The sequence below is a fragment of the Rhodococcus sp. IEGM 1351 genome (assembly GCF_030056875.1).
GTDB classification, from domain to species: domain Bacteria; phylum Actinomycetota; class Actinomycetes; order Mycobacteriales; family Mycobacteriaceae; genus Rhodococcus_F; species Rhodococcus_F opacus.
The window spans coordinates 1-57,100 of record NZ_JASHKU010000024.1; the positions used below are offsets into that span (position 1 = coordinate 1).

The 57,100-nt window shown below is 66.0% G+C and carries 54 protein-coding genes and 4 pseudogenes (1 of these 58 cut by a window edge); 31 read left to right on the forward strand and 27 right to left on the reverse strand.

Annotated features, from left to right (window positions below):
• The 8 genes and pseudogenes from QM806_RS31850 to QM806_RS31885 all read left to right on the forward strand — a co-directional run.
• Window positions 1–313: pseudogene (locus tag QM806_RS31850) on the forward strand (alanine dehydrogenase); the annotation flags it as partial.
• 178 nt (window positions 314–491) lie between these two features.
• The gene (locus QM806_RS31855) at window positions 492–1,967 is read left to right on the forward strand and encodes an amino acid permease (protein ID WP_054245814.1); all 1,476 of its coding nucleotides are present in this window, start codon (window positions 492–494) and stop codon (window positions 1,965–1,967) included.
• A gap of 53 nt (window positions 1,968–2,020) precedes the next feature.
• Window positions 2,021–3,113: pseudogene (gene alr, locus QM806_RS31860) on the forward strand (alanine racemase).
• A 447-nt stretch (window positions 3,114–3,560) separates the two neighbouring features.
• On the forward strand, window positions 3,561–4,043 hold the full coding sequence (locus QM806_RS31865) for a DUF1931 family protein (protein WP_005575215.1): 483 nt from the start codon (window positions 3,561–3,563) through the stop codon (window positions 4,041–4,043).
• 187 nt (window positions 4,044–4,230) lie between these two features.
• Window positions 4,231–4,653, forward strand: a complete 423-nt coding sequence (locus QM806_RS31870) for a hypothetical protein (protein ID WP_043794287.1) — start codon at window positions 4,231–4,233, stop codon at window positions 4,651–4,653.
• 271 nt (window positions 4,654–4,924) lie between these two features.
• On the forward strand, window positions 4,925–6,394 hold the full coding sequence (locus QM806_RS31875) for an APC family permease (protein WP_043794289.1): 1,470 nt from the start codon (window positions 4,925–4,927) through the stop codon (window positions 6,392–6,394).
• Window positions 6,378–7,817, forward strand: coding sequence for an FAD-binding oxidoreductase (locus QM806_RS31880; protein WP_231137598.1), 1,440 nt, complete (start codon window positions 6,378–6,380; stop codon window positions 7,815–7,817). Before QM806_RS31875 ends, QM806_RS31880 begins: the two co-directional genes overlap by 17 nt.
• A 13-nt stretch (window positions 7,818–7,830) precedes the next feature.
• Window positions 7,831–8,172 carry an HNH endonuclease gene (locus QM806_RS31885; RefSeq protein WP_005575223.1) on the forward strand — a complete coding sequence of 114 codons (342 nt, stop codon included), beginning with the start codon at window positions 7,831–7,833 and terminating at the stop codon, window positions 8,170–8,172.
• Window positions 8,173–8,200: 28 nt separating this feature from the next.
• Here the strand turns inward: QM806_RS31885 and upp are convergent, their stop codons facing one another.
• The 3 genes from upp to QM806_RS31900 are packed head-to-tail and all read right to left on the reverse strand — an operon-like array spanning window position 8,201 to window position 11,384.
• Window positions 8,201–8,830 (reverse strand): uracil phosphoribosyltransferase, encoded by a 630-nt coding sequence (gene upp, locus QM806_RS31890; protein ID WP_005253200.1) that lies wholly within the window; start codon window positions 8,828–8,830, stop codon window positions 8,201–8,203.
• 20 nt (window positions 8,831–8,850) lie between these two features.
• Window positions 8,851–10,116 carry a URC4/urg3 family protein gene (locus tag QM806_RS31895; RefSeq protein ID WP_133983914.1) on the reverse strand — a complete coding sequence of 422 codons (1,266 nt, stop codon included), beginning with the start codon at window positions 10,114–10,116 and terminating at the stop codon, window positions 8,851–8,853.
• On the reverse strand, window positions 10,113–11,384 hold the full coding sequence (locus tag QM806_RS31900) for a GTP cyclohydrolase II (protein WP_005253198.1): 1,272 nt from the start codon (window positions 11,382–11,384) through the stop codon (window positions 10,113–10,115). The genes QM806_RS31895 and QM806_RS31900 overlap by 4 nt, the downstream gene beginning before the upstream one ends.
• 356 nt (window positions 11,385–11,740) lie before the next feature.
• On the opposite strand from QM806_RS31900, the gene QM806_RS31905 reads away from it, so the two are divergent.
• Window positions 11,741–13,126: a DUF2252 domain-containing protein gene (locus tag QM806_RS31905; RefSeq protein ID WP_005253197.1), complete on the forward strand. Its 1,386-nt coding sequence runs from the start codon at window positions 11,741–11,743 to the stop codon at window positions 13,124–13,126.
• 233 nt (window positions 13,127–13,359) lie between these two features.
• Here the strand turns inward: QM806_RS31905 and QM806_RS31910 are convergent, their stop codons facing one another.
• Both QM806_RS31910 and QM806_RS31915 read right to left on the reverse strand, forming a co-directional pair.
• Complete coding sequence (locus QM806_RS31910; RefSeq protein ID WP_242322981.1) at window positions 13,360–13,563, reverse strand: hypothetical protein; 204 nt, start codon at window positions 13,561–13,563, stop codon at window positions 13,360–13,362.
• A gap of 521 nt (window positions 13,564–14,084) precedes the next feature.
• Entirely contained in the window at window positions 14,085–14,390 is a 306-nt protein-coding gene (locus QM806_RS31915; protein WP_054245817.1) for a putative antibiotic biosynthesis monooxygenase, read from the reverse strand.
• Between the two features lie 214 nt (window positions 14,391–14,604).
• Between QM806_RS31915 and QM806_RS31920 the strand changes: the two genes are divergently transcribed.
• The 3 genes from QM806_RS31920 (at window position 14,605) to QM806_RS31930 (ending at window position 17,009) form a co-directional block, all read left to right on the forward strand.
• The gene (locus tag QM806_RS31920; protein ID WP_005253195.1) at window positions 14,605–15,243 is read left to right on the forward strand and encodes a TetR/AcrR family transcriptional regulator; all 639 of its coding nucleotides are present in this window, start codon (window positions 14,605–14,607) and stop codon (window positions 15,241–15,243) included.
• 56 nt (window positions 15,244–15,299) lie between these two features.
• Complete coding sequence (locus QM806_RS31925) at window positions 15,300–16,400, forward strand: calcium:cation antiporter (RefSeq protein ID WP_054245818.1); 1,101 nt, start codon at window positions 15,300–15,302, stop codon at window positions 16,398–16,400.
• A gap of 78 nt (window positions 16,401–16,478) precedes the next feature.
• Entirely contained in the window at window positions 16,479–17,009 is a 531-nt protein-coding gene (locus QM806_RS31930) for a hypothetical protein (protein WP_005253193.1), read from the forward strand.
• 36 nt (window positions 17,010–17,045) lie between these two features.
• Here the strand turns inward: QM806_RS31930 and QM806_RS31935 are convergent, their stop codons facing one another.
• Entirely contained in the window at window positions 17,046–17,573 is a 528-nt protein-coding gene (locus tag QM806_RS31935) for a PadR family transcriptional regulator (RefSeq protein ID WP_005253192.1), read from the reverse strand.
• A gap of 103 nt (window positions 17,574–17,676) precedes the next feature.
• On the opposite strand from QM806_RS31935, the gene QM806_RS31940 reads away from it, so the two are divergent.
• A complete protein-coding gene (locus QM806_RS31940; RefSeq protein WP_005253191.1) occupies window positions 17,677–18,159 on the forward strand; it encodes a DUF1707 SHOCT-like domain-containing protein in 483 nt (160 codons plus the stop codon).
• Between the two features lie 40 nt (window positions 18,160–18,199).
• Here the strand turns inward: QM806_RS31940 and QM806_RS31945 are convergent, their stop codons facing one another.
• A complete protein-coding gene (locus tag QM806_RS31945; RefSeq protein WP_120661113.1) occupies window positions 18,200–18,910 on the reverse strand; it encodes a tyrosine-protein phosphatase in 711 nt (236 codons plus the stop codon).
• A 215-nt stretch (window positions 18,911–19,125) separates the two neighbouring features.
• Here QM806_RS31945 and QM806_RS31950 point away from each other — a divergent pair, with 215 nt between their 5' ends.
• The 4 genes from QM806_RS31950 (at window position 19,126) to QM806_RS31965 (ending at window position 21,271) form a co-directional block, all read left to right on the forward strand.
• A complete protein-coding gene (locus tag QM806_RS31950; RefSeq protein WP_037202762.1) occupies window positions 19,126–19,452 on the forward strand; it encodes a hypothetical protein in 327 nt (108 codons plus the stop codon).
• A gap of 97 nt (window positions 19,453–19,549) precedes the next feature.
• Window positions 19,550–19,744, forward strand: coding sequence for a hypothetical protein (locus QM806_RS31955; protein WP_005253188.1), 195 nt, complete (start codon window positions 19,550–19,552; stop codon window positions 19,742–19,744).
• Between the two features lie 5 nt (window positions 19,745–19,749).
• Window positions 19,750–20,001, forward strand: coding sequence for a hypothetical protein (locus tag QM806_RS31960; protein WP_005574284.1), 252 nt, complete (start codon window positions 19,750–19,752; stop codon window positions 19,999–20,001).
• 547 nt (window positions 20,002–20,548) lie between these two features.
• Window positions 20,549–21,271 (forward strand): thioredoxin-like domain-containing protein, encoded by a 723-nt coding sequence (locus QM806_RS31965; RefSeq protein ID WP_005253186.1) that lies wholly within the window; start codon window positions 20,549–20,551, stop codon window positions 21,269–21,271.
• 307 nt (window positions 21,272–21,578) lie between these two features.
• On the opposite strand, the gene QM806_RS31970 is transcribed toward QM806_RS31965, so the two are convergent.
• Complete coding sequence (locus tag QM806_RS31970) at window positions 21,579–22,550, reverse strand: nucleoside hydrolase (RefSeq protein WP_169694071.1); 972 nt, start codon at window positions 22,548–22,550, stop codon at window positions 21,579–21,581.
• Window positions 22,551–22,644: 94 nt separating this feature from the next.
• Window positions 22,645–23,010 (reverse strand): annotated as a pseudogene (locus tag QM806_RS31975) (DsrE family protein).
• A 404-nt stretch (window positions 23,011–23,414) separates the two neighbouring features.
• Between QM806_RS31975 and QM806_RS31980 the strand changes: the two are divergent.
• Complete coding sequence (locus QM806_RS31980) at window positions 23,415–24,056, forward strand: poly-gamma-glutamate hydrolase family protein (RefSeq protein WP_241769437.1); 642 nt, start codon at window positions 23,415–23,417, stop codon at window positions 24,054–24,056.
• 4 nt (window positions 24,057–24,060) lie between these two features.
• Here QM806_RS31980 and QM806_RS31985 read toward each other — a convergent pair whose 3' ends face one another.
• Complete coding sequence (locus QM806_RS31985) at window positions 24,061–25,317, reverse strand: serine/threonine protein kinase (RefSeq protein WP_283294011.1); 1,257 nt, start codon at window positions 25,315–25,317, stop codon at window positions 24,061–24,063.
• 166 nt (window positions 25,318–25,483) lie between these two features.
• Between QM806_RS31985 and QM806_RS31990 the strand changes: the two genes are divergently transcribed.
• Entirely contained in the window at window positions 25,484–25,672 is a 189-nt protein-coding gene (locus QM806_RS31990) for a hypothetical protein (RefSeq protein ID WP_005561621.1), read from the forward strand.
• Window positions 25,673–25,695: 23 nt separating this feature from the next.
• Here QM806_RS31990 and QM806_RS31995 read toward each other — a convergent pair whose 3' ends face one another.
• From QM806_RS31995 to QM806_RS32020, 6 genes are all read right to left on the reverse strand, one after another.
• Window positions 25,696–27,027: an NAD(P)/FAD-dependent oxidoreductase gene (locus tag QM806_RS31995; protein WP_240482700.1), complete on the reverse strand. Its 1,332-nt coding sequence runs from the start codon at window positions 27,025–27,027 to the stop codon at window positions 25,696–25,698.
• Between the two features lie 109 nt (window positions 27,028–27,136).
• Window positions 27,137–29,218, reverse strand: a complete 2,082-nt coding sequence (locus QM806_RS32000) for an ATP-binding protein (protein ID WP_054245822.1) — start codon at window positions 29,216–29,218, stop codon at window positions 27,137–27,139.
• 95 nt (window positions 29,219–29,313) lie between these two features.
• Window positions 29,314–30,429, reverse strand: a complete 1,116-nt coding sequence (locus QM806_RS32005) for a CapA family protein (protein ID WP_054245843.1) — start codon at window positions 30,427–30,429, stop codon at window positions 29,314–29,316.
• 89 nt (window positions 30,430–30,518) lie between these two features.
• Window positions 30,519–30,908 carry a hypothetical protein gene (locus QM806_RS32010; RefSeq protein ID WP_005561626.1) on the reverse strand — a complete coding sequence of 130 codons (390 nt, stop codon included), beginning with the start codon at window positions 30,906–30,908 and terminating at the stop codon, window positions 30,519–30,521.
• A 148-nt stretch (window positions 30,909–31,056) separates the two neighbouring features.
• On the reverse strand, window positions 31,057–34,095 hold the full coding sequence (locus QM806_RS32015; protein ID WP_054245823.1) for a serine/threonine-protein kinase: 3,039 nt from the start codon (window positions 34,093–34,095) through the stop codon (window positions 31,057–31,059).
• A 353-nt stretch (window positions 34,096–34,448) separates the two neighbouring features.
• A complete protein-coding gene (locus QM806_RS32020; protein WP_054245824.1) occupies window positions 34,449–35,852 on the reverse strand; it encodes a sensor domain-containing diguanylate cyclase in 1,404 nt (467 codons plus the stop codon).
• 135 nt (window positions 35,853–35,987) lie between these two features.
• Here QM806_RS32020 and QM806_RS32025 point away from each other — a divergent pair, with 135 nt between their 5' ends.
• A complete protein-coding gene (locus QM806_RS32025) occupies window positions 35,988–36,470 on the forward strand; it encodes a hypothetical protein (RefSeq protein WP_169694192.1) in 483 nt (160 codons plus the stop codon).
• Between the two features lie 24 nt (window positions 36,471–36,494).
• On the opposite strand, the gene QM806_RS32030 is transcribed toward QM806_RS32025, so the two are convergent.
• Complete coding sequence (locus tag QM806_RS32030) at window positions 36,495–37,772, reverse strand: sensor histidine kinase (protein ID WP_054245826.1); 1,278 nt, start codon at window positions 37,770–37,772, stop codon at window positions 36,495–36,497.
• Between the two features lie 438 nt (window positions 37,773–38,210).
• Complete coding sequence (locus QM806_RS32035) at window positions 38,211–38,765, reverse strand: hypothetical protein (protein ID WP_249343914.1); 555 nt, start codon at window positions 38,763–38,765, stop codon at window positions 38,211–38,213.
• Between the two features lie 302 nt (window positions 38,766–39,067).
• Between QM806_RS32035 and QM806_RS32040 the strand changes: the two genes are divergently transcribed.
• Window positions 39,068–39,982, forward strand: a complete 915-nt coding sequence (locus tag QM806_RS32040; RefSeq protein WP_043792718.1) for a hypothetical protein — start codon at window positions 39,068–39,070, stop codon at window positions 39,980–39,982.
• 45 nt (window positions 39,983–40,027) lie between these two features.
• Complete coding sequence (locus QM806_RS32045; RefSeq protein WP_005571758.1) at window positions 40,028–40,345, forward strand: hypothetical protein; 318 nt, start codon at window positions 40,028–40,030, stop codon at window positions 40,343–40,345.
• A 78-nt stretch (window positions 40,346–40,423) separates the two neighbouring features.
• Here the strand turns inward: QM806_RS32045 and QM806_RS32050 are convergent, their stop codons facing one another.
• Window positions 40,424–41,338, reverse strand: coding sequence for an exodeoxyribonuclease III (locus tag QM806_RS32050; protein ID WP_005571759.1), 915 nt, complete (start codon window positions 41,336–41,338; stop codon window positions 40,424–40,426).
• Window positions 41,339–41,494: 156 nt separating this feature from the next.
• Here QM806_RS32050 and QM806_RS32055 point away from each other — a divergent pair, with 156 nt between their 5' ends.
• Both QM806_RS32055 and QM806_RS32060 read left to right on the forward strand, forming a co-directional pair.
• On the forward strand, window positions 41,495–43,069 hold the full coding sequence (locus QM806_RS32055; protein ID WP_043792721.1) for an LVIVD repeat-containing protein: 1,575 nt from the start codon (window positions 41,495–41,497) through the stop codon (window positions 43,067–43,069).
• Window positions 43,059–43,712: a DUF305 domain-containing protein gene (locus QM806_RS32060; RefSeq protein ID WP_054245827.1), complete on the forward strand. Its 654-nt coding sequence runs from the start codon at window positions 43,059–43,061 to the stop codon at window positions 43,710–43,712. Before QM806_RS32055 ends, QM806_RS32060 begins: the two co-directional genes overlap by 11 nt.
• A 265-nt stretch (window positions 43,713–43,977) precedes the next feature.
• Here QM806_RS32060 and QM806_RS32065 read toward each other — a convergent pair whose 3' ends face one another.
• The 3 genes from QM806_RS32065 to QM806_RS32075 all read right to left on the reverse strand — a co-directional run bounded on the left by QM806_RS32065 (window position 43,978) and on the right by QM806_RS32075 (window position 46,389).
• Window positions 43,978–44,496 (reverse strand): hypothetical protein, encoded by a 519-nt coding sequence (locus QM806_RS32065; protein ID WP_005253169.1) that lies wholly within the window; start codon window positions 44,494–44,496, stop codon window positions 43,978–43,980.
• Window positions 44,493–45,254 carry a ParA family protein gene (locus tag QM806_RS32070; RefSeq protein WP_005253168.1) on the reverse strand — a complete coding sequence of 254 codons (762 nt, stop codon included), beginning with the start codon at window positions 45,252–45,254 and terminating at the stop codon, window positions 44,493–44,495. The genes QM806_RS32065 and QM806_RS32070 overlap by 4 nt, the downstream gene beginning before the upstream one ends.
• 412 nt (window positions 45,255–45,666) lie before the next feature.
• Window positions 45,667–46,389: an SDR family NAD(P)-dependent oxidoreductase gene (locus QM806_RS32075; protein WP_005253167.1), complete on the reverse strand. Its 723-nt coding sequence runs from the start codon at window positions 46,387–46,389 to the stop codon at window positions 45,667–45,669.
• Between the two features lie 382 nt (window positions 46,390–46,771).
• On the opposite strand from QM806_RS32075, the gene QM806_RS32080 reads away from it, so the two are divergent.
• Complete coding sequence (locus tag QM806_RS32080) at window positions 46,772–48,280, forward strand: carboxylesterase/lipase family protein (RefSeq protein WP_283294019.1); 1,509 nt, start codon at window positions 46,772–46,774, stop codon at window positions 48,278–48,280.
• A 337-nt stretch (window positions 48,281–48,617) separates the two neighbouring features.
• On the opposite strand, the gene QM806_RS32085 is transcribed toward QM806_RS32080, so the two are convergent.
• Together QM806_RS32085 and QM806_RS32090 are read right to left on the reverse strand one after the other, a co-directional pair.
• A complete protein-coding gene (locus QM806_RS32085) occupies window positions 48,618–48,998 on the reverse strand; it encodes a hypothetical protein (protein WP_283294021.1) in 381 nt (126 codons plus the stop codon).
• Window positions 48,999–49,083: 85 nt separating this feature from the next.
• Entirely contained in the window at window positions 49,084–49,233 is a 150-nt protein-coding gene (locus tag QM806_RS32090; protein WP_164709507.1) for a hypothetical protein, read from the reverse strand.
• Between the two features lie 666 nt (window positions 49,234–49,899).
• Between QM806_RS32090 and QM806_RS32095 the strand changes: the two genes are divergently transcribed.
• A complete protein-coding gene (locus tag QM806_RS32095) occupies window positions 49,900–50,274 on the forward strand; it encodes an AMIN-like domain-containing (lipo)protein (protein WP_005571763.1) in 375 nt (124 codons plus the stop codon).
• Window positions 50,275–50,425: 151 nt separating this feature from the next.
• Complete coding sequence (locus QM806_RS32100; protein ID WP_065493090.1) at window positions 50,426–50,926, forward strand: helicase associated domain-containing protein; 501 nt, start codon at window positions 50,426–50,428, stop codon at window positions 50,924–50,926.
• Between the two features lie 54 nt (window positions 50,927–50,980).
• On the opposite strand, the gene QM806_RS41880 is transcribed toward QM806_RS32100, so the two are convergent.
• Complete coding sequence (locus QM806_RS41880) at window positions 50,981–51,301, reverse strand: carboxymuconolactone decarboxylase family protein (protein WP_414478880.1); 321 nt, start codon at window positions 51,299–51,301, stop codon at window positions 50,981–50,983.
• On the opposite strand from QM806_RS41880, the pseudogene QM806_RS32110 reads away from it, so the two are divergent.
• Window positions 51,255–51,670: pseudogene (locus QM806_RS32110) on the forward strand (HD domain-containing protein); the annotation flags it as partial. The gene QM806_RS41880 and the pseudogene QM806_RS32110 sit on opposite strands and share 47 nt — an antisense overlap.
• 16 nt (window positions 51,671–51,686) lie before the next feature.
• Here the strand turns inward: QM806_RS32110 and QM806_RS32115 are convergent.
• Window positions 51,687–52,910, reverse strand: a complete 1,224-nt coding sequence (locus QM806_RS32115; RefSeq protein WP_054245829.1) for an MmgE/PrpD family protein — start codon at window positions 52,908–52,910, stop codon at window positions 51,687–51,689.
• 454 nt (window positions 52,911–53,364) lie between these two features.
• Here QM806_RS32115 and QM806_RS32120 point away from each other — a divergent pair, with 454 nt between their 5' ends.
• The gene (locus QM806_RS32120; RefSeq protein ID WP_283294025.1) at window positions 53,365–54,669 is read left to right on the forward strand and encodes an MFS transporter; all 1,305 of its coding nucleotides are present in this window, start codon (window positions 53,365–53,367) and stop codon (window positions 54,667–54,669) included.
• Between the two features lie 70 nt (window positions 54,670–54,739).
• Here the strand turns inward: QM806_RS32120 and QM806_RS32125 are convergent, their stop codons facing one another.
• Window positions 54,740–55,480, reverse strand: a complete 741-nt coding sequence (locus QM806_RS32125) for a GntR family transcriptional regulator (protein ID WP_182624871.1) — start codon at window positions 55,478–55,480, stop codon at window positions 54,740–54,742.
• A 371-nt stretch (window positions 55,481–55,851) separates the two neighbouring features.
• On the opposite strand from QM806_RS32125, the gene QM806_RS32130 reads away from it, so the two are divergent.
• Window positions 55,852–57,042 (forward strand): acyl-CoA dehydrogenase family protein, encoded by a 1,191-nt coding sequence (locus tag QM806_RS32130; RefSeq protein WP_283294028.1) that lies wholly within the window; start codon window positions 55,852–55,854, stop codon window positions 57,040–57,042.
• A protein-coding gene (locus tag QM806_RS32135; RefSeq protein ID WP_005253156.1) for a CaiB/BaiF CoA transferase family protein crosses the window boundary here: on the forward strand, window positions 57,039–57,100 show its 5' portion. 1,150 nt of this gene lie beyond the right edge of the window; 62 of the gene's 1,212 nt are visible here — the first part of the coding sequence; the start codon lies at window positions 57,039–57,041; its stop codon lies off the right edge, out of view. Before QM806_RS32130 ends, QM806_RS32135 begins: the two co-directional genes overlap by 4 nt.

The window sequence follows — 57,100 nt, forward strand, 5'->3', positions numbered from 1 at the left end:
CGACATCGCCATCGACCAGGGCGGCTGCTTCGAGGACTCACGTCCCACCACCCACTCCGAACCCACCTACCAGGTCCACGACTCCGTCTTCTACTGCGTCGCCAACATGCCCGGCGCCGTCCCCCGCACCTCCACCTACGCCCTCACCAACGCCACCCTCCCCTACGTCGCCGCCCTCGCCGACAAGGGCTGGAAAGAGGCCACCGCGACCGACCCCGGACTCGCCGCAGGACTGTCCACCCACGACGGACAACTGCTCTCCGAAGAGGTGGCCGCCGCCCACGGCTACACCGCTCACACGCCGGCCGCCTAGCCCTCCGCCGGGGTGTGCGGACGCACCGCACCCCTGTACGGCCACAACATCATCGGCCGCTCGCGACGACACCACCGGAATCGATCTGGGCGATGACCCGCGCCGCCTCGGGCCGCCCCCTCGATGTCGACGTCGATGCCGGGGTCCGGTCGCGGCCGCGATCACCGAAGGAGTGCACATGACAATTCCCGACCACCAGCACCTGACGAACACGAGTACGCACCCGAGTCAACTCGCGACTCCCGAGCCGGAGGGCTACGCCCGAGGGTTGAGTTCGCGGACGATTCAAATGATCGCGATCGGCGGGGCGATCGGCACCGGCCTGTTCTACGGATCGGGCGGCGCGATCGCACAGGCGGGTCCCGCGTTGATCCTGTCCTACCTCGCCGCGGGCCTGGCGATTTTCGTGGTCATGCGGGCACTGGGCGAGTTGCTGACCTACCGACCGGTCTCCGGCAGTTTCGCCGAGTACGCCCACGAGTTCCTCGGCCGGTTCGCCGGGTTCGCCACCGGCTGGACCTATTGGGCGGTGTGGGTGAGCACCTGCATGGCCGAGATCACCGTCGCCGGCAAGTACATCGAGTACTGGTTCGACATCCAGCCGTGGATCACCGCCCTGGTCGTGCTGACCGTGCTGTTCGGTGCGAACTTGATCTCGGTGCGGCTGTTCGGGGAGGCCGAGTTCTGGTTCTCCGCAATCAAGATCACCGCGATCGTCGGCATGATCCTGATCGGGATCGGGGTGCTGACCATCGGATTCGGTCACGCCGCCCACCCGTCCGTGACCAACCTGTGGGCCGACGGCGGGGTCTTCCCGCACGGTTTCGGCCAGTCCCTGATGACCCTGCAGATCGTGCTGTTCGCCTACGTCGGCGTCGAACTCGTCGGGGTGACCGCCGGGGAGGCGCGTGACCCCAAGAAGACGCTGCGCAAGGCAATCAACACCCTTCCGGTCCGCATCGGCCTGTTCTACATCGGTGCGCTGCTGGTGATCATGTCCGTCGCCAGTTGGCGCAACTTCCAGTCAGGGAAGAGCCCGTTCGTCGAAGTCTTCGAGCAGATCGGAATCCCGGCAGCGGCGGGCATCATCAATTTCGTGCTGCTCACCGCCGCACTGTCCTCGTGCAACTCGGGGATCTACTCCACCGGCCGGATGCTGCGCAGCCTGTCGCTGCGCGGGGAGGCACCCGCCAGGGTCGGCACCCTCAGCTCCCGCGCGGTGCCGTTCACCGGAATCAGCCTCTCCGCGGGTGTCATGGTCCTCGGCGTCGTCGTCAACGCCGTCTCCCCCGACAAGGCCTTCACCTACATCACCTCGGTGTCCACCGTCGGCATCATCTTCGTCTGGGCCGTCATCCTGGTCTGCCACATGATCTACCGGTCCCGCGTCACCGACGGCACCCTGCCGGCCAGCGACTACCGCCTACCCGGCGCACCGGTCACCACCCCCCTCGCCCTCGGGTTCCTCGGCCTGGTCGTGGTCCTGCTGTTCTTCACCGACAGCGGACGCACCGCGCTGGCGGTCGGCGCCGTCTGGGTGGGGTTGGTCTGCGTCGGCTACGCCGCCCTGACTCGACTGGCACCAGCAGGACGCGGCGGCTCCAGCAGCCAGCATGCCGCCGAACAGGGCACCCGATCCGGGGGCACGCAATGATCCCGGCCCGGCAGGCGGTATCCGGCGTGCCCGCCCCGTAGTCGGAAGCCGTCATCGACCTCGACGCGATCGCCCACAACATCCGGATCCTGCGCGAACACGCCGGTAACGCCGGTCTGATGGCCGTCGTCAAGGCCGACGGATACAACCACGGCGGCGCAGCCGTCGCCGCGGCAGCGCTGGCCGCCGGAGCCCGCGAGATCGGTGTCACCACCATTGCGGAGGCGCTGCAGCTGCGCCGGGCCGGCATTGCGGCGCCAATCCTGTGCTGGCTGAACACCCCCGAGGTCGACTACCGAGGCGAACATCGAGATCGGGGTCCCCTCCACCACGCATCTGCTCGCCATCGCCGCGGCCGCCTCCGCGATAGGGAAACCCGCGACGATCGCGATCAAGGTAGACACCGGACTCAACCGCAACGGCGCCTCACCCGAGGAATACCCCTTGCTGCTCGACGAACTCATCCGGCTCACCCGCGAGGGCACGGTCCGGCTGCACACGATCTTCTCCCATCTCGCCCACGCCGATGAGCCGGGCAACCCGGTCCTCGACAGCCAACGCCAGCGATTCCTCGACGCGATTGCGACGGCGCAGGCGCGCGGACTCGAACCGGAAGTCGTGCACCTGGCGAACTCGGCGGCCACCCTCACCCGACCAGACCTGCATTTCGATCTGGTCCGACCGGGAATCGCCGTCTACGGGCTGACACCGATCCCCGAACTGGGGACCTTCGGGCTGATCCCGGCGATGACGGTCCGGACGCGGGTCGCGTTGGTCAAGGAGGTCGCGGCCGGCGAGGGAGTGTCCTACGGGCACGGCTGGATCGCCCCGCGCGACACCGTCGTTGCCCTGCTGCCCGCCGGCTACGCCGACGGAATCCCGCGCGCTCTCGGCGGGAAGTTCGACGTGCTGCTCGGTGGCGTCCGACGGCCGGGAATCGGCCGGGTGTGCATGGACCAGGTGGTCGTGGACCTCGGCCCGGACGGCGGCGGCGTCCGGGAAGGCGACCACGCCGTGTTCTTCGGCAACGGCCGACGCGGCGAACCCGTCGCACAGGACTGGGCCGACCCACTCGGCACCATTCACTACGAGGTGGTCACCGGACTGCGAGGGCGGATCATGAAGCGATACATCGGCGGTGGCTGAGGCCGGCCACCAGTTGCTGGTTCGGCAGTGTGATCAGGCGTCCAGGTTCACGAGGGCGCTGGACTACCTCTCGGAAGGCCTCGGGGGTGAGGGCGCCGATCGGTGAGCCTGGCTTCCGTGCTGGCGCGGACGCGTTCGATGACGGTCAGCTCGGGCAGGACCACCGGATGCCGAAGTTCCTGGGTTCCTCGACGGCGACGAGAAAGTGCAGGTAGGGGCGGACGTGGTCGGATCCGGTGCCGATGGTGGTGTTCACAGGTTGCCTTTCCGGGTGGCTTGGCGTGGTCGGAGGGGACGCAGGACGTCATGCCGGACAATGAGATTCAAGTATTCTCCGCGGCCCCAAGGCCGCCTGGAGATCCTCCGTCCCGCCCGTCGTTTCCGACCGAGCGCCCTGTGCGCGCGGTTCGTCGGAATTGTGACCGCATCCCGGGGGATGATCACCTCATGGAACGTGCGGAGGCCGGAAGCCACGGGACGCTGATGACGTTCGACCAGTTCGCGGATATCTTCCGGGACGTCGCCAGCCTCGGTGTCGTCAGAGACGATTTTCACCGGTTCGACGACGTCGTCACCGCGAAACTCTACGACCTGATCCTCGTCGCACAGGAGAGCGCGGCAGCCCAGCACCGGCACGTCGTCGAACCCACCGACCTGCCGATCACCCGAGGGTTACAGGAGAACATCGGATTGTTCCGCGAGCTCGGCCCCGGCCTCCGGGTAGACCCGATCGTCAAGCGACTGTCCGACTACCCGCCCCTCGACGGCATCCTCGCAACCGAAACTCGATCGGGGCTCCCCGACATCACCGGCGGACTCAGCGTCGCCCTCGCGCGCACCTTCCGCACCGTCTACCCCGAGTTGAGAACCGTGCGGGCGCGAACCACGCACTGGTCGGTGATCAGTACCCTCGTCGACCTCTATCTCTGACCTCCCAACCACGGCAGGCCACTGTCTCTTCATGCATTCGGAACACACCCCGGGGTGCAGAAATCCACCCCTGGAGGGATGGCCGCCCACCCCTTCAGGGGGCGTTGCCGGCCCCCAGTTCCGGCGAAGACTGGTGTTCGCCCACAAGGGACGCGGAAATTCACACACCACACTCAGGAGCAACGCAATGAACTCGACGAAGACACGCATCGCCGCAGTAGCCGCAACGGGCGCCGCCCTCGGACTGGGAATGTTCATGGCCCAGAGCGCGACTGCCGTCGCCGCACCCGCGCAGTCGACGTTCCCGCAAGTCGTCTCCCCCGAGTCCGGACTCTCTCCCTACAAGGTCGACGTCAGGGACCGTATCGGCTGCGCGAACGCATGGCCCATGGTCGCCTGCGACGCCCCCGACGAGGACGTGCCCCCGCAGGTGACCCTCGTCGAACCCGGCACCACCCTGGTCGAGCCCGGCGGCACATCCCTCTACGGACCCGCCGCCGCTTCCGTGAACTCCCAGCAGGCCGCCACCATCCACCAGGTCAACTACCCTCTCGAGCCCGACGACGGAGTGATCTCCCACTCGCTCGATCCGGACATGCCCTGGATGTGACATACGTTCGTGGCTGATTCACTCAGGATCTCCAGCAGAGTCTCACGGCCGCCGGTGCCATTGGCCCCGGCGGCCGAGACGTGTGCGATGACGTGTGCCTTCCGCATCTCGGAGTATTTAGAGAGACGAACCATCGATGACATCCGAATCCATGAGGTGGAGGATGAAACAGACCGGTCTCGCTCTGATCGTGGAACGGGTCTCGTTGTGACGGGTCGTTTCAAGCGAATCGACTTCTCCGCAGTTCCCGAGTGAACGTGAGGCGGCCGAGATGACGGCAGAAAACGTGATGGGCGCACAGAGCGCCGATCAAGAATGTGAAGACTGCGGCTACAAACCGGAACTGAAGCGAACTCTGGGCTCCTTTCAGGTGTTCGCTGTCTCGTTCGCGTTCATCTCGGTGGCGGTCGGGATCTTCGGCACCTACGACGACGTGCTTCGAGACGCGGGGCCGGTGGGGATCTGGCTCTGGGTCATCGTGGCGTTGGGGCAGACCCTCGTTGCGCTGGTGATCGCCCAGTTCGCTGCCCGAATCCCACTCAGCGGCTCCTCCTACCAATGGGCCTCACGGCTGGCCAACCCGAAAGTCGGCTGGTTGTTCGGTTGGCTGACCTTCTGTTACCTGGCGCTCGGCGTGGTGACGGTCGACAATGCGATGGCAAGCAGCGCCCTCATGCCACTGTTCGGCATGCAGCCCGACGAGGGCACGGCGCGCATGATCACGCTCGTCGTGGTCCTTGTTCAGGCGGTGCTCGTCGTGTTCTCCACGCGCCTCGTCGGCTTGATCACGTCGGGCGCGGTGGGGCTCGAACTGGTGATCGTGGTGGTGCTGGCGATCGGGCTCTTCGTCGCTGTCGCAATCTCGGGCGAGGGCTCGGTCGGCAACCTCACCTCGCGCGGTATCACCGAGGGCGCCCCCAACTATTTCGCTGTCGGCGGCGGGTTGATGGCTGCGATGATCATGGGGCTCGCCACACTCGTCGGCTTCGACTCCGCGGCGAATATGGCTGAGGAGGCCAAGGATCCGTTTCGCAGCGTCCCGCGCGCGATCGTGGGATCGGTCGTGGCGGCGGCGGTGCTGGGACTGGTGTTCCTGATCGCGCTCACGATCGCGATCAAAGATATCCCCCGGGTGAGCGACAGCGACACGCCGGTGGCGGCGATCCTGCGCGATCAGCTGGGTCCGGTGATGGAGAGGTCGCTGCTGGTCGCGATCGCGTTCGCATTCTTCGGCGCCGGGATGGTGACCCTGGCCACCTGCTCGCGGATGGTGTTCGCGATGTCGCGCGACGCACGTTTCCCTGCTCACCGGCTGATGCGCCGAGTCAATCCGCGCACGCAGACACCCATTCCGGCGACCATCCTGATCGTCGTCGTGGGGGTCGTCCTCATGGCCGTGCTGCCGGGTGGCGCCCTGCTGGAGTTGCTCACGGTAGGGACGGTCATCTCGGCAGTTCTCTACGGCGCGATAATCGTCCTCTATCTGGCGGTGCGGAGACGACTGGATCGGAAGGCGGGTGCGTTCGATCTCGGGCGCTTCGAGTTGCCGGTCGCGATCAGCGCGCTGGTGTGGTCGGCTGTCGTGTTGTTCGTGATCGTCTCGCCCTCGACTGCTTTGACCTCGATCCTCATTGCGGTCGGCTTGCTCGTCGCAGGCGGGTTGTACTTCGGCTACCTGTTGATATTCAAACGCGAGGTACTGGACACCGAGCCAGGAGACGCCGATGTCTTCTCACACTGACCGAGAGGTCAAGCCCCTGACTGCCGCGACCACCATGCTCACCGGTGACGTGGTGCGTGCGGGCGACTCCGGTTACGAGGCGGCGCGGGTCGGCTGGAACCGCCTGTATTCCCGCTACCCCGAAGCCATCGTGTTCTGCTGCGACACACAGGACGTGGTCCACGCGGTCCGCTGGGCACGCACGGAGGGCATCGCCCTGCGTGCCCGCAGCGGTCGCCACAGCCTCGAGGGCTGGTCGTCGATCGACGGCGGGCTGGTCGTGGACGTCAGTCGGATGAAGAGCATCGTGATCGACGAAACGGCGCGCACGGCGACGGTCGGGACGGGGCTGACGCAGAAGGAGACGGTCGCGGCGCTCGGGCAACGCGGCTTCGTCGTTCCGACCGGCTCGGAGGGCGGCGTCGGTCTCGGTGGGGTGATTCTCGGGGGTGGCTTCGGGCTACTGACCCGAAGCATGGGTTTGGCCTGCGACAACCTACTCGCAGCGGAGGTCGTGGTAGCCGACGGCTCACGCTCGGCGAAGGTCGTGGAGGCGACCGAGCACAGTAACTCCGACCTGCTGTGGGCGTGCCGTGGTGGAGGCGGCGGCAACTTCGGGATTGCGACGTCCTACACGTTGAGGCTGCACGAGCTCTCGAACGTCACATTCCTGGTCGCGAGGTGGACCGGTCACGGCGAGCTGGGCGCCCTACTTCGCGCGTGGCAGCGCGACGCGCCGGTCGCCGACGAGCGGCTGACCAGCGCGCTCGAGGTGGATTCGACCGCGGTCGAGCTGTCTGCGCTGCTGTACGGCGGTTCATGGCGAGAACTCGAGGACCAACTGCGCCCGCTGCTGACGATCGGCGACCCCGACGTGACTGTGACGGAGGACGCCTGGCCGACCGTGTACGGCGACGTCGACAGGGGCCCGGATGACGTCGCCCTCTGGAAGTTCTACTCGCAGTTCGTCACCCAGCCGTTCCCCGACGAGGCGATCGATCTGATCGTCCACTACATGGGCAACACGCCCAGCCCGCCGAGCAATTTCTTCTGCACGAGCTTCGGCGGGGCCGTCCGGCATGCGCCGCCCGGCGGAACCGCGTTCCCTCACCGCGACGCACTGTTCTACTGCGAGCCGGGTGCCGCCTGGAACGACCCCGCCCTGAACTCGACGGCACTGGGCTGGGCGGCCGACTTCTGGCGCGCGTTGCGCCCCTACGGTGACGGCGCCTACGTCAACGTGCCCAACGCCGCCGCGGCGGACTGGGAACGTGAGTACTACGGCTCCCACCGCGAGCGGCTGCGCGAGGTGAAGGCCACCTACGACCCGGAGAACGTGTTCAACTTCGAGCAGAGCGTGCCCCTGTCACCGGCTGACCCGTCCCGCGTCCTACGCTGGGGCGATGGCGGTCAACCGGAGTCGCAGGGCCAGGGGCGCCCGTAAACGCAAGCGTCGGATGGAGAGTGTCGAGCACGATCTCACCGCCGAGCAGTGGAGTGCACTCACCGAGGCGTGGGGCGGCTGCGCGTACTGCGGCGCGACCGACAAGCCGCTGCAACGCGACTGCGTGCAGGCACTGTCCCGCGGCGGGCGTTACACCCTCGACAACATCGCCCCGGCCTGCGGCTCGTGCAACGCCAGTAAATGCAACGACGAAGTCACCGGCTGGCTGCGGCGCAAGCGGCTTGACGAGCGCGCCTTCCTGTTGCGTCACATCGAAATCAAGACAGCACTCGCGCTGCGGTTCCCCACGCAACCGGGCACCGAACTCGAGGCGCCGGAAATCACCGGCCCGTAATCGCAGACCCGTGTGACGACCGCGTCTACTACTTGGTGCCGAAGAGTCGGTCGCCGGCGTCCCCGATGCCGGGCAGAATGTACCCGTGCTCGTCGAGTTGGCGGTCGACGGCGGCGGTGTAGATCGGGACGTCGGGGTGCGCCTTGTGCAGGGCGGCAACGCCTTCGGGGCAGGTCAGCAGGCAGACGAACTTGATGGATTTGGGACCGCATTCCTTCAGCCGCTCCACCGCCGCGACGGCGGAGTTGCCGGTGGCCAGCATCGGGTCGATCACCACCACGTCGCGCTCCAGCAGATCGCCGGGCATCTTGAAGTAGTACTCCACGGCTCCGAGGGTTTTGGGATCGCGGTAGAGACCGATATGGCCGACGCGCGCACCCGGCACAATTGTCAGCATGCCGTCGAGGATGCCGGTACCCGCGCGCAGGATGGAGACGAAGACCAGTTTCTTGCCGTCGATGACCTTGCCTGTCGTGAATTCCAGCGGTGTCTCGACGTCAATCTCCTGCATCGGGATGTCGCGGAGGACCTCGTACGTCATCAACGCGGAGATCTCGTTTGCCAATCGTCGAAAGCTGTTGGTGGAAGCATCCTTACGGCGCATCATCGTGAGCTTGTGCTGCACCAGCGGGTGGTCGATCACGTGTACCGTGCCCATGTATTCGTCCTCGTTTCGTTCTAGAAGACCGTGCCGTCGCTCACGACGTTCAGCGGCGGCAGCCCACCACGCGAGCGCTGTGCCAGCGCACGGCCCGCCGCCCAGGTGCCGCCCTCCAGGACGCAGGCCAACGGCATCGCTCGGGAATCCACGCCCAGACGTGCGCGCACCAGCGGGGCCAGCTCGTCCAGGAGCGCTACCGTCAACGCGCGCCACTCGACCACCAATTCGTCTCCCGCCGTCCAACTTTGCGCAGCCCACGCCGGATCGTGCAGGCGGAGCACGCCGGTGTCGAGAAGCAGACCGCCGTTGCGGTACTCGGGCAGGCCGGTCAGCTCGTCCAACCCGACCACCTCGACACCGGCCCACTGGAAGGGCTCGAGCAACGAATAGCTCAGCCACTGCGACAGTTTGTGAAACGGCATCCAGCCCTGGGTCAGGCCCGGACCGGCCACCGCGGCGTGGCGCCAGCAGTCGCCCAACGGCTCCGCGCCGATGGCGTTGCCCGCCGGCCAGATGCCCGACAGCGACGTCAGGAGCTGCGACAGGATGTCGTGGGCGGCGACCGTCGCCGGGGCCGCACCCTGCTGGGCGACCAGAAGGTCGAAGAGGCCACCCGGCCGACCCTGCGGACCGAACACCTCGGGCTGTGCGGAGAGCGCCTCGCCCAGCCGTCGCAGCAGCAGCACGCGACCGTCGAGGCCTACCAGCGGATTGGACGGGCCGGCCTGGAACACCTCGGCCAACCGGTCCGTGTCCAGACCACGCAGTCCTGCCGCATCGACCTGCAGCGGGTGCGCCGCGTCGCTCGAGAACAGGCCGCCCAGGAACGCGTGCCAGCTCGCGACGCCCAGCCCCTCGGAACGGGCGAAGCGCTGCCCGCCGGCAACCTCGTGGTAGTGCCAGTCGGGTCCGGCTCCTGCATCGAGCAGCACGCTGACCACGGCCAGGTCGATCATGGCGCGGGCGCGGCCCGGTGCATCCAGCGCGGTCAGCCGTGCATCCAGCTCGGCTTTACGGTCGACGCCGCCGGCTTCGAAATGGCGCCAGCGGCTGTGGTACGGGATCTTCAGGTCTGGATAGCGGGCACGCGTGACGTCGGCGACCTCGGCAGCGGCCGTCTGCAACGCGTAGTCGTCGACGTCGAACCAGAGTGAATCGCCCTCGCGGGCACGGGACAGCAGCTGTCGCGCGCGCTCCCGCACGGCCGACGTGGTACGCAGAGCCGCGACCGCGCCCTCGGCCCGCCCGGTGTCCAGGGCAGGACCGACGCCGATCACGCTCATCCGTCCAGCTCCCGGCCCTTGACCTTCGCCAATTCGTCAGCGTCCGGCACCGCGCCCGGGGTGAAGTAACCGGCGGCCATCTTGGCGTCGATCTCCACTCGCGCGTCGGCCGGGATCAGACCCGCGGGGAGGTCCACCCGCTCCACGACCTCGATACCCGAGCCGGTGATGGCGTCGTACTTCATGTTGCTCATCGACACCAGGCGGTGGATCTTTCTGACGCCCAGCCAGTGCAGCACATCGGGCATCATTTCCTGGAAGCGCATGTCCTGCACGCCGGCCACGCATTCGGTGCGGGCGAAGTACTGATCGGCCGTGTCGCCGCCCACTTGGCGCTTGCGCGCGTTGTAAACCAGGAACTTTGTCACCTCGCCAAGCGCACGGCCCTCCTTGCGGGAGTACGCCACCAGGCCCACGCCACCGCGCTGCGCACCCTGGATGCACTCCTCGATCGCGTGCGTGAGGTACGGGCGGCAGGTACAGATGTCGGAGCCGAAGACGTCCGAGCCGTTGCACTCGTCGTGTACGCGTGCGGTGAGTTCCACGCCAGGATCGGCAAGATCACGAGCGTCGCCGAAGATGTACACGGTCTGACCCCCGATCGGGGGCAGGAACACCTCGAGGTCCGAGCGCGTCACGAGTTCGGGATACATGCCGCCGGTCTCCTCGAACAGCACGCGGCGCAGATCCGTCTCGCTGCAGTGAAAGCGCTCCGCCACACCCGGCAGGTGCCAGACGGGCTCGATGGCCGCCTTGGTGACCAGCGCAGCACCGCTGGGCAGCAGGAAGCGGCCGTCCGGGTGCAGGCGACCCTTCTGGATGGCCTCCATGACCTCCGGCAGGATCACGTGCGCCTTGGTGACTGCGATGCTGGGGCGGATGTCGTGACCGGCCGCCAACTCGGCGGCGAAGACCTCGGCCACCGTGGCACCCCACGGGTCCAGGCTCACGATCTTGCCGGGCTCGCTCCACTGCGGGTACGGGCCGATGATGTTCGTGGGCGCGGTGTTGGTGAGGTCGGCCTTGTGATGGCGCGACAGCGCGCCCGACGCCACCGCCAGTGCCCGGTAGATGCTGTACGAGCCGCTGTGCGTTCCGATCACGTTGCGGTGGGCGCGGTTGGTGGTGGTGCCGACCACCGGTCCGCGCTCGGACGCCGTGGGTGCTCCCCAGTGGATCGGCAGGGCCCCGACACCGCCGCTGTGTGAGGTCAATCGGATGTGGCCGCCGGCAGAGTCGGGCGTGGCGGCGACGGATTCAGCGGACATGGCGTTCCTCCGTTAAGGAAGGCCCGGCGGCACGGCATGCCGCCGGAACGTGTCTCCGGCGCCGGATGCTGCCGACCACCGGAAACCGAAGCATAACCACTCTGTCGCCACAATGTCGTGTGGTGAAGACGGGGACCTGTCCAGGCGATACGGCAGCATGAGCGAACCGAATCGCGAGGCCCATCCTTCGCAGGTCACCGGCGTCATTCGCGCGTTCTGAACTGCCAGGGCCCGACCTCAGGCGGACCGGCCCGCCGTCGTCGCCCAGTACCACCAGCTAGCCGATCCCATCGCGCGCGCGATGGGATGGCGCCGACGAGCGGAAAGCCTCGAGGACCTGGGATAGTGTCGCCGAGGTGACGAAGAATCGAGCGCGAACCGTCGACCTGCGAACCCAGATCGAGGCGGACGACGTCTTCGCGCGTGGCGACGCGTTGCAGGCCACCGTGCCGTCGAGTGCGCACGGGAGCGCCGCGGTCGGCGCTGGACGGCCGGATGTGCTCGATTTCGTCGAGGCCAGTAACCAGGGGAGGCTGGCGAATCTGATTCCGCTGCGAATCGGTCGAATGATCGCCTCCCCGTTCGCGTTCTTCCGCGGCGCAGCCGGCCTGATGGCGGCCGACCTCGCCACCTCTCCGGTCACCGGATTGACAGCGCAGTTGTGCGGTGACGCCCATGCGGCCAACTTCGGCCTGTACGGGACACCGGACGGTCAGATCGTTATGGACATCAACGATTTCGACGAGACCCTCCCCGGCCCGTGGGAGTGGGATCTCAAACGCCTCGCCGCGAGTCTGGTCCTCGCCGGACGTGAAGGCGGTGTGTCCGAGAACGGTTGCATCGAGGCCGCCGAAGATGCCGTCAAATCGTATCGGCGCACCATCCGCGATCTCGCCGAACTGCCATTCCTTCAGTCCTGGAATGCGCTGCCGGACAAGTCGGTGCTCGAGCGGGCCAAGGCCGACGCCCTGCTCGACGACTTCGACAAGGCCGCGCAGAAAGCGCGACGCAATACCAGCGAGAAGGTGGCGGCGAAGTGGACCGCCCACCTCGAAGATCACGAGACCGGGATCCGCCGGCGACGGTTCATCGACGACCCGCCGGTCCTCACCCACGTCGACCGCGCAACCGCCGATGCCGTGACCGATGGTCTGGAACTCTATGTCGAGTCACTGCGCGAGTCCCGCAGGAACCTGATCGCCCGATTCGCCGTGTCCGACGTCGCGTTCCGGATCGTCGGAACCGGCAGCGTCGGTCTGCGCAGCTATATCGCCCTGCTGCACGGTAATCGGGACGAGGTGCTCGTACTTCAACTGAAACAGGCCCGGCCGTCCGCACTGTCGGCGTTCCTACCGGTCGACGAGCCGAAACACGAGGGCAAGCGGATAGTGCACGGCGCCCGGCTGGTGCAAGCGGAATCGGACATCCTGCTGGGCTGGACGACGATCGACGGCCTCCCCTACATCGTGCGGCAGTTCCGAAATCTCAAAGGGGACATCGATCCCACCGGTCTCGAGCAAGACCATCTCGACGACTACGGCCGGCTCGCCGGCGCCCTGCTCGCGCGTGCACACACCCGCTCGCTCGATCCGCGGGTGCTCGCCGGTTACTTCGCCAGCGACACGGAACTGGACGAGGTGATCGGGCGATATGCCGTCAGCTACGCCGATCAGACCGAAGCCGACCACGCAACACTGGTCGCCGCGGTGAAATCGGGGCGAATCGCTGCCGAGCCGGCCTGATTCGGCACGCAAGCACCACGAGCAGCTGGTGGCGAAACCGAGAGAGGCCGCCACTCCCCAAGATACGAGGCGCAGGTGCACCTCGTATCCACCCGAGCCGAAACGCCTCGGATTCGTGAGTGTGAGTGGCGACCTCTTTCGTCGCAACGAGAACGTACCTCGCACCTCTGACATGAATTCCAATGGTGGCCGGCCGCGGCGAGAAAGGAGGGACAAGCAGTTGGTCAACTCCCCTACGGCACGTTGAAGATGCCTCTTGCTCCCACGTACTCGACCAGGTTCCCCATGGCGGAGGCGGTAACAACCCCGGTACCGGTGTGGGCAAACCCAGGCTTGTCCTTGGTCACGGAAGCAACACCCGATGTTCCGTTGGACAGGTTGGTCCAGGCAACCCACAGCACGACGGATTCCATGAGTGCTGGGTCGTGAAACGTCACGACCCCCGGCGCATCAGCCGTAACCGCAAACGGGACGTCGATACAGGCGGGGAAGCAATAGCCGAAAGTCCCTGAAGCCCACACGCGGGGTATCTGAAACGGCGTCGACACCGGCGCCGCTGTGGCCGCACCAGGACACCAGACCAGTGGAGTTGCGGCGAGACCCACAGCGAGAACGGCCCTACGCAGAGACCATCGGCGACGGTTCATTCACACGAGCCTCTCGTCCGTGAAACTACAACTCGGCATCCTCTCCGACGCAAGTACTTGCCTCATCGTAGCGATCGTTCCTGGTCAGCACGCGGAAATACCGGCAAACGCGTTGGTCCGACGCGCCTGGGTTGAGACTGCCGCGTACCTGCTCGCGCAGATGCGCCGGGACGTGCCACGCCCCACTGATTGCAGTGGAACCGGACCGCAATCGGCACTGCGTTCAGGGCGGCGGCCTTGCGACGCACGCTCGATCGCCCCAGATATTCGACCCAGGAAGTGCACCGCATAATCTCCACCTGGTCGGCTCACTACTGATGCGAGTGCGAGCCCTTCGCACGTGCCGCCTGCAGGCTCTCACAGGACTCTGCGGCGGCAGAGCGCCGTCGCCGCCAGATCGTCCACCGGACGGACAGGGCAAGCACACGCGGCACGACGAAATACACCGCCGTGGGAACGACGACACCGGTGAGCGACAAAGCCCGCAACCAGGTCGGCCAGGTGGCCGTGATCGGACCCGACAAGGTCATGACGGTCATGCCCACCGTGACGAGCGGGAAGATCGACACCCAGGTGACGACCACCCGCAAGTGGACGGACGGGGCCCCCACCGGCATGAGATCCCGAGGGCGCCCGTCGGCCCGTTCCGTTCGTGGAGGCCGGCGCTTCGTGGTCGTCGGAGCGAGATATTCGACCACTGTCGATGCGAGAGCAAGAGATTCCATCCTGAGTAGCCCTTCTCGTAACTCCAACTATTCAGTTGCCGTTCGACCGTAGGGGCTGGACATGCGGATTGCAACCAGACAGTTGGAGTTGTCGTAGGATGCAGCCGTGGCGTGGGATACCGAACGAACCAAGCGACTTCTCATCGAGGCCGGAGTTGCAGAATTCAGTTCGTTCGGTCTGGCCGGTGCTCGTGTCGATCGGATCGCCGAGAAAGCAGGCGTGAATAAAGAGCGCATCTACCAGTACTTCGGCAAGAAGGAAGCGTTCTTCAGCGCGGTCCTCGAACATGAACTCGCAACCACGCTGGCCGCTGTCGAACTGTCCGGTCACGGGGTCGCCGCCATCGCCGACTACGCCGGTCGCCGATTCGACTACCAACGCGAGCACCCCACCTTCACCCGTCTGCTGTTCTGGGAGGGACTCGAACTCGAGGCACCCGTCGCGGAAGCATCGCGACAGAAGCACGCTCAGGCGATCGTCGCCAGCGCACGGGAAGCTGTCCCCGAACTTTCCGAGAGCGACGCCCAGGAACTGCTCATCACCGTGATCACGCTCGTCGACGGCTGGGTAGCTCTCCAGACCGCAGACCGGCTGTTTTCGACACCTCTTCCGCGTGGTCGCGACCGGGACGCGCGCCGACGCGATTTCATCGTGATGACGGTTGAGGCCGCCACGCGGGCCGCACTCACCCGAACCCCCGTCGGCCCGGACCCAACTCGCCGCCGGCTCGCCGCGGATGGGTGATGCGCGGGTTCCGCATTGCGGTCCACCCGAGCGGATGGAGCTGGCAAGGTCTAATCATGGCGTTCGGGTGGCGGTCGGTCACTGCGGAGTGGCCGCTGGTGATACCACCGGTCTCCGTCGCGGTACTGGGACTGACGTGGGGCCGAGACATCGGCACCGTTCTGGTGCTCGTCGTGGCGGTGGTGCTGGTCGGTGCGGTGCTGGCTGCCGTTCATCACGCCGAGGTGGTTGCGCACAGAGTCGGCGAGCCGTTCGGATCGCTGATCCTCGCTGTCGCGGTCACCGTCATCGAGGTCGGATTGATCGTGACGTTGATGATCTCGGGTGGCCCGGCGACGGCCTCGCTTGCCCGCGACACGGTATTTGCTGCGGTGATGCTCACCGTCAACGGCATCATGGGGTTGTCGCTGTTCGTCGGCTCACGAAGGTATGGGGTCGCGCTGTTCAATGCGGAAGGTACCGGCGCGGCACTGGCGACCGTGGCGTCACTGGCTACCTTGAGCCTGGTGCTGCCGACCTTCACGACGAGCCGGCCGGGCCCCGAATTCTCCTCGGCTCAATTGATATTCGCGGCAGTGGCGTCGCTGGTTCTGTACGGGATGTTCGTCATCACCCAGACCGGACCGCATCGGCACTTCTTCCTGCCCGTCATCGCCGACGAACCTGTGAGCGTCGACGACCGGAACGCCGCACCCCCGACGGGCAGGATGGCGGGCATGAGCCTCGCCCTGCTGGTGCTGGCTCTGTGCGCAGTCGTGGGATTGGCGAAGGTCGAGTCCCCAGCGATCGAGGACGCGGTCGCAGATGCCGGATTGCCGCAATCCATCGTCGGCGTCGTCATCGCACTGCTCGTACTCCTGCCGGAAACCCTCGCCGCGGTGCGGGCGGCGCAGAGAAACCGGATCCAGATCAGCTTGAATCTCGCCTTGGGATCGGCGATGGCCAGCATCGGGTTGACCATCCCCGCCATTGCCGTCGCCTCGATCTGGCTGGACGGCCCACTCCTGCTCGGTCTCGGTCCCACCCAGGTCGTGTTGCTCGCCATCACCGTGGTGGTGGGCATGCTGACGGTGGTCCCCGGCCGTGCCACCCGACTCCAAGGTGGCGTCCACCTGGTGCTGCTGGCTGCCTACGTGTTCCTTTCCGTCAACCCTTGACCATCGTCCGGCGCGTCACCGCTCGCGGAGTCATCACCAGCGAGCCTTCCCGATATGCGGTCGGGTAAGTTTCCGCGCATGAGAACCGCATCGTGGGTCAGCGCGGCGGCTGCGGTGCTGTTCGGTGCCACCACTGCCGCAGCGTGGCGGAAGGCAACCCTCGCCGATCAGGCCAGGCGCGAGGCCGAGGCTGCGCTGGACGCGGCGCTCGAGCAGGTCACCGTGTTGACCCGGATCGCCGAAGCCGCGCAGCGAGCATTCCCACAGCCGCAGGACGTCCAGTTCGAAGTCCAGCGGATCCGTGGACCCGTCGACCGGTTCCGGCTCCGCAACGTCGGAACCGGCACCGCCACCGACGTGCGGTTCATCGTCGATCCCGCCGAGGAGCAGAACCGCCGGATTCCCACGCCGCAATGGCTGCAGGAAGAACCCGTGACGTTGCTGCCGAAGGAAGGGGCCGACTTCGCCGCGAGCGCGCTGTCTCCCGTGGGCGGCTCGTGGCGAATAGTCTTTCCGGCCTTCGTCACCGTGATCTGCGACGAAGCCGGCCCTCCACGACGGGTGGACCTGCCGACCGCTGTCGTTGCCGAAGACGGCGTGATCGGCTGACTCTCCGAAACCCGCACCCGGCGAACAGCGGGGCCGTCAGCGACTTCCCTGTCCCAGACGGTTCCCGACGCGATCGAACCACTCGAGTACCGCACGTTCGTACACGATCCCGAAGTCCAGTGTGGCCAGCGCAAATCGGTTGGATCCGTGCACCGCGGCGTCACGCTCGTATTCGGCGAGCTGACTCTCGTGCGCTGCACGGTGCGAGTGCAGCATCGCGGCCAACCTCTCGGGCGGAAGGTGCGCGCCGAACGCGACGGTGAGCAGCATCGGATAACGGATGTTCTCCGGGCCGGGGTCGCGCTCGATCCACTCCGCGAACGCCCGGCGACCGTCCTCGGTGAGGGTGTACGGCTTGCGCTCGCGGGCGCCTCGCTCCCCCGCCTCGATCAACCCGGCACGCTCCATCGCGGCCAGCTCCCGGTACACCTGGCTGGTCGTGATCGACCAGAACTTGCCGATGCGTTCCTGTGCGGTCACCACCAGGTCCCATCCGGTCTTGGATCCCTCGTGCAGAAATCCGAGGAGCGATGCCGCAGTGGCGTTGAGGGGGCGTTCGGCCATGGCACGGTCCTTCGCATAGTCGGGGGTTGACATTCCACTGTGGCATATCGATCATGGTAGTAGCGACATTCCACAGTGGAATGTCATCGCTGAGGAGGGTCCGATGCAGAACGCGGACAACATCCGGATATCCGATTCCGAACGCGAGCAGGTCGTCGGTGACCTCGGGCGGCACCTCACCGCCGGGCGACTGACCATCGGCGAGTTCGACCAGCGGGTGGCACAGGTATATCGATCGACCACCCAGCAGCAGGCGCATCAGGTGTTGCGTGATCTTCCGCCGGCACCCCAGGCAGTTGCCACCGCCCGGCCCGGGGCACCGACGACCCGCCCCTCGCGTCGCCGCATCCCGGGTCACCAGCGGATCGAGTGGCTCGCCTGGCTCGCCGCCGGTGGGATCAACATCGCGATCTGGGGCATCGTCTCGCTCGCAACCGGCGTCATGATCTACCCCTGGCCGATCTGGGTGATTGGCCCGTGGGGGCTGGTGCTGCTGGGCAGGACACTGCTCGGCCGCGAGGGCGGGTGCAGCAAGATCACCGATGCTCTGCACGACGAGCGGATCAGAGTCGTGGTGGGTCGCTGAACGCACGCGGAACGAAGGGCGTTGGGCCCCGGTCCGTCGGTCACCCGGCGAAGCGCGCGATCCAGAGTCGGATCGTCTCGTTGGTGGCACCGTGCGCCCGTAGCCACGCGCGCACACCACCCGGGCGGGCGTCCCAACTGGCCAGGACACCCTCGATGGCCTCGGGGACGACACCTCGGAGATCACGGTCGTTGGGATGCGCCTGACCCAGCTCGGGAGCGAAACGGGTGATTCGGGTCAGGACGGCGCCCATGTGCTCATTGGTCGCTTCGTTGTCGGCGACGATGTCGTCGGGTTCGACTCCGGCCGTACGCAACAGCAAGGCCACCGCGACGCCGGTGCGGTCCTTGCCTGCGGCGCAGTGCAGCAGCACCGGGCCCGGGGCGGTGGCTGCCACCTGCAGGACGTCCACGAGTCGCTCCCCCGGGTTGGTCAGAATCCCGAGGTAGATGTCGGCGAGCCGGGCACCCTGGTTCGGCGCTGCGACCTCGGCATCGGACAGCAGCGAGATCTGGTGCACGACAGTTTTCTGCGACCGCAGCGGATGCCCCCGTGTCGCGTATTCCCGGGGACTGCGCAGGTCGACGACGGTGCGGGCCGGCCATTCGTCGACCGCAGTCGGGCGGGCGTCGCCCGGTGCCGGCAGAGCGCTGCGGTAGAGCACCCCGGACCGGGTCCGGCGCCCCTCGGCGAGCGGAAGGCCGCCGAGGTCGCGCAGGTTGGGGAGGACATCGAGGTCCGTGACGGTCATGGAGCTTCCTTCCAAGGCGAGAGGCCGTGACCAGGCCAAACGGTCCGTGTCCCCGCCGGACGCGGGCTGCGAGGACCAGAAGATAGGTATACCCCCCGGTGATTCGGCCGATGCGCCATGTCCCCGCAGTGGGCGACGATGTGACCTGTCTCATACCCACGAACCGGGGTCGCCCGTTGGTCCGACGCCGCCACTGACGGAGGGTGCTCGCACCGATGAATGCAGAACCGATTACCTGCGGTGACTACGTCACGGCGACCTTTGCGCGTGATTTCGTCGCCGAGGGATTCGACCACGACGCTGTCGAACGCATCCACAGCGGTCTGTTCGACGAGTGGAGTCACGCCCTTGCTCAATCGGGTCTGTTCACCAACCGAACCGTCGCGGCCGCGCTGCACTCCTGGCAGGACGATCCACACTCCCTCCTCGACGCCCTGCTCGCGAACGCGGACGAGATGACCCTCAAGCGCTACGACCTCGTCTGGGAGGCACTGGAACACGCCCACGTCGGTTCGGCCGAGCGCCTCTCCGAATACGCATGACGCGGCCGCCGGCGGCCGTGGCGCCGCGAAGTCCACCGCAGCCGTTTTCACCCCCCACTTTCACAGACACCACCGACCACACCGACGAACGAGAACAATGAGCACCAACACGTATCCCACCATCGAAACCATCCGCATCGGGCAGTCCGGTCACGAATGCCGCTACTGCGGGCACGCCGTCGCGAAGGACGGCCCAGGCTACCGGCACACCACTACCGGCCAGTACCGCTGCGATCCCGCCAGTCGAGCATTGAACGAAGCCCGTCTGTCCAACAGCATGGTTCGGAGCTGAGCACGATGAACGTGCAAGCGATGCAGGTGAGCGCGGCACCCGAGGGGCTCGGCCGGTACCGAGACGCGGTCGATGCGCTTCGCGCCTTCGACAGTCCCGGCCACCGAACCGACCCCCACACGGCACTGCTGTTGGACAGTCTCACCGATGATCTGATCGAGGCAGCCCAGACGGCCGCCTGGGGCGACACGGTTCCACAGCACGACATCTTCGCAGTGATCGACACCGCGATCTCCCGCCCACGCCCGTCACTCTGAATCTCCTATGCCACGAGAGTGGGCAGTGACGGTCAACTCGATTCCACTCCCCGCCTGATGGTGTCGTAGATCGGGCAGGACGTCGCGAACTTCGCGGCCAGTGAGTCGGCCGTCGGCTGGTCACCCCGTGAATCTCGATGCGCACTTCGGTGAAGTCGGAGCGGGAGCGCACCATGAGTCCGTCGCAGGACGCTGCCCGAACGATTCCCGCAGTCCGTCGGCGACTTCGGTTGCAGTGCCGATGAATCCACCCTTCGACACGACCGCCGTAGCCCTTCTCTGCTGGTCATGGCCTTCGACGCCGATCCGTCGGTAAGCCTGGCGCTACACAACGAATGGCACAGCACGCTTCGCAGCGCGGCTCACCAGAGGAAGCACAGGCTTCCTCCAATCTGCAGCAGATCGAAACGGAGCACCGAGATCCTGACCGCCGTGCAGAGCGGCGACGCAGAACCGTCGAGGAACCGGGCGTTACCTCACCTTCTACTACCATGCTTCACAGATGGGGATGCGCGGTCAGGGCGCCCGGTGAGACGAAGGATCGGCAATGACGAACGACCGCAGCGTGGACCCGAAATCTCGACTGTCCCCAGGACTGCGGCGGCGCCTGCCCTGGCTGCTGCTCGCCGCCGTGGTGGTCGTCGTGGGAGCGGTCGCTGTCGTCGCCTACGCGTTGACCTCCGGAGCCGACGAGGGCCGCGAAGCCCACGGGTTCTCGCCGAACGCGGACAATCCTGACCCGTCACTGGGAATCGAAGGGATCGTCACCGTCGACTATCCGCCCGCCGCCCATGTGCAGGCACCGCAACGAGTGGCCTACGACCAGAGTCCACCGTTCGGCGGCGCCCACGACCAGTACTGGGCAACGTGCACCGGCATTGTCTATCCCGAAGCCATCCGCAGCGAGAACGCCGTCCACTCCCTCGAACACGGCGCCGTGTGGGTCACCTACGACCCGGACCGGCTGGACGACGACGACATCGCGGCGCTGGCAGAGAACGTCGACGGCGCACCGTACACCCTGATGTCGCCGTACCCCGGTCTCGATTCGACGGTGTCCCTGCAGTCGTGGGGTCACCAACTGAAACTCGACGACGTCCACGATCGCCGCATCTCCGACTTCCTCACGGCCTTGCGACAGAACCCGAACACCTACCCGGAACCGGGGGCAACTTGCTCGACGGTGCGGGGTGGATTCGATCCGGCCGACCCGCCACCGTTCGATCCGTCCGCACCGGGTGCGGATGCATTTCCGGTCGACGGTAAATAGTCGCTTCAGCGAACGTTTCCACACCACTTCGCACGCGACTGGGATCCTGCGGTCGAAGCCGAAAATTACCTACCCGAAAATGTGCTCCGTGTGTCGATATCGCGATCGCCGATTCGACGTATCAGGATTCGACGTATCAGTAGGAGCACATGAGGAGGTGAGAGCGATGTTGGCGGCACATTTGTTGTCCGGCCTGACCAGTGAAGAGGTCGATCTGATCGTGGCGGAGGAACTGCATCTGCTCGGCGCCTCCGCATGAGGGGCGTCGACGCCGTGTCGAATACCGACCGGTGACGAGCGGGCACTGCTAGACGGTGCCCGGTCGGGGGATATCAGCTTCGAGCGTGGCGGCGATCCGCGTCCTGATCGAACGGTAATCGAGGTCGGTCACGAATCGGTGTGCCGGCCCCCGTACTGGAGTGACGCCCCACACGGCGGCGCGGCCGTCCTCGTGGATCACCCGGGGTCGGGCGTCGGTGGCGGACAGCACGACCGGGGGGTCGAGCATCACAGCGGCTGCGACGGAATCGTGTGCGGTGTAGATCGGATCCTCGGCACGATATGTGCTGGTGCAGTAGCGGTGATAGTCCTCGGTGATGTCACGGACGAAGGTCGCCGTCTTTCCCACCTCCGAACGAGCAACGAGATCGGCCCAGGCCAATCGAAGTCGGCCGGTGACATTCATTCCCACCCACGTAATCTTTCCAGGCGCTGGAGAAACCACCGTCGCCGCGACTGGATCATGATTGGTGTTGGTGTCACCTTTCTCGAGAAACTGTGGTTGTACTGCGGCCTCGACGTCTCTACGAGAGGCGGGTCCCATCCCGCCCATGATGGTCACCGAACGGTAGCGGGTCAGGACACGTGGCTCGCGCGTGACGGCGGCGGCGATGTTGGCCAGCGGACCCAGGCACAGCAGGTCCACCGCACCGGGCCGGTCCGCGGCGACGCGCAGCAGTTGATCGACGGCGGACTCGGGCGCCGGGCCCACGCCGGGTCGTGGCCGGTATCCGCGGTCACCGAGTCCGTCGAGTCCGTGTGGGGAACTGGTGGCAGGTGGTGGCCCGGGACGTGGTTGTCCGATGCACACCGGAACATCGCGTAGGCCGGCGACGGACAGAACGGTGAGGGCGTTCCGCGCGGCCTGCTGTTCGGTGCAGTTCCCGAACACTGTTCCCACACCGATGATCTCGGTTCCGGAGTGCTGCGCGATGGTGAGCATGGCGAGGGCATCGTCGACGCCGGTGTCGGTGTCGACGAGTACGTAGCGGTCGGTCACTCCCGGTCCTGTGTTCCGTGATCCATGATCGGATCGACTCGATTACATTCGCGCGCAGTGTAACCGGACCCCGGCCCCCGGCTCGTTCCGCCGGTCAGTAGCTGAAGGTGACCACCCCTTCGTCGCCGATCCACTTCCACATCGGCACCGTCCCGGCGAGTTCGGCATTGGATACCAGTGCGTCCTTGTCGAGGTGCTTGGCCTCGAAGCAGATCGGACACACCATGTAGATGCCGCCCGCGGTCTCGAATCGTGCCGCCAGATCGGGAAGCGGCGGACAACCTTCGCAGGCCACGCCCTGAATCGTGCCGTCGAGCGCGAGCCGTACCGCTTCCTTCGTGAGAAACATCGGTGTCTCGCGCTATTGTTCTGCCGCACCGACCGCGACCAGAAACGCAACCGTCACCTTCTCGGCGTCCTCGAGACCGGTGGTGAGACTGACCACTGCCTTATTACCCATGGATTCGAGTCTTCGCCGCGCGAGGACTGCCGACAAGGGGGCTCATCGAGTCACAGGACTCGCACGTCGAGATCGGTGGCGGTTGCCTGTTTCGACCGCACCCGCAACTGATTCTCGCCTAACCTGAGAACGTGTTCGAACAGCGTCCGTTTCAGCAGGTTTCGATGACGTTACGCCTCGCAGTCCGTCACGATGGCTCTACCAGCGCATCCGCCGACGAACGTATCGGGATTCACCCGCGGATGCTGACCGGGATCGGAGCCCAGCCGCGTCAGCAAGCTCGTGTGAACCATAGGGGAACGACCGCGCTGTTCACACTGATCCCAGACGACGATACGGAAGACGACACCATCCGGATAACGGAGGGGGGCTGTCGTCGGCTCGGCGTGGAGCCGGGACAGACGGTGATTCTCGACCCTCGGTGCATCGCCACGGCGATGACCGAGGAAGAGGCCGAAAAAGAGGGTGAGTTCATCGAGCGGCTCGAAGACGACGGGCGACATCACCGTCTCGTGGTCCTGGCACCGCACGGTGGCGCCATCGAAACCCGAACGGATCAGCAGGCTGAACAGGTCGTCGCTTCGCTCGGATCGTGCGATTCGACGCTGTGGGCGTGTAAAGGCTGGCGACCGGTGGGCAACGCATATCGGGCTTGGCACATTTCCTCGAGCGATCTCAGCGTGCACAGCTTTCCGCTTCTCCGCTCCCTGTCCGCGAGACGATTCCAGTGGGCGCTGTCGTTTCACGGCTACCGAGGAAACGACGTCCTCATCGGCGGCCTCGCGCCCGCGCCTCGCAAGTCGGACGTCCGGGACGCGATCGCGAAGGCACTCGACGGAAGCGGAATCTGTGTTCGGCTCGCCGAACCCGGAGAACGACATAGCGGTGAATCCCCATCCAACCTGGTCAACCGCCTCACCATCGACGCCGCCGGCGGAATCCAGATCGAACAGTCCCGACCCGCGCGGACAGTGCACGGCCGCGCGATCGCTGCAGCTGTCAGCGAGGTCTACGACACCTGGATCGCCACCGACAACTGTCGGTGAGACTTCACGGGCCCGCGGGAGCCCAGCACGGCCCGTCCGGGGGCGGGGTGTGCTCGTAACCCGGGTAGCACGGCAGCACCTCCGGGGCAGGCACGGGCGCAGGTGCCGGTGCCGGCGCATTCGCCGGTGGCGAGCCGGGCGGGAGACACGGCCCGTCCGGGGGCGGGGTGTGCTCGTAACCCGGGTAGCACGGCAGCACCTGCGGAGCGGACGCTCCCGGAGGCGGTGCAGGTGTCGGCACTAGCGGTGGTGATTGCGGTGCCGGTGCCGGTGCCGGTGCGACCTCCTCCTGAATGGGAGCCTCCGCCACCGGCGCCTGAGTCGGTGACGGTGCTTGCACCGGCGGCACCTGCTCGGCAGCGGTCGGATTCGCCGTGGCTGTCGGTGAGGACGACAGCGATGCCGGCCCGGCCGCGCTCGACGACGGCGTAGGAACGGCGACCTGTGGCGATGACGCTCCCGACCCGATGATCACGCCACCGACAATCGCGGCAGCGATGATCGCGGCGAGCGCAAGTCCCGCGGCCACGAGACGGCGGTTCCGGGCGATCGGCGGGGTCGCGGGAGTGGGATCGGCGGCAGGCTGTTGCGGTGGCACCGCGACGCGAGCGGCAGCGGCCAACTCGCCCGCCGACCGATAGCGCCGCGCGGGGTCGACCGCCGTTCCGCGTGCGATGACGGCGGCCATCCCGACAGGCGGCGTCGGGATCTCCGATGTCGGGAACACCTCGCCGGTGAGGCACTCGTACAACACACAGGTCAGGCCGTAGACGCCCGACGCGGCGCCGAGAATCACGGGGAGCCCGACGTCGGTGAGCTGGATCAGTCCCCCGTCCTGCACGACGACGTTCGCCGACGACACTTCCTGCTCGACCAGCCCGGCCGCGCGCACTGCCTCCAGCGCCGACGCCAGCTGCTCGACAACGCCGACCGCGCGCGATACGTCCATCGGTCCGGTGGACTGAAGGAGCGTCCGCAGGTTCGTGCCCTGGGTCGGCTGCGTTGCGAGAAAGAGTCGGTTGCCGATCTGCCCGAAGTCGTGGATCGGTACCACGTGCGGGTTCCGGATGTGGGCCGCGATGGCGGCTTCTCGTTCGAACCGCTCGCAGAATTCGTCGTCCTCGGTTGCGTCCGGCGGCAGTGCCCGCACCACGACATGACGGAACGTGACGGTGTCGAACGCCGCCCACACCTCGCCGCTCACATCGACCGTCAGCGGACGGTCCAGCCGGTACTTGCCGAATAGCGTTCCAGCTTGCATTGCCACTCTCCGCGCTCGAAATTGCCGCGTCTGCGGAACTGTGCACCCGAAATTCTAGGCGGTGCCGGCCACAGGGTCTCGTTTGGAGCCGGGTAGTGTGCTCGTATGCGCAGAACGCACCTAGGCTAGCTCCGGTCCGGGGCCGCCCCGACTCAGGAGAAACCTGATGCGTACTGCATTCTGCAATACCCTCTTTCACGTATTCGATCACCGGATCTGTTGTGGCCGGATTCCCGAATGGACCGCACACGTCGGTCAGCCGTGGGACACCTACGACGTCGCACCGTGGAATCTGTACAACGCGATCTGGCGGATCCAGCACTGGATTCGCAGCGGCGTCGACGCTGATCGGTGACCTTGTTCCGCTCTTCGGCGGCGTCAGATTTCGAGTCGGGCGCCGCCCGGGTCTGGGTGCCACACGTTCTGACGCAGGACTCGCAGTAGGGTCCCTGGGCTCATCAGCCGCTCGGGACGATCGATCAGGGCGGCGACGCGGATGAAGGCGGTAGCGAGCACGGGATCGTGCTCGGCGGCTTCGTGCAGGCGCGTGATGTAGGCATTGCCGATCCGCATCTTCGGGCTGCGGTTTCCCATCACTTCCGGGAAAGCCAAGTCCCCCCCGACCGACATCTCCCACGGAACGTCGATCACTTTCGCGACATCGCGAAAGAAGCCGCGTGCGTGTGGCTCGGTGCCTCGCTGCAGGTGACGATGCAGTGTGAGCGCCTCGAGCGCCGCCACGGTCATCCCCTGCGCATAGATCGGGTTGAAGCTGCACAGGCTGTCCCCCGTCACGAGGAAGCCTGCTGGGAGGATCGACAGTCGTTCATACCGTCTGCGGACACTTGCCGGAAACCGGAAGGTCCGGGCTCGCTCGAGCGGTTCTGCGTCGCGGATCACCTCGAAGAGGTCGGGGATCCGCAGCGACCTGGCAAAGTCGAGGTAGCCGAACGGATCGGTTGGCGGATAATCGCCGAGCATCCCCATCAGCGTCACCAGGAAGCGGTTTCCCTCGAGCAGCTGTAGCGCGCCCCCTCGCGGAGAATCGGGTGTCGGACCGATCACGATCCCTCGGTCGTCGCCCAACCCCGGCGCCGGGGCACGGTAGATGCGGGTAGCGTAGCCGAGGCCAACGTGCACCCTGTCCTCGTCCGGGCGTCCGAAGCCGAGATCCGCCAACCACATTGGGGCACGCGAGCCCCGTCCGGTCGCGTCCACCACCAGGTCGGCGTCGAGGATCTCCTCGGTACTGCCGTCGGCCCGCCGGAGAACACGGGCTCCGGTGACGCGAAGGCGGTCGGGTGTCGTGGTGATGCCCGCGGCATCGCAGCGGTCCATGATGGTGACCCCTTCGAGTTCGCTCACCCGGGCACGCACGTAGCCCTCCAAGAATGGCCGGCTGGCGCTCACGACGGTCATTCCGCTCACCGGCTGCGGAAATCGGTGCCCACTCAGGCACCACCGCACGTCACGCAGGTTGTCCAAGGTCGGCACCCCCAGCGCGACCAGGTCGTCGGTGAAGCCCGGGAACAGCTCCTCCAAGATTTGCTGGCCTCGTTCGATCAGCACGTGGGTGTGGCGGCCCTGCGGTACGCAGCGGCGCGGCTCGGCTGTGCCCGGGAGGTGGTCGTGATCGACCACGATCACCTGTGAATACGCTTCGGACAGTACGCGGGCCGCAAGTAAGCCGGCTATGCCGGCACCGAGCACGACCGCTCGGTGTCCGATCTGAATTGTCATGGGAGCCTCCTCGATTGCATACGAGGAGAATGCAAGCAATCGGTGCTCGATCACCAGTCCGAATACTGCTCATTCGTGTTCACTGCGGGTATCCGTAGACGTCCCGGTCCCATAACCACGAGACGATCCGCGCGACACCCTGTGTGAGGTGGCGCCGATACGTGCTGAACGGCACTCCGAGCACCCGGGCGGCGGCCTCCTGGGTTCCGGCCGGGCGCAGGTACGTCCGGTCGACCGCGTGCAGCAGTCTGTCGTCGCGTGGGTTGTCGGCGAGCGAATCCACCGCGTCGCGGAGCACGCTGTCGAGTTCGGCAACGCCCGGCTCCCCATCGCTGCGGTCGCACACGACCCGGGTGCGCATCAGCGGGTTTCGTCGGAGCAGGTCGGGGCGGTGCCAGTCGTGCAAAGCCTGCCGGACCGCCTGCTCGAACTCGGGTTGAGAAAGTACCAGCAGGTCCGGCGTCGGACGCGGAGGTGCGGAAGGACTCTCGGACAATGCGCGCTCGGTGACCCGCTCGAGCCACGCGTCGACCGGGACACGACGGAAGTCGTGTGCGAACAGCCCGTACCTTCGGACGCCCACCTCGAAATCGGCGCCCTCGGCGCGCGGAAGGTCGGCGACCGCGAAGTACTCGTTCCACCGATCCGGTTCGGCAAGTGTGAGGAAGTCCCAGGACAGGCTCGGTGTGCACAGGTACCGCTGCATGGTGATGATCGGAATGGCGTTCATCGTGGGCGACGGGTCCTGATAGGTGTCGAGGTCGACGACGAACCGGGTCTGGGTGACGGTCTCCCCCGTTCGCGGAGGTGAGTGGCCGCAGGCGAACTTCCAGGCCGCCGCGGCACCCGGATCCGACGCCAGATCTTCCGCGGACGCGAGGCTCAGATCGATGAGACCGAAGAACCCGCGGGGCGCACCGTCGGGACGGCGCACGATGTAGAACCCATCGGGCTGGCATTCGTACCAGGCGGCCGCTATGGCCGCCGCCTCCGCACCCTCGTGGAGTCGGGTGAACTCGACGATCGTTTCGCGATCCGCCGGGGAAGCGGGTTCCGGGTAGTGCCGACCCCACGATTCCCACTCCACCGGGGACAGGATCCCGGGCAGATTGCGAAACACGAACTTCAGGTCGAAGATCACGCGCTGCTGTTCGCGCCCGGTACACGACAGAAGCGAGCGGCGAATGTGCCGGCACACGCGGTGGAAGACGTCGGTGTAAGCGTCGAGGTCGCGCCACCGCAGGTCCGCGTCGATGACGTCGCGGGCCATATCGTGCGGGGCCAGGCCCTCCGGGCCTGCGTCGACGAACGACAACTGCCGCAGCCACACGAACATCGCGTGCGCGTCCTCGAGCCCGAGGGCGTCGCGCAGCAGTGCCTCGGAGGTCACCCGCGCGAGGGCGCACACCTCGAGTGCCCGCCGATGCGCGGGGCTCGGCACCACCGCGATGAACCGCTGCATCAGCTCCGCCATGAGGTCGGGGGTCAACGGATCGGCCGACACCTCGCCGCCGCGGGATGCCACGTCGGCCAAGAGCGCCAGCGCCAGCGGATGGCCGTGCGTGGCCCGGCAGATTCGTTCGTGCAGCGGTGGCGGCACCGCCACTGCCCGGAGAAACTCTCTGCTCTCCTGCGGAGTGAGATTTCGGAGGGACACGACCCGCAACAACTCGGACCACGCCGCGTCGGAACGCCATTCGCAGCTGGGCGGTGTCCGGGCCGCGATCACGGTGAGCGCCGTTGCCGGTAGTCGCGGTAGCAATTGCGTGCGCACCCACTCGTCGATCGGCGTCAGAACCTCGTATGTGTCGATGAGGATGCACAGTCGTTCCCCCGCCCGCGCGATCGCGCCCGTGTCAGGCACATCGACGGCCTCGCCCAACGCGGCCAGGACAGCCGACGGAGACGGCGGAATATCGCGCCCGTCGAGCCGGACGACCGACGCGCCCGTTTCCGCCACGATCTCCGCGAACTCGTCCAGCAACGTGGTCTTCCCGATCCCTCCGGGGCCGTGCAGGAACAGCACGGACAACTGCGGATCGGCCGACTCCAGTCCGGCCCGAACCAATTCGCGCTCGACCCGGCGCCCGACGAAGGTCCGCCTGCGCCTCGAATTCAGGACGTCTCCGAGCGGTATCGAGGACTGTGCCGTGCCCTCCATACGTCCAATCTAGGGGCAGTGCCCTTCAGACGAAACCTTGGTGGGATCCGCTCAACGATGTGCGCAGCGCACCCCGCTGCGTACACACCCGCCACTTACCAGTTCGCGTGCCTCGCGCGGGCGACGAGGACGTCGTCGCCGGCATCGATGCGGGTGCCGAAGCCGCGACTGATCCCGTCGAGGACCCGCCGCAGCCATTCGGTGTCACCTGTCGACGCGCGTTGCAGTCGCATCTGCCGGGATTTCATCGGAACCATTCGCAGCTCGCGCAGTTCGTGGGTGGGCGCGTCGAGGGTCACCAGGTAGAGCAGACGCAGATCGTCGCGGAAGCGTTCGTGTCCCCCGATGCCCTCGTAGTCGTTGATCAGGTCGCCGCAGCCGTACAAGATCGGATGGCCTCGGTAGATCTCGACCGGCCGCGGGTGATGAGACGAGTGCCCGAAGACCACGTCGACGCCACCGTCGACGAGCCGATGCGCGAACTCGACATGCGCATCCGGCACGTCGTATCCCCAGTTCGAACCCCAGTGCACAGAGACCACCACCACGTCCGTGTTCCGCCGTACCAGCCGCGTCCGGTCGAGCACACGGTCCGCCTCGGCGCAGGTGGGTTCCGAGAGGTACGCGACACCAGGCCGGCCCCGGCGGGCGGCCCCGTGCGGCGACATCCCGCTCGACGACATACCTGCTGCCCAGATCAGCAGCCGACGCCCCGGCCCGGCCGCCACGACCACGGGACACCACGCCTGCGCCACGGTGCGCCCCGCTCCGACGGTCCGCACGCCGTTGCGGGCCAGCACATCGAGGGTCTCCACGAGCCCATCGGGACCGAAGTCGAGCAGGTGATTGTTCGCCAGTACGCAGACGTCGATCCGCGCAGCGGTGAGCACCCCCACGTTCGACGGATGCATTCTGTAGTTGATTCCTTTGGACGCGAAGCGGGCACACGCGGTGACGGACGTTTCGAGATTGACGATGCGAACGTCCGGCTCCACCGCGTCGAGGACGCGCAACGCCTCACCCCACGGCCACCCGAACCCGACGGGGCGGGGGATCGAACCATTTCGCTTCTCCGCCAACGCCACGTACTCGCGTGCGTCGCGGACGCAACGCTCCCGCAGCTCCGGGTCGCCGGGAAAGGGGAGGATCTGGTCGACTCCCCTACCGGTCATCACGTCGCCGGCGAGGAACATCCTGATGGTGTCGGACATCGAAATCCTCAGCGACAGCACGAGTACCAGGAACATGCGCGGAGACCGACATCACGACTCAGAGAATGCACCCGTCGCTCGCGCTGTCTTCAGGCACGAGCGCCGGCTCGGTCGAGCTGAGAGACCCGTTGCGGACTCAGCTCGAGGATGACACCGATGTCACGCACCGAGAGACCCGATCGGCGCAGATGCGCCACCGCGGCCCGCGAGGCCCGCGCTGCACATTCCTGCGCGTGGGCGGCGGACTCGACCTGCAGGTGGGCCGCTCTGGCCTCCATGAGCGCAGCCGAATCCCCGATCTCGTAATCGAGGAGCACCTCGACGTCCTCGACCGGCACATCCTCGACCAGATGCACGGCATCCGCCACGATCGCAGAAATCTGATCGAGCCGCCGTGCTCGGGCGAGAGCCGCCTCGACTCCCGGGACCTCCACCACCCACCAGCCGCCACAACGGGTGGCCTTCGCCGTCACCTTCATCACGAACCACTTCCTACCCGGCCCGCATCTCGTGCGAAACTCGCCCCTCCAACGACAAGTCTAGTCCCCCTCGACTGAGCAGAACTACACGGACAGAGGACCTTCAGTGTGCATGACCGCTGGTGGAACGACCCGTCGATACCGGCACTCACCAGAAATCCAGTGCCTGTGCAGTCGCGGTGGACTCCGCGTGGGTGGGCCGTAGTGCACCGCCGATGGCGTAGACGGTGTGACCGACCGTCGCGACGGACATCCCGTGAGCCCCGGTGGGCATGGGCGGCAACGGTGACCAGGTCCCCGAGGCCACGTCGTAGGCCTCGACCGTCGACAGCACCTTGGTCGGTTGTTCGCCACCGACCGCGACGATGCGGCCGTCGATGAACGCAGCGCCGAGCCCGCCGCGAGGAGTGGGCATGGCGGGCAACGTCGTCCACGTGTCCGCGGCGGGGTCGTAGCGTTCGACCGCGGCGGTGTTCTGGTCCGACGCCAGATCCCGCCCGCCGATAGCATAGAAGTACGTACCGTCCGACACCGCGGCCAGGTGTTCCCGTGGTGTGGGGATGTCCGAGACGGTCGTCCACTTCGTGCCGTCGAACACTTCGGTCGTCGCCACCAGTTCGCCGTCCGCCTGTCCCCCGGCGACCACGATCCTGTCGCCCACCACGGCTGCGGCACCAGCCGCCCGCGGCTCGTTCATCGGCGCCAGATCCACCCACTTGCCATTCCGAAGCGCGAGCACCCGGTCCGACGTCGTCCCGGTGAGGTTCGGACCTTTCGGCACCCAGCCTCCGAGGATCACCAACTCGCCCCCGTACTCGACGGCCATCGCGTGATTGAGGGGGACCGGAAGGTCGGGACCCGCCTTCCAGGTGTCGATGGCAGGGTCGTTCCCCTCGACCTTCGGGGTCGACCCCGCATTGTCGAGGCCACCGAGCACCCAGATCGTGCCGTCCGCGACCGCCGTCGCCGTCTGCTGACGGGCGATCGGCGCATCCTTCAGCGGACGCCACGCCGGCGCCCATTGAGTCTTGCGTGGCGCGAGTTGCAAGGCCTCGGACACAGCGGTCGATTCGGCGTGTGTCGGTTTGATACCGCCGCCGACGGCATACACCGTGTCGCCGACCGCGCCGACCGCCATCCCGTGCCGCGGTGTGCGCAGAGCCGGCAATTGCGACCACGTTCCCGCGACCACGTCGTAGGCCTCGACCGTCGACAGCACCCGAGTCGGTTCTTCACCACCGACCGCGACGATGCGGCCGTCGATGAACGCCGCACCGAGGCCGCCGCGAGGAGTGGGCATGGCGGGCAACGTCGTCCAGGTTCCCGCAGCGGGATCGAATCGTTCGACCGCGGCGGTGTTCTGGTCCGACGCCAGATCCCGCCCACCGATGGCATAGAAGTACGTGCCGTCCGACACCCCGGCCAGATGCTCCCGTGGTGTGGGGACAGGCGCGACGGTCGTCCACTTCGTTCCGTCGAACACCTCGGCCGTCGCCACCAGTTGGCCGTTCGCCTGTCCGCCCGCGACCACGATCTTGTCGCCGACCACGGCCGCGGCACCGGCCGCCCGCGGTGCGTTCAGCGGCGGCAGGTCCACCCACCGACCGTCGCGCATGGCCATCACCCGATCGGAGTCGACCGCGGTCAGGTTTTGACCTTCCGCCTTCCAGCCGCCGATCAGTACGGGCTCGTCGTTGTAGGTGACAGCCATCGCATGATTGAGCGGGACCGGAAGGTCGGGGCCGGCCTTCCAGGTGTCGATGGCCGGGTCGTAGCCCTCCTGCTGGGTGGAGACGCCGTTGTCGTCCAACCCACCGAAGACCCAGATCGTCCCGTCCGCGACCGTCGTTGCCGTCTGCTGGCGGGCAACACGGGCATCCGCGACCGGTCGCCACGCCGCGGTCGGGTCGACGGAAGGAGACGCGCCGGCGTCCTGAACGGTCGGTCCTGCGGTGCCGGGTCCGGTGGTTTCTCGAAGCACGAGGTACCCGCCGCCGGCCAGCACCAGCGCGACGACCAGTGCGAGCGCGGTCAGGACCGCGCGCCGACCTTTGCGGGACTCTCCGATGCTGCCCGGACCTCCGGCCGGTGGCCAGGGCGGCGGGCCCGTCGGCGGCCAGAGCGGCGGTCCCGAGGGATGAGGATCAGGTTGGAGTTGCTGGGTCGGTTCGACCCACAGACGCCGGCCGCTGTCCGGACCTTCGTACCGGATTCGGCGGTATCCATCGGCACCGGACTCCGACCGGTGTGTCTCGGTCGTCTGCGCGGTCTCCAGGGGTGCAAGCGCCATCGCGTCCGAACGCAAACCGATGTGTCGCTGAGCGGCTTGGAGTTCGTGTCCGAACTCCTCGGCGGACGCCGGCCGAGCAGCGGGATTCGTCGCCATCGCCCTCTCGATCACAGTGCACACGCCGTCCGGGATGCCTTGGGCGCGCAGGTCCGGCACCGGCTGGCTGCTGATCCTCACGAACTGCGCCACGAGTTCCTCACCGGTCTTCCGCTCGAACGCCGCCCTCCCCGCGATCAGCGAGAAGATCGTCGCGCCCAGTCCGTAGACGTCGGATCTCGCCGTCGGCGACTCCCCGTTGAGCACCTCCGGCGCGGTGAACGCCAGTGACCCGGTAAACCCGCCGGTGGCCGTTTCGTACCCGCCGGCGATGTGTGCGATGCCGAAATCGGTGAGCTGCGGCTCGCCGTAGTCGGTGAGAAGGATGTTCGCGGGTTTGATGTCGCGATGCAGCGTGCCGGTCCGGTGCGCCGTCTCCAGGGCTCCCGCCAACTTCACCCCGATGCTGATCGCCTCCGGCCACGGCAGCGGACCTTCCCGGCGTATCTGGACCGCCAGTGAATCGCGCGGGTGATAGTGCATGACGATGTACGGGCGACCGGTGTCGGTCACGCCGACCTGCAGTATGTTGACGATGTTCGGGTGGCCGGAGAGCCCACCCATCGCGTACCCCTCCCGCAGGAAGCGCTCGCGGTTCTCGGGGTCCAGGTCCGACGTCAGCACCTTGATCGCGACGATTCGACCCAGCGAACGCTGCAGGCAGCGGTAGACGACACCGAATCCGCCCCGGCCGACCTCCTCGGCACCGGCGAACCCGGCAGCGTCCAACTCGGCCACGATCCCGCGGCCCACCGCACGGACCGGCGCCGCCTGGGTCGCGTCAGGGTCGAAATCGGCCATCGGGCGCCTCAGTTCCTTTCGACATCCACGACGATGTCGCGGTTGGGCCCGCCGAGTAGGGCAGGCTTCGTGCCGACGTGCACACTCGGGTACATCGCATTCACCTCTGATGCAGGTCCAACCGACACGCCGATGCGGTTACCAGCAGTCGACGACTGCGAATATCTTTCTGTCACAAGGGCGAAGCGCGGTGTCATTTCGTCGGATGTCGACGGGATCCGCCCTGTCCAGAAAGTATTCGACGGGTCGAGGTCCGCGTCAAGATGACAATTTCCCCGCCCTAGGGTGCCTATCGGCAGTCACGACTTCATGTCACGTCGGCGACAGCGCACAAATCGGGTTCTGCGGCAGTCCTAGAAGGGGCCGCCGTAGAACGCGTAACTGCCCGCCCCCGCAGCCTTCGCCCGATACATCGCCGAGTCTGCCCGGCGGACGAGTTCTTCACGGGTGCACTCCGGATCGGAGAGTGCGACACCGATACTCGCACTGATCGGCCAGTCGAGAGATCCTGCCCGGTTCAGGTCGGCGACGCTTCCGGTGATCCGGGCAGCAATCGCCACCGCTTCTGCTGCGCCCGCGACGTGCTCACACACCACCACGAATTCGTCACCGCCGAGGCGGGCAACGGTATCGCCCGGGCGCACCGCCGACCGCAGATGCCTGGCGAGAACGACCAACGCGTCGTCGCCGCCGGCATGGCCGAGGCTGTCGTTGACGATCTTGAAGTCGTCGAGATCGACCAACAACAGCGCAACGCGCGTGCCACCGCGCGGCGCGGCGTCCAGGGCGTCGTCGAGCCGGCGTCGGGCCAATGCCCGGTTCGGTAACCCGGTCAGCGGATCGTGCAAGCTCTGGTACACCAATGCGGCTTCGGCCTCGATGCGGCGGATCGCGGCGGACAGCACCGCCGTCACCGAGCGCAGGAAGGTCAGATCACGGTCGGTGTATTCGCGGGGACGACGACTGTGCGCGGTCAGCACTCCCCACACCGCTTCGGCGCCGATCGGAACGCACACCCCACTATGCAGCCCGCGCCTGGTCATCCCGACAGTGGAGAACCGGGTCTCGTGGACCCGATCGGCGCACACGATCACTGCCCCGCTGGCGGTGGCATACCCGGGTTGTGAGCCCCTTCCCGGGGCGAACGTCGTCGGCGAGGGCTCGGGTCCCCGATAGGCCAGCACGGCGAGTTCGCCGTCGTCGGACATCTGCGCGATCGACAAGCACTGCACACCCATCAGTGCGGCGGCCGCACCGGCCGCCGCGAGGAGCTCGTCGAGGTCCCCGCCGACCGCGAGTTGGCTCAAGTCTGCGATCGCCTGCTGCTCGCGGGCCCGGTACGCGGACTCCGCCAGAGCGCGGTGCAAGCGTTGTTCGTCCTCTTCTGCGCCGCGGCGATCCTGCGCAATCGAGGCGATCAGCGACGGCCCGGTGCGCGTGTGCTGCAGCACGAATGTCGAGATCAGCATCGGGATCGGCTCGCCCGTCACGAAATGGCGGAATTCCGTCAGCCCGTTCCACTCCCCCCGCTCGACCAGCGCCGACTCCACCTCACGGGCCTGCACGAGGCCGACATCGGTGAACAGCTCCGCCGTCGTCCGCGCGTACGCGTGCACGGCATCCCCTAATCCGAGCAGACCGACACCGGCGGGATTGACATACACGATTCGCCCGGACACGAATTCGGACACGAACACCAAGGCCGGAGTGTGTTCGAGGACCGCGAGCAACATCCCCGAATCCGGCAGAGCCTCCATGGGTGCTCCCTCCCCTGCGAACCTTCCTCCCACACCCGCCTGTGACCTCCTCCACGATAAGCGGCGTCGGCACCGCCGCGGCGGTGCGGGCGTGGCACGTTGATTCTGCCTCGGTGTAGGTGCACGATCGTGGGCATGCGCAGAGCGCGTTGGCCGGCATTCGCGCCGCCGGCAGCGAGTGGGACCGCAGTGCACGGTCCCACCATCCTCGCGTCCAAAACTCACATCACCCTCGACTTGCTCGGAATCGTCGCCTTCTCGTCCGGAATCCATGTCCGACTCGCGCTGACTGCGACCGGGTGCGCCGCCGAACGTGCGCATCACGAGACACGATCGCTGTCCGATCCCACCGATCCCGACACCCAGTGGTCGTATCTGTCGGTCCTGCTGCAGCTGGGGTCCGTGGCGGGCGAAGCCGACCCCTACCTGCCGCGATCCGGTTCGCCGCTGAACTGGGGTGGGGTGCCCGCGTACCGCACGGAGCCGAATTATTGGCTCGGTACGTGTACACGGCCGCACGACATCATGATCTCGGCGGGGTGGCCGGAGATCGGTCTCGGCCCCACCTGTGTCACGGCCCTCCTCGAAGCCAGTCCGTCCGCTGTCACATCCGACTGATCGTGAAAGCGAAGCCCGGCTCTGCTAGAGCGCCGAGGTCGTGAGGGCATCGGGTGCTGTCACGATCTCGAACGGCATTTCGATGTGCGCAACCGTCCCGGATCGAGGTCCGGGGTGGACGGAGAAGCTGCCTCCGGCCGCGACGACACGGAGTTCGTGCGATGTCAGTCCGATGTGGCCTCTGCTGAGGCTTCGGTCGATCGCCTCACGGGAGATGCCGCACCCGTCGTCGGTGACATCGAGGACCGCATGCTCACCCCACCGCGCCAGCTCGACCCGGACGGTACGGGCGTGCGCGTGTTTCACCACGTTGCTGAGCAATTCGCGTGCCGCACTGAACAGCACATCATCAGCCGTGGTGCGAAGATCGTCGACCCATTCCGAGGTCAGAAGCTCCACGTCGAAACCGCCACGTGCCTGGGCGGATCGGGTGATGTCGCCGAGAGCGCGAGCGAGACCGACACGATCGAGCACAGTGGGATGCAGCTCCGAGACGGTCGCCCTGAGCAGGGTCGCGGATTCGGTGAGTGCGTGGGTGATGCGATCCACCGCCTCCGGGTCGGCACTGCCGGTGAGGTCGTCGAGGTCCATTTTCGCGGCCAGGACGAATTGAAGCGCCCCGTCGTGGAGTTGCTCGGACAACGCACGTCGTTCGCGTTGTTCGAGACCCATCAGCTCTGCGAGCAGGGCGGTGCGGTCGCGCACCAGGTGACCGATGGTCAGCACTCTGGAGCGTTGAATTCTGCTGAGCACGACGGCGCCTGCACCGAGGACGGCGAGGGCCATCGTGCTGAGCAGGATGGAGGTCCAGGGTTCTTCGTTCGAAGCCATCGTGGCCCAGCTGGCGGCCAGGAATACCAAGACCGTAGGCACGACCACGGACGCGCAGACACCTGGGCGCAGCTGCGTGGAGGCCAGTAGCGGGATCACGAACAAACCGTTGCTCAGGATGTCTGCGGTCCAACTCTGTTGTGCTGCAATACCAGTCAACAGGGTGAGGCAGCCGAGTACCGCAAGGTCGACGAACAGTGCGAGCCACATCGCGTTCACCGGCCCCGGACCGCCTCGACGAGTCCACAGCGCGAGCCCGCCGGACCAGAGTGCGTAGCAGATCAGGACCGCCACGCACACGCCCGCATCGTTCATGGGCGGGACGAACCCGAGAGTCAACGCAATGAAGAGCACCAGCACACCGCGAAGCGCGAGTTGTAGATAGGCGCCGCGATAAGCGTGCTCGAGGATGATGCGTTCGAGATCTGGGCTGCCGCCGAGATCCGCGGGTAGTACCGATGACTCAGCCATGGGACGGCCTCCTCGGCCGGGCGACTCCGACAGGAAGATGCGGGGACATCAACTGCTGGACCTGCGACAATGCCCAAGATTCTAGCACCGGACTGTGGGGGACCCCTGGTACTCGACGGTCTGCGCGCGGGCCCTGCGGACCTCCGCGAACTGCGCCTCGCAGTTCACCTTGCAGTCGCTGATTGTCCAGCGCCAGAGTGGTGGCGGCCCGCACGGCCGCCAGCAGCCTCGGCTGGTCGGCGACCGCACGGTCGTACACCACCGCCCCCCACCAGGACGCCGTCGCGGATGAGGGCGGTCGCCTCGCGGGGATCGTTCCTGGGTGGCAGAACCTGGGGACGCCCTTGCGCGTCCACGTATCCGTCGTCCGCGCGGGAGAACGACGACAACGCCAGGTCCGGGTCGCGCAGTGCCGCGCGCACCGCGTCGATGAAGCGATCACCGAGCGGGGCGGTGCCGATCTCGATCATCGAGGTTGCGCACCGCGGCTCGGGCGACGCGGTAGCACAGAGCGGCGATCCACAGCGGCGCCACGGCGGCCCGGCAAGCCGGTGAACCCGACCTCCATCGGGCGATCACCACGCCGATCAGGACCACCCCGAGGGCGAGCCCCACTGCACCGAACATCACTTGCAGCGCCGCGTAGACCCTCGGGTCGTCACGCACCAGGAGCAGATTCAACGACGGTGGATCGGCCGGGCTGATGCGTGGGTGTCGAGGAACGCAAGCTCGGACACGACGGCGTAGTACGCGTAGCGTCCGTCGACGAACCACCGCTCCCACCGGTGGCGCAACCGCCCCCCAGGGAAAACTGAACACGAGTTGGGTCAGCACCGCAATGTACATGTTGGTCAGCGCGGCGCCGACCGTGAACAGGGCCGGAACCGTCGACAGTCGAAAGCCCTTCACCAGCCACAGCAGCCCGGTGGCAACCAGCAGCCACCCCAGGTTGTCGTGCGGCCGGTGGCTTCTGGCGACCGGGCCGGCCGCCACCCGCGACCGCCAGTACGGCGGTCACCAGGGCGGTCGCACACTGCGCGCGAAGACTCACCGGGTGCCGCCCGCGAGTCCGGACAGTTCGAGGAACACGGGATCGATCCTCGTGGGGATCCCGATTCGGCACCATCACCACAGGGTGGGGTAATGCGACACCTGGGTGGACCGTCTCGACACCTTCGGCCCCTGTCGCCTGCCGTTGTTCGGCGCGGATCGATCGATGCCACGCGGCACACCGGCATTCGTGGGAACATCTCATCCGATCGGTCCAGCAGACTGAAGAGAAAGGGGTGTGGTTCATGACCAGGATTCGACTTCGGCCCGCGGTGGCACTGGCATCGATCGCCGGTGCGTCGACCCTGTTTCTTGCGGCCTGCACCCAGGACGCATCGTCGACCGAGGGCACCGAATCGGCCGCGCCGAGTGCCTCCGACGAGGCGCCGGCCGCGGAGGCACCCGTCAACGGTGTCGATGCGAAGGTGTACGCCTCCAGCGACCCGGAAACCGATGCCTACGGGTTCGTCACACCGTCAGGGAAATGGCAGTGCGCGATCATTCCCACCAGGAATGTTGCCGGATGTGCGTCTCATCCCACTGCGGGGCCATTGGGAGTCCCGGGGGCTCCGCAGATCGCCTCGCCGGACGGAGGCCCGCCGGCCGAGGCGAACCTCATCGCGGTCGAGGCGGGGAAGGAGCCGAGCTTCCAGAACTGGAACCAGACGGTCTTTCCCGCCAACGCCAAGGTCCTCCCCTACGACACCACGCTGGCGATCGACGGATTCAGTTGCAATGTGCAGTTCTCCGGCGTCTCCTGCAGGGAGGATGCAACGGACAAGGGGTTCACCATCTCCACCAGCGGCTACAAGTTCGAGTTCACCCCGATACCCGTGAGCCTCCCCAGCGCGAGCCCGGCACAGATCGCGCCCACGGCGGCCCCGCTTCCCCAGCAGGCGCGCGGATCGAATCAGTGTGGCCCCGTTGCCTATCCGGAGACGGGAAAGCCTGCGACCGTGGTCATCGTGAAGGGAACACTCCGCTGCGACGAGGCGCACGCGATGCTCACGAAGTATTTCGCCGCACCGGACAAGAACGAACCGGTGTACAGCTTCGACGGGTGGGAATGCCGCCTCGCGGGAGACCCGGGATCCGCGGAGATCGGCTACACGATCAACTGCACCGACGACAACGGGAACACCGTGGTCGCACAGCCGTAGACCGATCACCCGCGACACTCGACGCTCGATGTCTACGCTGGCGCTATGCAACCACCGAATGACCAGGACGGTACTTGGGAGGGTTCGTGGCTCGCGGCAATGACGGTGATCAAGAGTGCTCAGCGGGTTTTCACGCCTCAGAACCGCCCTCCCTCCGAGCTCCTTCCTCTCGTCGAACCCCTGAGCCGGTTGGGTGATGTGCTCCGGGCAGCACCGCCCGACCCCGAAGAGTCCCGCCGTCGCGCGGCCGAGCTGGTGGCCGATCGAGACCTGATCGAATGGGCATGCCGGCCGGATCAGCCCAGCGAGATCCGGGAGTTCGGGGCGACCTTGGCCTTCCTGTCCATGAAACTGACCACCTGAGCCTCGGGCTGTCCACGCCGCACAGGCGTCCGGACCGCTCAGAAGTCGTAGTCCACGCCGCACAGGCGTCCGGACCGCTCAGAAGTCGTAGTCCACGACGACCGGAGCGTGATCGCTCATCCGGCGGTCGGCCGCCGGATCACGGTCGGTGCCGGCCGTGACCGCCGCTCGTGCCAATTGCGGCGTCGCGAGGTGGTAATCGATGCGCCAGCCGATGTCGTTCACGAATGACTGCCCCAGCCACGACCACCACGAGTACGGACCCTCGACGCCCGGATGCTGTCGCCGGACGACGTCGACGAGGGTGCGCGGCGACAGGATGGAGTCGAACCACTCGCGCTCCTCCGGCAGAAACCCCTCGGCCTGGTTGCTACGCCGCCAGTTCCGTACGTCGGAACGGGTGTGCGCGATGTTGAGGTCACCCATCAGCAGAAGCTCCCTGCCGCGTGCGCGCGCCGTGCGCCGCGACCGGGTCAGCTGTCGCGCGAACGCGGAGAGGAAGCGCATCTTGCGGTCGTACCGGGCGCCGCCGTCGGGCGCTTCCCGCATCCGCCCGGGCTTCTGGAGGTGGGCCGGAAGGCCACCCTTCGGCAGGTACATCGATGCCACGGTGATCGGCGCCTCGGCGAGGTCGACCTCGACGTACCGACCCTGGTTCGCGAACTCTCCCAGCCCCCGGGCCAACGGCTCCGGATCCAGTTCGACGCTGTCGGTGTGCATTTCACCTGGCGCCCGCATCAGCGCCGTACCGCTCCACGTCCGAACTGCGACGGGCGCCTGCCGGGTCAGGACCGCGACACCGTTGCGGCCCGCGACGTCCCCCTCGTCGTACGTGAGGTGGTAGTCGCCGAACACCCCCGGCGGGATGGACTCGGCACGAGCCCGCACCTCCTGAAGCGCGACCACATCGGGGCCGCGGTCGCCCAGCCAGTCCTCGAATCCGCGCCGCTGCGCTGCGCGGATCCCGTTGACGTTGAAGGTCGCGATTCGCACGAGTGACAGTGTAGGGATCCGACCGACGCGTCGAATCTCGCCATACCTTTCACGTGCCGTCTGGCAGTTCTGCGGAGTTGGCCGATTTGTATGTGAACTCGAGTACGCGTTGCTAGCCTTCCCGTGATTGAGACCACACTGCAGGGGGAGATCTCGATGCGGATCGCGCGGACGCGGCCAGGAAGTGCCCGGCGCGGTGTGGCGACCGCGGCCCTGGCGGTATCGGTTGTCCTCGGGGTCGCGACGAGCCCCGTGCCTGCCGTCGCGTCAGCCGAGACGTTCTTCTTCGACGACATCGGCTCGACGGCCGTTCCGAGGGCGAACTGCGGCCCCGGCTCGCTGCCCGAAACGGGCATGCAGGGCGACGTTCCAGCCGAGGACCGAAACAACGGCCGAAGCACCCAGGGCTATCGATGCAATATGTCGCTGGTCGGAGGCTTACAGGATCGCGGTGGTGGCCTGCTGTCGGTGACCTACGACCACTGCTCCTACACCAGCACGTTCTTCCCCGGGAACCTGCTCAACCCCACAACGCCGGGCGTACAGGTGCTCGACGTGTCGAACCCTGCGCAGCCGGTGTTGTCCACGACCCTGAACGAACCCGCGATGCTGGGCGGAACCTGGGAAAGTCTGAAGGTCAACAAGGCACGCAAGTTGCTCGCGGCCACGGCGGTGCCGATCGCTGCCGGCACCGGCTATTTCTCCGTCTACGACATTTCCGACTGCGCCCACCCCCGATTGCTCAACCGTGGTGCCGGTAGCGACGTCACGATGCCGCTGCCGTTCATCTCCCATGAGGGCGGCTTCTCGCCGGACGGCAACACCTACTGGGTGTCCGGCCCCGCACCGGGTTTCCTCACCGCCATCGACATCAGTAACCCCGCCGAGCCGCGGATCATCTGGCAGGGATTACACGGACTCGGCGGGCACGGCTTCGGCATCACCCCCGACGGGAACCGGATGTACCTGTCGAATCTCGGTGGGATCACAGTCCTCGACATCAGCGCGGTGCAACGGGGCGACCCATATCCCACCGTCCCGCAGATCGCCACCTACCTGTGGACCGACGGCTTCTTCAATCAACACAGCATCCCGGTCACCTATGGGGACAAGCCTTACATCTTCACCGTCGACGAAACCGGCGGCGGTGGAATCAAGGTCTTCGATGTCGCCGACCCGGCGCACGCCGAGATCGTGCAGAAGATCAAGCTCGAGATCCAACTTCCGGCCAATACCGCCGCGAACCTTCGGTCGTCGCAAGGCGGCTCGGTGTTCTCCTACGATCCGCACTACTGCGTGGTCGACCGTCCAGCCGACCCGACCGCACTCGCGTGCTCCTGGGAATCGTCCGGGATCCGCGTGTTCGATATCCGCGATCTGAACCGCATCAGTGAGATCGCCTACTACAACCCGCCGGCACAGACCGGCAAGAACGTTCAGCTCACCAACTCTCCACACGCATTGTCCTCGCTGATCGGTGTCTCACTCTTCAACTTCGTTCCGCTCGCCCGCGCCGTCTTCGAGGGCAAGACGGATCCGCGGGTCGCGTTCGGCCCGCGCGCCGGAATGGTGGCGTTCGGCGACCTGTCGGCGGACTGGTGCTTCTCACCTCCGGAGTTCCACGGCAACCAGATCTGGACCTCGTGCAGCGACAACGGCTTCATGGCGTTGCAACTGGACGACACCGTTTATCAACCACCGGCGAATCAGGCTTCGACTTATGGTCAGTGACACCAAGTCTTCGTCGTTCCGCGGTCCCCTCGTCCTGTTGCTGTGCGCCACCGTGCTTGGCGTCGCCGGGGTCGCCGCCGGAATGGGGTTCGAATCGGAACGCGACACCAACCCCGACACGGTGCAACTGTCATCAGCGGACATCGGCTTCGCACAGGACATGTCGGTGCACCACGAGCAGGCCGTGCTGATCGCCCAGACGCTGTCGCAGGACGTCGATCCGCAGACCCGGGTCATCGCCGATCAGATCGTCGTCGCACAGACCTCCGAGATCGCGACGATGCGCGGTTGGCTCACCCTCTTCGACGAACCGTTCACCACACCGCAACCGATGCAGTGGATGCACGGATCGGATCACGCCATGACTGACCACGGCGGCGCACCCATGCCGGGGGCAGCGAGTACCAGCGAGATCACCCGGCTCGCCGGCCTGCGCGGAGCAGATGCCGAGACACTGTTTCTGCAGCTCATGATTCGGCACCATCAGGGGGGAGTCGACATGGCCGAGGCAGCCACCCACGCAGTTGCATCCGAACCGATCCGCCGCATCGCACGCGGGATGATCCGTGACCAGAGCAATGAAATCGCAGTGATGACAGCCATACTCGACACCCGAGACGCGACACCGCTCCCCCACCCTTGAGGCGTTGAGGCTCTCGACCGCCCACACCCGGAAGCCCGACGCATGTCGCGCAGATGCCGGGACTGCGAGGTCCGCTCCCACACCGCGCGACGTTGTAGTCCGGCGCGAGCTCGGGGTCGGGGCCCGTTCGGGGTCGATCTCGACGGTCTCGAGCAGCGTTTACCGGCTTGTCCTCGATGCGTAACAACCGCACCCACCGATAGCCTGCCACGATCGACTGACGAGCCGGTCGTGCTCGATGTCATTGTGACTGCTCCGGGGCGGGCTAGTTGATGCGTGATCCCCGGACGAATTCGGCGTTCCGCGGCGGGAAGGGTTCGCCACTGTTGTATCTGCGTTCGAGAACGGCGAGGTACTGGTCGAGGGCTTCGTCGACGAGGTTGGACCAACTGTTGGGGGCGCCGGCGATGTGGCCGATGGCAGCGATGGCATTCTTACCATTTTCGACCTTGGCGCTGTTGATGTAGACGGATACCTGCTTCTTGTCTGCGGGCACCCGTTTGGTGGTCTTCTTTTCCTCGCCGCGGGCCACCGGCCCCGGTTGAGGTTCGGCGATGGTGGCTGCTCCTTGTGCGAGGTCCACGCCCTGTTCGACGAGGTTCGGCAGTCGTGGCTTGCGGCGTTCGAGGGGGTTGTTGGCGAGTCCGGCTTTACGTGTCACGTTCGTCAGGAGGTCCTTGCGACTAGTTCTCGAGTACGTCCCGTCCTGGTGGGCGCCTGTGCGGGGCTGGTGGCGGCGTTCGAGGGGGTTGTTTGCGAGTCCGGGTTTACGTGTCACGGTCATCGGGGGTCCCTTTCGACGAGTTCTTGGGCGGCGTCGCGGTAGGCGCGAGCTGCGGAGGAGGACGGTGCCCACCTCACGACGGGTTCTTCGGCGCTGTAGCTTTCGCTGACTCGGACGGACTTCGGGATGATGGTGCGCATCGTCTGCTCGGCGTAGGTCTCGCGGAGCGCGGCAAGGACCTGCTGGTCGATGACCTGGCCGAGTTCGACGCGGCCGCACAGAATGTGATTGAGCCGTGCGGTGGGGTTGAGCAGCTCGACCTGCTGGGTGATGTAGTTTTCGATCCGCATGAGCGCTTCGAGTTCCATGGCTCCTGTCATGACAGCGGCGAGCACTTCGGTGCAGGCGACGAGTGCGCTGATGGTCAGGTGGTCGAAGTCTCCGGGGCAGTCGAGGAGGTTGAAGTCGACCTCGGGAGCGCTGGCGAGGGCTTTGCGCAGGATGCCGTGTGCACCGGGCTTCTTGAGGAAGTAGGGCCCGACGGAATCGAGTTCCTTGGTGGCAGGAACGAGGTGGATCCCGGACGCGGTGATGGTGGTGGCGTCTTCGATGCTCGCAACCAGCATGAGTACCGACAGGACATCGTTGTCGACGGCTTCGGGCGTGGCGCCGAGCCAGGTGGTGGCGTTGCATTGTGGGTCGAGGTCGATGACGCGGACGGTGTAGCCGGCTTCGACGAGGGCTTGGGCGAGGTTGACCGTGCTCGTGGTCTTGGTGGAGCCACCTTTATGGTTGACCACTGCGATGGTGCGGGTCATGTGGGCCTGTCCCTTCGTGTAAATATAATGACGCCCCTCAAGATACTTAACTTGGTCGAGGCACGCGGATGACCCGCCGATCTGAGCTGGAACATGTCCGATCCCACCGCTACGACCACGAGTTCGCCACGGTTGATCGGCCCTCACCGCGGTCTCGACGAATCCAACACCATCCGAGAGTCCGGTGACCGCAGTCCTGTTGGCAGCACCTGCTCATCCCCTCCGCGGGTGGTTGCTACCCTCGACTTCGACGTATTCGCGGACAACGATTTTCACCTTCGGGACCTTCTCGTGGGATGCGGACCTCGCCATCATCGCCGCCCACGGGACACTCGACACCGAAGCGGCGGCCATCGACTGGGTCTCCTCGAGTCGAGTGCCTGTGGGCGTTCGTCCAACCGGCGGCCTCGAGTCAGTCGACGACAGCGCCCCCGGTGAGGTTGATCTCGGTCGCGGTCATCGTAGTGGCCCAGTCGGACGCGGCGAAGACGGCCGCGTTGGCGACATCGACGTAGCTCGGGCGCCGCGGCAGCAGCAGACGGGTGGCGTCCGGGTCGGGCTCGTCCGGTTCCGGGGAGCCCGGCGACAGTAGCCAGGCGACACGGACACCCTGCGGCCCGAGCTCGGCGGCCAGCTGTCGGCACAGGCCGGCGAGTGCGGCCCACGCGACGTGGGAGCCACCGAGGTTCGGAATCGCCTCCCGTCCACCAGCCATGACGAGGATGACGCCGCTGCCGCGTCCCACCATGTGGCGCGCAGCGGCCGTGGCCACGGTGAAGCTCGTCGTGACCGCCTTGGCGACCGGCTGCATGACGTCGCCGACCCGCATGTCGACGAGCGGAGTGCCCTGGATGTCGTCGTTGAAGGTGGCGTTGAAGCAGACATCGATGCCGCCGCTCTGGTCCGCCACCGCTGCGGCATGCCGCTCGACCGCGTCCCGGTCCACCGCATCGAGAACAGCGACGTGCGCAATCCCTCCCTCGTCCCTGATGCTGTGGGCGACATCCTCGAGCGTGGCTCGCGTGCGTCCGGTGAGGTGCACCTCAGCGCCTTCCCGCGCGTACGCCCTCGCGACCGCGGAGCCGACGGCACCGCTGCCCCCGTGGACGATCGTGATGCGGTTCTGCAGCAGCATTACTCACCCGCCTTTCCCTCTCGCGTACCAGCGTAAGACCGCGCGATGTGTGACCACGCGAGTTTCCGGACTTCATCGGTACGAGCTCGAGCGGCGTCGAGCGGCAGCTCGGGTGTCGCGCTCGGAGTTCCGGATCAACAGCTGCGCGCATCTCACTCCTGCGGTGAGACGAATCTAGAACAGATTCCGCTAGGTCATGCGCTGCCTCGTGCGGACCGTCGTCCGAGTGGTCTATCACGACCCACAACACGACTTGACGGCAGAGCTCTCAGGCCGGACACCGAAGCCCATGGCAGGCTTGGACCAGGTGGGTACCGATTTCACACACCACCCTCGACCCGACCATCCAGCGTGACGCGCACATACGAAAGGGGCGTCGCTGATGACCGTCCGTACCGTGAGCACGGAGGCAGGGCGACTCTCCGGTGACCACACCGACGGGGTCGCCCGATTCCTGGGAATCCCCTACGCGGCAGCTCCAGCGGGCGAACGCCGATTCGCACCCCCTGCCCCTGCCCCTGCCGAACGATGGGCAGGGACCAGGAACGCCACCGGTTACGGCGCGACCGCACCCCAGCCGCCGTTGCACCCCGCCCACGCGAATCTGGCGCCGCTGATCGGACCCGGATGGGTCGCCGGAGACGGCGAATACCTCAATCTCAACGTCTGGACACCCGACCCCGGCACGAGTGGGCTTCCGGTGATGGTCTACGTCCACGGCGGCGGGTTCGTGATCGGGTCGGGCGCCGCCCCCGCCTTCGACGGCACCTCGTTCGCGCGCGACGGCGTCGTCCTGGTCACCGTCAACTATCGACTCGGGGCGGAGGGCTTCCTCGCACTGTCCGGTGAGATCACGAACATTGGATTGCGCGATCAGATCGCAGCACTGCGCTGGGTTCGCGACAACATCGCCGGGTTCGGCGGGAACCCGGACAACGTCACCATCTTCGGCGAATCGGCCGGCGGCTCCTCGGTCGCGTTTCTGCTGCACTCCCCGCTGGCCGCCGGACTGTTCCAGCGCGCGATCGTCCAGAGCGGACACGACGAGATGGCCCGCAGGCTCGAGCTCACCGAAGAACTCACGAAGGCACTCGCTGCCAGGCTCGGAACCTCCCCGACCACAGACGCATTCCGAGAATTCTCTGCCCCCGACCTGCTGCGCGCGCAGGCAGCGCTGCTCAGAAACGAACCCCACCCAGACCTGCGCGACGACAACGGTTTCGACCCGGGCCACCGTCGTGCGCTGTTCCTCCCCACCACGGGTGACGACGTCCTCCCCGATCCGGTCGGAGTCCCGAGCACACACTCGCGCGGCGTCGACCTGTTGATCGGCACAACACTCGAGGAAGTCAACCTCGGTTTCGGTGCCGACGAGTTCGCCGCCTTCGACGCGCGTGACGCCGTAGCCGAGTTGGCCGCCACCTACCCTGATGCCGAAGCGCTCCTCGAACGACACGGTCTCCACGACCCGGCCGTCACCCCCGCGCACGCACTCACAGCCGCCTACACGGACCTGATGTTCAGATCACCGAGCCGCCGCACCGCGCGCCGCCACCCAGGCCCCACCTACGTCTACGAATTCGCCTGGCGATCACCACTGCACGGCGCCGCACACGGCCTCGACGTCCCCTTCGTCTTCGACACGACACAGGCATGCCGCGGCCTCATCGGCGACGCCGCACCCGGCGCACTCACCGACGCGATGCACCAAACCTGGCTCGACTTCGCGACCCACGGAGATCCCGGCTGGCCCACCTACGACGACGCCAGAACTGCGATGAGCTTCGATGCCAGCCCCCACCTCCGCGAGGACACCGCTCCCGACGACACCGGCGCGAAATACCTGCCGGGCACCTCCACAATCCGAAGCTCCGCGCACGGACAAGCATGAGAAGCCGCTCCCATGCCGGCAACAAATCCCGCCGGTCGCCCTTCCGAGGTCGCAGCGGCTGTCACCGGCGGAGTCGACTTCGTCCGTTACCGGCCAGTGTGCGCAGTTGCACGTCCAACGAACTTCCCGATTGACGAACTTGCACCGCGACGAGATCGGCGCCCAGCGCGCACACCCGCAAGGGTCCACGCGCCGAAAAGCGGGTCCCTGTTCGGTCAGCTCTGCGCACGGTCGATGACGCTACGGCCCTCGCCTTGGTGATGCGGTGAAGCCATGACGCGAGAGCCCAACCGAGTACACGGGTTCGGCGAACACGCGGTCGCGTCCCTGTCATCTGTTACTGGCGATAGATCTCCACGCGGGCGTTGGTGACCACGCCGGCATTCAACGAGGGGGCACCCCAATTCGTGCTGCAAGCCCCGGTGGCCTGACCTGTCGGCACGAATGAGGGACTGGACTGACTGAAGGGCCCGATCGCATACAACGGAAAGGCGTTGGGGATGCCGTGAAGGCCCCAACAGTCGACGATCAGCGCGTACTCCCTGCCGGCGGGCGCATCGGTGTCATGGCAGGTCGCCGTCGCGCTGAAGGCATCCTGCTGGATGACGCAGTCCTGGGGGTCCGCCTGGGCGGTGCCGGAGCCGATGATCGCCGTGAAGGCCAGCCCCGATACGACGGCGGCCGTGGCGCGTGCTGCAACGACAATAGCGTTTCTCATTGAGATCCTTTCAGTAGCAAGATGTCTGGTGTCGGGCATCCCCGCTGGCGACGTGTCGAAGCCCGCGGCCGAGCATCTGGCCGGCTCAGATGACGATGGGTGCACCCGTGACTAGGTCCCAGAGTCCCAGGCCGAGGAACAGCACGGTGCCCACTGCCGACTGCACCGGATTTCCGTTCAGGAAACCCTCGGCACCCCAGGCGACCAAATCGGTGAAGATTTCAGACGAACCCATTGTTCTCGCTCCTTGTGTCGGTATAAGACCTTGGCATCTTGATCGTCCAGACCGAATGGTCTGTTACGGATCCGGCGCGGAGTGCACATGTCGGCGAGCAGGTCGTGGACACCACACTCTTGCTACGTGGATGACAACGAGCTCTAGCCCATCGGCCAGTTGGCCGAGCGCAACGCTCAGGCAGTGGCTCGCCTCGACCTGGTCCGCACGCTATGCGATCTCGGGCTGTCTGTGGCCCCCATCCGCAAGGTGCCGGACAATGACGTGTCCCTGAAGGAAGTCCCGGCTACGCGCGCTAGGTACTTGACGTCCAGATCCACACCCTCCGGCTGCGCGAGTCACATCTCGTCGGCGCAGGACGATACCCATACCATGAGGGGCGAAACGCGCACACCGATCCTGTTCGTCGCAATGACGACTTGTATCGCCCTGGCGGCGGGCTGCCAGTCGCCCAGCGAACAAGTGGGATCCGTCGAAGGAACGACGATCCCGTGGAGCATGGTCCCCGCTGCACAATCCGGCGGAGGTGCCGCGCCCCAACCACCGGATCCTCCCCCGCCGACGGACCCGAACGCGGGTCCCGGTATCCCCGACCCTCCCACACCGACAACACCGGGCCCGAGGATACTGGTCGTTCCACCCGTCCCCGGAGTTACGGCCAGTGGCGTGCATATCGAACGTCACGACGGATTCGATCGCATCGTCTACGACTTCGGCGGCACGTACGCACCTCGCTGGCGCGCCGAATACGTCGCCGAGGCAACGCAACGCGGCCAAGAGACCGCGACACGAATCCACGGTCGATCGATCCTGCAGATCTACTTCTTCGACACGGACTCCGCGGCCGAGAGTGGGATCGCCGCGTACAACGGACCGAACCCGTTGTCGGACCCCGCGGCGTACAGCGTCGTCGAGGTGCACCTCACGCCGAACTACGAGAGAGGCACCCAGTCGTTCGTCGGCCTCCGTACCGACTACCCGCAGTTCCAGGTCACGACTCTCACAGAACCGACGAGAATCGCTGTCGACATCCACGACTAGCGCCACATTCGGGCATTCGTCGCCCCGGCAGAGATTGCATTCCCCGGGCGACACGAGCCGACTTTCGTGACAGATCGTCAAACTCGTTGACATACTTGAAGTGATGACTATCCGGATAATGCTCGACGGCTTTCACAAGGATGCGATCTCGATGCGAGATAACAGGCCCGCAACCTCCGCACTGCAGCTCTACCGCGCCTTTCAGCACCAGCACCCCCGAACTCCGGTCCCGGCCGATTACGTCACCGAATGCGGTTTCCGACTGGGACGTTGGCAGGACCGCCAGCGGATTGCCCGCATGCTCGGCACTCTGCCGCCCCAGCGCATCGAGCAACTCGACGCGATCGGATTTCTGTGGAGCGATGACGACGTCCCACTTCCGGCCGTGTCACGTACCGACGCCAAGCGGCGACGGATGCTCACCGCCATCGCCGCCTACCGCGAAGAGCACGGCAACGCACTTGTTCCCGCGAACTATGTCACCGCTGAGGGTGAACAGGTGGGCCAGTGGCTCTACCGGGCGGTGAAGAAGTGGAGGGCCGACGCCTTGCCGGACAAAGAGCGTCGCACACTCTCCGTGCTCGGCGTCTCCCCTGGTCCACGACCACGAGGCCCCCGAACATCAGCGCACCTTGTCGGACAGGCGACGTAAGGCATACGACCCGCACCCTGAATACTGTTGCTGTACATATGTTCGAGCATCAGGTCATTCCCCGGACAGGTCGGCCGACAGATCCCGAACTGAGACACCGGCAGGAATCTCGACCTCGGCGACCAACTCGGGCCGGTCGTCGAATTCGAGACGAAGAGCGCGGCACATGGTCGCGTGCATGTCGTAAAGGCTGGTGATGTAGGTCAGTTCCAGAATCTCAGGATCCGTCAGGTGGGTCCTCTCGTCGGTGACCTCGGCGCGGGGCCCTTCACGTAGGCGGGGCGCTGCGGCCTTTCGGACGGCGGGAAGGGTCAGGATGCGGTGCGTACGCGCTGGTCGGCGATTCGAGATCGACGGCGCCGACGAGGCCCGCAACTTCCTCCGCTCCCACGGAATCGGTGAGGACGCGCAGACACGGTGTGGACGAGCATCGCACTCCACACCACTCCCGAGATTCCACTGCATAGGGCCCCGGAGATCGCGCTGCTTACCCGCGGCGTCGAACTCGACGTACTCGGAATCGGCTACGACGCCATCACCGACGCGGAACGCGCCGCCGTCGTTGCATCCCACCCGCGGCCGGACTTCAAGGACGAGATCCTCGCTGCCTTCACGGACGGACTCCACGACCGCCCGGACACCACATTCGGCAACGTGAAAGCCGATGTCCTGGCACACTTCGTTCCCGGCTTCGTCCGGGGTGACTTCGTCGATGCGATCCTGAAATCCGCGTGGTCCGAATGATGTCCGTGCCGGTTCTTCAGTTGACACCGCCCGGCAGATGACGTTGCAGCAATGCCGCTGCCGAAACCCAGTCGAGGTTCACTATCTCGGCCGCCCGTTCGTCACCGACACACCCTCGAACCTTGGCTTCGAAATCTGCGACGGATGCAGGTCGGCGCGGATGCCCCACAGGCAGGTCGACCACGGCCTCGAGTTGTGATCCGTCACGGAGTTCGACGACTACCGTGCAGTCTCCATCGAGCACCCCCTCCCCCACGGGCTCGGCAACCAGGGTGACCCTGTCGAGAATGCTCCGAACTTCCGGCCGCTGCACAGCAGCGTCGGTGAAGCTCCCGATATCAGGGAATCCGTCCAGCAGGGCTGCTGCTATACCGTAATTCAGCGAGAACTTGCCTTCCAGACCCGAATTCGGAAAGTTGTGGATCAACGGCAAGACTGCGCTGCGCGGAGTACGCAGCCGAATACGGGCGATGTCGTCGATCGATAACGAACCGAGCGACCGGACCGCCGCGATAGGACGCTGGAGCGCGTAACAGCACGGGTGAAGCTTCAGCCCGAGACCATCCGGGATGATGGGACCTTCGAACTGCGGGGATCTCTGGCCTCCGACGAGCCGGAACCATTCACCGACAGCACGAGGGTCGGCAGTCGCGCCTGCTGCCGCGAGCGTGGCCGCACGCACACCAGCCTGGGCAGCGAATCCGACCTGCATCGACTTGCCTGCGGTGCCGAAGGCTTGGCGGACGCCACCTGCGGCGGGGACAGCGTGCGCCATCGCAGTAGCGATACCGTCGGAATCGAGCCCGAGCGACAGCCCCGCCGCAACAGCAGCCGCGATGGCACCGACCGTCGCGGTGGTGTGCCATCCCTGCGTGTAGTGCTCCCAGCCGAGCGCTGTACCCAGGCGTGCCATCACACCCGCTGCCGCCAGGTACTCCCGCGCACCGCCGCCCGCTGCCAGCGTGGCAGGAACGCACACCGCACTGATGTGCGTCGTGGACGGTATGTGCAGATCGTCGAAATCGAGCACGTGCCCGACCGCTGCCCAACGCAGCGCAGCCGGCAGACCATCCGTCCACGCAGCCACCGGATCGTCCAGTGCAGCAAGGGTCACTGCAACGGTATCGACCAGCGCACGTCGAGCGAGGTCGAGATCCGCGGCCCCTGGCTCGATACCGACGGCCCACCTTGCGAGATCGTGCACGCTGACATCGGTTGATTCGTGCGGCGCAATCGTCATAGCCCACTCCTTCCCCACCGGCGCGCCCGTTGCGCCCAGCTAGGTATTCGATGGCACACCATACCGTTCAACGGCACACCGTACAAGAAGTTGCTTTCGAGGTAAGTCGCCGCACTTTCACTACCTCCGATTTGGCCTACCCCGGCTGTACACCACCGCACTCCACCCCCCCGGTAGGTGAACCTGATGAGCCAACCTTGACAGAGTGTGATCCGACGCACGATACTCATTTTCCGACACACTGTGCCGCTAGATAGCACACCCGTCGTCGGCTCCACTATCTGCGCTCTTGTGACGAGTTCGCATCCATCGCAGAGTGCCCCCGTGCGATGTTCGAAGCCACGGATCCGGAGCAGTGCCTCGAACCCGCCCACGATGGGAACCTCATCGAGCCACAGGCAGCCGAGTGCCTTCCAGAATCACGAGCATCGCCTTCACAGAAAGACAATTCTCAATGAAGATAGAAACATCCGATCAAACGGCTGTCTTGAATCCGAGACGACAGCTGATCGCGGGCACCATCGGACACTCGGTCGAGTTCTTCGATTTCCTCGCATACTCGTACCTCGCGGTCTACTTCGCATCGTCCTTCTTCCCCTCTTCGGAATCCTCGGGACTGGTACCGCTCTTGAGCGCATTCGGCGTTTTTGCCGTCGGATTCCTCGCACGTCCGCTTGCAGGCCTTTTCATCGGACTGTTCGCTGATCGGTACGGCCGCCGGCGAGCCCTGAGCCTCACCATCAGCCTCATGGCCGGCGGCAGCCTGCTTGTCGCCGTCTGCCCCACGTACAGCCAGATCGGTGTCGCCGCGCCCGTAATCCTCACTGTTGCCCGCATCCTGCAGGGATTGTCCGCCGGAGGCGAATACACGACTGCAGGTGCCTTCATCGTCGAATCCGCACCCGCCGGCCGACGTGGTTTCTACTCGAGCTTCATGTTCGTCGCCTCGGGCATAGGGAAGTTGACATGTCTCGCCTTCATCACCGTGTTCGTCGCACTCATCGGCGAAGATGCGATGCGGGACTACGGTTGGCGAATCCCCTTCGCTGTCGGCGCCCTGGCTGCGATCGTGGCCTGGTACATTCGCCGCGGGACCCAGGAAACGCTCGAGACCACCGTCTCCGACGAGGGCGCGGCACCGGTTAGCCGCAACCCGCTCAATGCTCTGCAGCGTTACCCCAGACAGTCCCTGATCGTGTTTGCAATCGCAACCGGAATGGGTGTTGGACAATACTTTTGGGCGACCTACCTGACTACGTACTTCCAGATCCAGAACGGCGCCTCTGCCACCACCGCAATGACGGTCGGCATCATCACGCTGATCCTCTACACACTCGCACAGCCGGTGGCCGGGCTGATCTCCGACAGATATGGACGTAAACCGTGCATGTACGCATTCGGTGTCGGCACCGTCATCGTAACGCCTTTTCTGCTCTCGATAACAAGTTCGAACTTTTCGGTTCTGATATGCATTCAGCTCATCGGGCTACTGTTGTTGAGCCTCTGCACATCGATCACGTCAGCTGTGATGGTCGAAAACTTCCCACCGCACGTACGAGTGAGCGGCCTAGGCTTTCCCTACTCGCTCTCGGTGGCGATCTTCGGTGGAACGGTCCCGCTTGTAGCCACTAGCTTGGCCAATGCCGGTTACTCCCAGTATTTTCCGTGGTACATCGTGGCCACCGCGATTTTTACGCTCATGGGGGCCATAGCGGTGCCGGAAACGTTCCGCAGCGATATTTCGGGCGAAGAATCCTGACTGGCATTTCTCCCCTGTTCGCGGGATTCGCTCCTTCTCGGGCCGCCCCTGGCGGCCCGAGAAGGACCCGTCAACTTCTGCCTATGGTGTTTCGGTAGGTGTAGTGCTCGGGTAAGTAGTAATTGACCGCCAGCTCAACTGCCCGACTGTCCGAATCGAGATACACGCGATCGGCGCGCAACAGTGGATGTCCGGCGGGGCAGTCGAGGTGATCGGCGGTCTCCTCCGACGCCGGCGCCACGGTGATCGACTGCACGAGTTCGACAACGGGAGACGACAGGTGGGGTTCCAGAAGACCGATGATCGTGTGCGCTCCGATCGCGCCCGGCTCCGTCCCCGCGCCGCCACAGAGGTGCTGCGCGTGAGGATCCGGCAGATGGACGGTCGTCATCGCGAACACGATCCCCGCGTAGCGGCGTACATACGCGATCGTGGAGACGAAGTCGTCGTCGAGGCGTAAACGGCTCGCGGCTTCGATATCGGCCCTACGTCGCAGAGGCGCGACAATTTCCGTGGTGGTACCAGCGGGGAGATTGGTCAGTTCTTCGATCGCTCCGAGCCGCCGAAGACGCCTACTCCCCAGTTCGGAGACGAACGTGCCCCTCCCCGGAACGCGATACACCAGGCCGTCCGCCACGAGATCGTAGAATGCTCGCCGCACCGTCTGCCGACTCAATCCATACTGTTCGGCAAGTTCGAGTTCTGTGGGAAGCTGGCGACCACCGTGGAAGTGGCCTGCGGCGATCTGCTCGCGCAGCGCGTGGGACAACCGCCGATGTGCCGGCGCTTGTTCGTTGTCACGGCCACCCATGAGCCCACACCGATCCGTTCCTGTCGCCCTTCGGCATCATCCATCGCCGCGAGGTTGCTGTCTTCGCAGGCCGATCCATCTGAATCGGACGCGAACCATGGTAGATGATATCGGCACGGTATTCCATATATCGGCACACTACGTCCGAGTCATTGCGCACCCGGCAACCCTGCTCGCAGCGCGAGCCCTGGCCGACATCGGAGAACGTGGACCAGGTCCGACGTTGATCGGAATGCAGTTTTACCTGCACTGACAGCGTTGTCGCTGCCAGTCGCCGGAGGGAGGGTTGACCAATCCGGCTTCGGTGGGGCATCCTGGTCCATATCGGAACACTGTGCCGCATAGAGGCACGGATGAAGGGTTGAAGCCTCATGACTGCTGTAGTTGACGACGTCGGGTCGTCAGGAGCCGGGTATCTCACCGACGAGCGCCTGGCGATCCAGGCGATGGCGCGGGAGTTCGCCGCCAAGGAAGTACTGCCCGTGGCGAACGAACTCGATCCGGTCAAGGGCGAAATTCCGATGGAACTGCGCCAGAAGATGGCCGAGCTAGGCTTTTTCGGTGTTCTGATTCCCGAGGAATACGGCGGGCTGGGCCTCGGGGTCTTCGAGTACGCCCTGATCGTCGAGGAACTTGCCCGCGCGTGGATGAGCGTGTCGAGCCTGATCGCTCGCGGACAACAATTCACCGCGGGTTTCACCGAGGAACAGCGCCGCGAGTACCTGCCGCGGATGGCTACGGGCGATTTCCTCAGCGCCTTTGCCTTGTCGGAGCCCGATGCAGGGTCCGATGTGGCAGCGTTGTCGACTCGGGCCCGCAGAGAAGCCGACGGATGGCGGATCAGCGGCCAGAAGATGTGGTGCACGTTCGCCGATGGAGCCGACTACCTTCAGGTATTCGCCCGCACGTCACCCATTGACCGCGACCACCGATCGCGCGGTATCAGCTGTTTCATCATGCCGAAGCCGCGGGGTGAGCTTCCCCCGGGAGTGACGGGCACGCCCGTACGCAAGATCGGATATCACGGATGGAAGACGTGGGAGCTGTCCTTCGACAACGCCTACGCCGCTGGTGACTCGATGGTCGGCCACGAAGGCGAGGGTTTCAAGGTCGCCATGGGCGATCTCGAGACCGCCCGGATTCATACCGCCGCCCGCGCCATCGGCGTGGCACGCGGAGCGCTCGAGGACTCCGTTGCCTATGCGCGGCAACGCGTCCAGTTCGGCCGACCGATCGGCGAGAACCAGGCGATCCGATTCAAGATCGCGCACATGGCCACCGAGGTGGAGGCGGCCCGATCGCTGATGTACCGGGTGTGCACCGAAGTCGACGCCGGCCGGCGCAACGCCGTGGAAGCGTCGATGGTCAAGTACCTTGCCACCGAGATGGCCGAACGAGTGACCAGTGAGGCCCTGCAGATTCACGGCGGTGCCGGATACACCACCGATTTCGCCGTCGAACGGTACTGGCGGGATGCCAAGCTCACCAAAATCTTCGAGGGCACGTCGGAAATCCAGCTGAAGATCATCTCGGATTCGATCCTCGGAAGGCAGACACGATGAGATCGCCGGCCGCCGGGCCACTGAACGATGTCGTGGTGATCGATCTGACGACCATGCT

Coding starts and splice junctions, on each gene's coding strand:
- QM806_RS31965 (WP_005253186.1), top strand. CDS start 20,549: ATGACGAACGACCGCAGCGTGGACCCGAAATCTCGACTGTCCCCAGGA.
- QM806_RS31935 (WP_005253192.1), bottom strand. CDS start 17,573: ATGGCCGAACGCCCCCTCAACGCCACTGCGGCATCGCTCCTCGGATTT.
- QM806_RS31990 (WP_005561621.1), top strand. CDS start 25,484: ATGCGTACTGCATTCTGCAATACCCTCTTTCACGTATTCGATCACCGG.
- QM806_RS31945 (WP_120661113.1), bottom strand. CDS start 18,910: ATGACCGTCACGGACCTCGATGTCCTCCCCAACCTGCGCGACCTCGGC.
- QM806_RS31885 (WP_005575223.1), top strand. CDS start 7,831: ATGGAGAGTGTCGAGCACGATCTCACCGCCGAGCAGTGGAGTGCACTC.
- QM806_RS32090 (WP_164709507.1), bottom strand. CDS start 49,233: ATGGGTTCGTCTGAAATCTTCACCGATTTGGTCGCCTGGGGTGCCGAG.
- QM806_RS31855 (WP_054245814.1), top strand. CDS start 492: ATGACAATTCCCGACCACCAGCACCTGACGAACACGAGTACGCACCCG.
- QM806_RS32030 (WP_054245826.1), bottom strand. CDS start 37,772: ATGGCTGAGTCATCGGTACTACCCGCGGATCTCGGCGGCAGCCCAGAT.
- QM806_RS32020 (WP_054245824.1), bottom strand. CDS start 35,852: ATGGAGGCTCTGCCGGATTCGGGGATGTTGCTCGCGGTCCTCGAACAC.
- QM806_RS32120 (WP_283294025.1), top strand. CDS start 53,365: ATGAAGATAGAAACATCCGATCAAACGGCTGTCTTGAATCCGAGACGA.
- QM806_RS31940 (WP_005253191.1), top strand. CDS start 17,677: ATGCAGAACGCGGACAACATCCGGATATCCGATTCCGAACGCGAGCAG.
- QM806_RS31925 (WP_054245818.1), top strand. CDS start 15,300: ATGGCGTTCGGGTGGCGGTCGGTCACTGCGGAGTGGCCGCTGGTGATA.
- QM806_RS32025 (WP_169694192.1), top strand. CDS start 35,988: ATGCGCAGAGCGCGTTGGCCGGCATTCGCGCCGCCGGCAGCGAGTGGG.
- QM806_RS32070 (WP_005253168.1), bottom strand. CDS start 45,254: ATGACCCGCACCATCGCAGTGGTCAACCATAAAGGTGGCTCCACCAAG.
- QM806_RS32060 (WP_054245827.1), top strand. CDS start 43,059: ATGGTCAGTGACACCAAGTCTTCGTCGTTCCGCGGTCCCCTCGTCCTG.
- QM806_RS32065 (WP_005253169.1), bottom strand. CDS start 44,496: ATGACCGTGACACGTAAACCCGGACTCGCAAACAACCCCCTCGAACGC.
- QM806_RS32040 (WP_043792718.1), top strand. CDS start 39,068: ATGACCAGGATTCGACTTCGGCCCGCGGTGGCACTGGCATCGATCGCC.
- QM806_RS31960 (WP_005574284.1), top strand. CDS start 19,750: ATGAACGTGCAAGCGATGCAGGTGAGCGCGGCACCCGAGGGGCTCGGC.
- QM806_RS31875 (WP_043794289.1), top strand. CDS start 4,925: ATGACGGCAGAAAACGTGATGGGCGCACAGAGCGCCGATCAAGAATGT.
- QM806_RS32000 (WP_054245822.1), bottom strand. CDS start 29,218: ATGGAGGGCACGGCACAGTCCTCGATACCGCTCGGAGACGTCCTGAAT.
- QM806_RS31955 (WP_005253188.1), top strand. CDS start 19,550: ATGAGCACCAACACGTATCCCACCATCGAAACCATCCGCATCGGGCAG.
- QM806_RS32125 (WP_182624871.1), bottom strand. CDS start 55,480: ATGGGTGGCCGTGACAACGAACAAGCGCCGGCACATCGGCGGTTGTCC.
- QM806_RS32130 (WP_283294028.1), top strand. CDS start 55,852: ATGACTGCTGTAGTTGACGACGTCGGGTCGTCAGGAGCCGGGTATCTC.
- QM806_RS32085 (WP_283294021.1), bottom strand. CDS start 48,998: ATGAGAAACGCTATTGTCGTTGCAGCACGCGCCACGGCCGCCGTCGTA.
- QM806_RS31880 (WP_231137598.1), top strand. CDS start 6,378: ATGTCTTCTCACACTGACCGAGAGGTCAAGCCCCTGACTGCCGCGACC.
- QM806_RS31900 (WP_005253198.1), bottom strand. CDS start 11,384: ATGTCCGCTGAATCCGTCGCCGCCACGCCCGACTCTGCCGGCGGCCAC.
- QM806_RS32005 (WP_054245843.1), bottom strand. CDS start 30,429: ATGTCCGACACCATCAGGATGTTCCTCGCCGGCGACGTGATGACCGGT.
- QM806_RS32100 (WP_065493090.1), top strand. CDS start 50,426: ATGCGAGATAACAGGCCCGCAACCTCCGCACTGCAGCTCTACCGCGCC.
- QM806_RS31865 (WP_005575215.1), top strand. CDS start 3,561: ATGGAACGTGCGGAGGCCGGAAGCCACGGGACGCTGATGACGTTCGAC.
- QM806_RS31985 (WP_283294011.1), bottom strand. CDS start 25,317: ATGCAAGCTGGAACGCTATTCGGCAAGTACCGGCTGGACCGTCCGCTG.
- QM806_RS32055 (WP_043792721.1), top strand. CDS start 41,495: ATGCGGATCGCGCGGACGCGGCCAGGAAGTGCCCGGCGCGGTGTGGCG.
- QM806_RS32010 (WP_005561626.1), bottom strand. CDS start 30,908: ATGAAGGTGACGGCGAAGGCCACCCGTTGTGGCGGCTGGTGGGTGGTG.
- QM806_RS32045 (WP_005571758.1), top strand. CDS start 40,028: ATGCAACCACCGAATGACCAGGACGGTACTTGGGAGGGTTCGTGGCTC.
- QM806_RS31915 (WP_054245817.1), bottom strand. CDS start 14,390: ATGCCGGTGGGGGCCCCGTCCGTCCACTTGCGGGTGGTCGTCACCTGG.
- QM806_RS32080 (WP_283294019.1), top strand. CDS start 46,772: ATGACCGTCCGTACCGTGAGCACGGAGGCAGGGCGACTCTCCGGTGAC.
- QM806_RS31930 (WP_005253193.1), top strand. CDS start 16,479: ATGAGAACCGCATCGTGGGTCAGCGCGGCGGCTGCGGTGCTGTTCGGT.
- QM806_RS32115 (WP_054245829.1), bottom strand. CDS start 52,910: ATGACGATTGCGCCGCACGAATCAACCGATGTCAGCGTGCACGATCTC.
- upp (WP_005253200.1), bottom strand. CDS start 8,830: ATGGGCACGGTACACGTGATCGACCACCCGCTGGTGCAGCACAAGCTC.
- QM806_RS32075 (WP_005253167.1), bottom strand. CDS start 46,389: ATGCTGCTGCAGAACCGCATCACGATCGTCCACGGGGGCAGCGGTGCC.
- QM806_RS32015 (WP_054245823.1), bottom strand. CDS start 34,095: ATGGCCGATTTCGACCCTGACGCGACCCAGGCGGCGCCGGTCCGTGCG.
- QM806_RS31895 (WP_133983914.1), bottom strand. CDS start 10,116: ATGAGCGTGATCGGCGTCGGTCCTGCCCTGGACACCGGGCGGGCCGAG.
- QM806_RS31870 (WP_043794287.1), top strand. CDS start 4,231: ATGAACTCGACGAAGACACGCATCGCCGCAGTAGCCGCAACGGGCGCC.
- QM806_RS31950 (WP_037202762.1), top strand. CDS start 19,126: ATGAATGCAGAACCGATTACCTGCGGTGACTACGTCACGGCGACCTTT.